We start from the raw sequence: 53,080 nt of genomic DNA on the forward strand, positions 1-53,080 counted from the left end.
GCCCAGGCGCGGCCGCCCGGGACGGTGGCCGCCGCGGCCGCGGCGAGCGCGACGGCCAGCAGGGCACGGCGTGGTGTGGGTGCGGTCATCGGCGTGTCCCCCAGGGGTCGGTGCGGCGGTCGAAGGCTCCACCCTTCCAGTTCCCGCCCGCCGGGCGGCGAAGCCACGGCACCGTGTCGGGGTGACACGGCACCGGGGCAGGCCAACGCCCTACCCTGGCCGGGTGGAGCCTCAGCAGTCACTTCAGTCACTCGCGCGTGAACTCGCCGCACTGCCCCCGTCGCTGGGCCCGGTCCGGCTGATCGCGGTCGACGGGCACGCCGGGTCCGGGAAGAGCACCTTCGCCGGGCGGCTCGCCGAGGCGCTGGGCGGGGCACCCGTGCTGCACCTGGACGACGTGGCCACCCACGAGGAGCTCTTCGAGTGGCCGGAGCGGCTGCGCGCGCAGGTGCTGGAGCCGCTCGCCGCCGGGCGGCCGGCCCACTGGGCCCCGTACGACTGGGTGGAGCGCCGGTTCGGCCCCGAGCGGGTGCTGGAGCCGGTTCCGCTTCTGCTGATCGAGGGGGTCGGGGCCGGGCGGCGGGCGCTGCGCCCGCATCTGGCGCGACTGCTGTGGATGGAGACCCCGCGCGCGCAGTCCTGGGGGCGCGGGAGAAATCGGGACGGGCGTGAACTTTCCGACTTCTGGGACGGATGGGAGCACGCGGAGCTCGCACACTTCGCGGATGATCCTTCGCGCCCCTTCGCCGACACTTTGGTACGCCAGAGCGGTACGGGATACGAGTGGACTTCCGGGGCGGATGCGACCTCCGGAAGGACCTCTTCCGTTACGGAAGGTGACGGATTCCCCCGGACCTGAGCCGCTCGGGGAATCCGCTCGAGCGGGCCTGCACCGACTCGCTTGACCTGGGCCCCGCACCGGCCTTACGTTCTGAATGCGCGGTCTTTCCAGGCTGCAACGGACGCGAAGCCCCCGATCGTTCCCCCGTGATCGGGGGCTTCGTTCTGCCCCGGGCCGGTCTTCCACCGGCTCCGCGTGAGCCAGGTCCCCCCGAAATCTTCACCCTGAGTCACCTCGCGCGCCTCTGGTGCGCCTCCGACCGGTGTCGGCCGCACCCTACGTATGGTGCTTGGCCGCAGGTACGATGCACCCCTGATTTCATCGGCGCAGTGGACAACTCGCGGGCGCGACGCGGGGGTTGCTGTGCACCACGGGGGCAGGCTTGTGGGGGATGTGATGGATTTCGGCACGCCGGGCACGCACGCCCCGGCCGAACTCGCCTGGCTGCGCGGGGTGGACGCCTGCACCATGGGCGCCTATCCGCAGGCCGAGGAGGAGTTCCGGGCGGCCGTACGACTGGATCCCTCGATGGCCGACGCATGGCTGGGCCTGCACGCGCTCCGGGTGGACACCACGAACGCCTTATTGCGCATGTACGCCCACCGCGACCGCTTCGGCGAGCAGCGGGCCCGCCACCGGCGGACCCTGAACTCCTGGTACTGGCTCGGCTGGTGGGTACAGCCGGTACTGGAGAGCCGGCGGGACCTGCTGCTGGCGCACGCCTCGCACTGGCTGGACGGCCGGCACGTCCCCGAGCTGGACCAGGCGCTGGCCGCGCTGCCGCCGGTGGACACCGATGCGCAGGTGCGGTTCCTGCACGCCTGCCGCTCCTACCTGGTCAAGGACTGGGAGCAGCTGGTGCGGCACACCGAGCCGCTGGTGGACGATCCGCTGCTGGGCATCGAGGCGGGCCTGTTCGGCGGGATGGCCCGGGTCCGCCTGGAGATGTACGGGCAGGCCGAGCCGATGCTGTCGGCGGCGCTGATGCGGTGCCGCAGCGAGCAGCCGCAGCGCAAGGAGCTGCGGTACTGGCTGGCGCGGGCGCACGAGGGGACCGGGCGCAGCGCGGCGGCCCTGCCGCTATACCGGGCGGTACACCGGGTGGACCCGGCGTTCATGGACACGGCGGCCCGGCTGACGGCGATCGAGGACAGCGACTACGTCGACGGGGCCGACGGATACACCGGATACGCCGCGTCCGGCTACGAGGGGTACGCGGGTCATGATCTCTCGCCGGTCGGCGGGGACTTCGCGGCGGTGGCCCTCGGCGGCGGCCCCGTCCAGGACATCGCGGCGGACGGGCAGGCGGAGCCGGACCCGCTGATCTCGCCGGATCCGGATCCGCGGTTCGGGGCTCCTGGCGGTCCGGGCGGGGGCCGGGTGGAGGGCGTACGCCGCAAGGTGGCGGTCCCGCCGCAGGCCGCGCCCGGAGGGCTGCCGACGGGGCCGGCCGATCCGGCGCTGCTCGCCGAGGCGCTGGCGGAGCTGGAACGGATGGTGGGGCTGGAGCCGGTGAAACGGCAGGTGAAGGCGCTCTCCGCACAGCTGCACATGGCCCGGCTGCGGGCCGGGCAGGGGCTGCCGGTGCAGCCGCCGAAGCGGCATTTCGTCTTCTCCGGGCCGTCGGGCACGGGCAAGACGACGGTGGCGCGGATCCTGGGCCGGGTCTTCTACGCGCTCGGGCTGCTGGGCGGGGACCATCTGGTGGAGGCCCAGCGGGCGGACCTGGTGGGCGAGTTCCTCGGGCAGACCGCCGTGAAGGCGAACGAGCTGATCGATTCGGCGATCGGCGGGGTGCTGTTCGTGGACGAGGCGTACAGCCTCTCCAACACCGGGTACAGCAAGGGCGACGCGTACGGGGACGAGGCGCTCCAGGTGCTGCTGAAGCGGGCGGAGGACAACCGGGACCACCTGGTGGTGATCCTGGCCGGCTATCCGGCCGGGATGGACCGGCTGTTGGCGGCCAATCCGGGGCTGTCCTCGCGGTTCACGACCCGGGTGGACTTCCCGAGCTACCGGCCGCTGGAGCTGACCGCGATCGGCGGGGTACTGGCGGACGCCAACGGCGACTGCTGGGACGAGGAGGCCCTGGACGAACTGCGCAGCATCAGCGGGCACGTGGTGGAGCAGGGCTGGATCGACGAGCTGGGCAACGGCCGCTTCCTGCGCACCCTGTACGAGAAGAGCTGCGCGTACCGGGACCTGCGGCTGGCCGGCTTCCCGGGCGAGCCCTCGCGGGACGACCTGGCGACGCTGCGGCTGCCGGACCTGATGCAGGCGTACGGGGAAGTCCTGTCGGGCCGCGGCCCCCAGGACCGGGACCGGCCGGAGCCGCCGCCGATGTAGCGCTGCCGCCCCGCAGAGGTCCTGCGGGGCGGCAGCGGTTCACGCCTCGGCCTCTCACACCCCGGCGGGGCTGTTCTGCCGGGGGCCCGGACGGCGGGCCGGTACGCGGTGCGCGGGATCGCGTACCTCGCCGACCAGCATCTCCAGGACGTCCTCCAGGGCGACCAGGCCCAGCACCCGGCCGGCCGGGTCGGCGACCTGGGCCAGATGGGTGGCGTCCCGGCGCATGACGCTGAGCGCGTCGTCCAGCGGGAGGGTGGCGGACAGTGTGGTCATCCGCCGCCAGACCCGCTGGGGCACGGCCCGCTCCCGGTCCTCCAGGTCCAGGACGTCCTTCACGTGCACGTAGCCCATGAAGGCCCCGTTCTCGGAGCGGACCGGGAAGCGAGAGTAGCCGGTGCGGACCGTCAGCTGCTCGATCTGGCGCGGGGTCGCCGAGGGGCCGACCGTGACCAGCCGGTCCCGGGCGAGCAGCACGTCGGTGACCGGGCGGCTGCCCAGCTCCAGGGCGTCCTCCAGCCGCTCCTGCTCGCCCGGTTCCAGGAGCCCGGCCTGCCGGGAGTCCTCGACGAGCCGGCCGAGCTGGGCGCTGGTGTAGACGGCCTCGACCTCGTCCTTGGGCTCCACCTTGAAGAGGCGGAGCACCAGGTGCGCGCAGGAGCCCAGCGCACTGGTGACGGGGCCGCACAGCCGGGCGAAGGCCACCAGGCCCGGGCTGAACCAGAGGGAGGTCTTCTCGGGCGCGGCCATGGCGAGGTTCTTGGGCACCATCTCGCCGATGACCAGGTGGAGGAAGACGACGGCGGCGAGCGCCACCGCGTAGCCCAGCGGGTGGATCATGCCCTGCGGGATGTGCGCCGCGTGGAACAGCGGTTCCAGCAGGCGTGCCACCGTCGGCTCGGCGACCGCGCCGAGGGTCAGGGAGCAGATGGTGATGCCGAACTGGGCCGCCGCCATCATCCGCGGCAGGTTCTCCAGCCCGTACAGCACCTGGCGGGCCCGCTTGGACTCCTTGGCGAGCGGCTCGATCTGGCTGCGCCGTACGGAGACGAGTGCGAACTCGGCGCCGACGAAGAAACCATTGGCCAGGACCAGGAGCAGGGCGAACAGCAGTTGGAGGGCGTTCATCGGCCGGCGCCTTCCAGCTGGGCCGACTGCGGCGACCGGCCGTCCGGGGAGGCCTGCCGGCCGGGTCCGGTGCGTACGGCGCCCGCGTCGATCCGGACGGTGGGGCGGGGGGCCTCGGGGGCGGTCCCGTGCGCGGCGACGGGGACGCTGCCCAGCCGGACCAGCCGGACGCGCTCGGCGCGGTTGCGGCCGACCTGGCGGACGGACAGCTTCCAGCCGGGCAGTTCGGCGCGGTCCCCGGGGGCGGGGATCCGGCCCAGCAGGTCCGCGACGAGGCCGGCGACGGTCTCGTACGGGCCTTCGGGCACCTCCAGGCCTATCCGGCGCAGGGTCTGCACCCGGCAGCTGCCGTCGGCCTCCCAGGAGGGGCGGCCGTCCTCGGCGGGTACGGCGGCCAGTTCGGGGCCCTCGTCCTCGGCGAGGTCGTGCTCGTCGCGTACCTCGCCGACGAGCTCCTCCACGATGTCCTCCAGGGTGACCACCCCGGCGGTGCCGCCGTACTCGTCGACGACGACGGCCATCGGCTGCTCGCTGCGCAGCCGCTCCAGCAGCGGCTGCACCGGCAGGGAGCCGGGCACCAGCAGCGGGGCGACGCAGATGCGGCTCACGGTGGTGCGGGCGCGCTCGGACTCGGGCACGGCGAGGGCGTCCTTGAGGTGGACGACCCCGGTGACCTCGTCGATGCGCTCCCGGTAGACCGGGAAGCGGGACAGCCCGGTGGCGCGGGTCAGGTTCAGCACGTCGGCCGCGGTGGCCGTGTGCTGGAGGGCGCTGACCTTCACCCGGGGGGTCATGACGTGCTGGGCCGTGAGCTCGCCCAGCGAGAGGGTCCGCACGAAGAGGTCGGCGGTGTCCTGTTCGAGGGCGCCGGCCTGGGCCGAATGACGGACCAGGGAGACCAGTTCGCCGGGGGTGCGGGCGGAGGCCATCTCCTCGGCCGGCTCCACGCCGAGCATCCGTACGAGACGGTTGGCGACGGCGTTGAGGCCGGCGATGACCGGCCGGAAGGCACGGGAGAAGACCTGCTGCGGGCCGGCCACGAAGCGGGCCACCTGCAGCGGCCGGGAGACCGCCCAGTTCTTCGGGACGAGCTCGCCGACGACCATCTGGACGGCGGAGGCGAGCAGCATGCCGATGAAGACGGCGACGCCGGAGACGGCTCCCGCGGGCAGGCCGGTGGCCGCGAGCGGCCCGGTCAGCAGTCCGGCGAGGGCCGGTTCGGCGAGCATGCCGACCACGAGGGAGGTGATGGTGATGCCGAGCTGGGTGCCGGAGAGCTGGAAGGACAGCTCCCGCAGGGCTTCGACCACCGTGCGGGCACGGCGGTCGCCGTCGGCTGCGGCGCGTTCGGCCTCGGGCCGTTCCACGGTGACGAGGCCGAACTCGGCCGCCACGAAGAAGCCGTTGGCGAGGATCAGGGCGAATGCCGCCACGAGCAGAAGTAGCGGGATGGTCATGCCGCCGCCTCCGTGGGGAGGGCGGCGCGGGTACTACCGGACGATCCGTCCATTGCTGGAGGGAGTCACTCCTCAAGTCGCAGGTGCCCGCGGGCCTCGGGGTCCCGGGGCCGGTGGGAGGGCGTACGGGTGCGCCCCGCCACCAGGGTAGTCACTGAGATCGCCGCCGCAATGGGACGCAGCGGTCGGCTGCGGCTCCGGTGCTTCGTCCGAGAGCCGCTCAAGGCCCGCTCAGGCCCCGTGCGAGGCCCGTTCCACGGCTGTTCACCGCTTGTTCGGGCTTCCGCTGTCCGGGGTGTGCGGGTCGGGCGTCCGCGCGGCGGGCGCTCAGTGGTGGTGCGGCCCGGTTCCCCGGGCTTCGGCGAGCGCGCGCAGCGCGCGGGCGTCGCCGATGGCCTGCTGCTTGGCCACGCCGGGCTGGATGCCGAGCGCGGGCAGGCTCGTACCGTCGCTGAGGTCCAGGAACACCCACGGGTCGCCCGGGCGGAGGTTGACGCGCAGGATCTGCGCCCACTCCAGGCGGCGGGTGTTGGTCAGGTTCACGACGGTGACGCCCGCCTCGTCCGCGACCACCTTGGGTCGGCTGAGCAGGACGAGTACGGACGACAGCAGGACGGCGGTGAAGACGAAGCTGACCCGCTCCCCCGGGCCGAGGTTCTCCAGCAGCAGGGCGATCGCCGTGATGGTGGCGAACATGGCGAGCCCGACGCCCAGCAGGACGGCCCGGGTACGGGTCGGCCGGAAGGTGACCGGCAGGGCGGGCAGTGCGGGCTGGGCGGCGGACTCGGCCATGATGCGGGAGATGCCTTCGGGAGGGGGCGTACGGGTCGGAAGGACGTACGGGTCAGAGACGGCAGGCGTGGATCGAGGTGGTGAGGATCGCGCGCGCGCCGAGCTCGTACAGGTCGTCCATGATCCGCTGCGCCTCCTTGGCGGGGACCATCGCGCGGACGGCGACCCAGCCCTCGTTGTGCAGCGGGGAGATGGTCGGCGACTCCAGGCCCGGGGTGAGGGCGACGGCCCGCTCCAGGTGCTCGGCGCGGCAGTCGTAGTCCATCATCACGTAGCTGCGGGCCACGAGGACGCCCTGGAGGCGCCGCAGGAACTGCTGGGCCTGCGGGTTCTCGGCGTCGGCGCCGTTGCGGCGGATGACCACGGCCTCGGAGGTGAGGATCGGCTCGCCGATGACCTCCAGGCCGGCGTTGCGCAGGCTGGTGCCGGTCTCGACGACGTCCGCGATGATCTGGGCGACGCCGAGCTGGATGGCGGTCTCGACCGCGCCGTCCAGGTGCACGACGGAGGCGTCGATGCCCTGCTCGGCGAGGTGCTTGGCGACGATTCCCTCGTACGAGGTCGCGATCGTCATCCCGGTGAAGTCCTCGGGGCCCTTCGCGGTGCCGGGCTTGGTGGCGTAGCGGAAGGTCGAGCGGCCGAAGTTCAGCGGGAGGATCTCCTCCGCGCTGGCGCCGGAGTCGAGCAGCAGGTCACGGCCGGTGATGCCGATGTCGAGCTTGCCCGAGGCGACGTAGATCGCGATGTCCTTCGGGCGGAGGTAGAAGAACTCCACACCGTTCTCGGGGTCGAGGACCACGAGCTCCTTGGACTCCTTGCGCTGGCGGTAGCCGGCCTCATGGAGCATCGCCGACGCCGCTCCGGAGAGTGAACCCTTGTTGGGGACGGCGATGCGCAGCATGGGGCTTCCTTCAGTGCGTGGATTGCGAAAGATGTTGGGTGGGCGGCGGGCGGGGGACCCGCGGGACGGGCTGCGGCCTAGAGGTGCGCGTAGACGTCGTCGAGGGAGATCCCGCGCGCGACCATCATCACCTGGACGTGGTACAGCAGCTGCGAGATCTCCTCGGCGGCGGCTTCCTTGCCCTCGTACTCGGCGGCCATCCAGACCTCGGCGGCCTCCTCGACGATCTTCTTGCCGATCGCATGGACGCCCTTGCCGACAAGCTCGGCGGTGCGGGAGGAGCCGGGGTCGCCGGTGGCGGCCTTGAGCTGAAGCTCGCTGAAGAGCTCTTCGAAACTCTTGGAGGGTGTGTTCGCCATGATGGTCCTCAGAATACGGGGTCCCCCGCCACCACTCAGTGCCAGGGTTCGCTGACGGACCGCAGGGTCACAGCGGTCGAGACGGCGGCGATGACCGCTTCGTGTCCCTTGTCCTCGTTCGACCCCTCGAGCCCGGCGCGATCCAGCGCCTGCTCGTCGTTGTCGCAGGTCAGTACGCCGAAGCCGACGGGGACTCCGGTGTCGATCGACACCTGCACCAGGCCTTGGGTGACGCCCTGGCAGACGTATTCGAAGTGCGGGGTGCCGCCGCGGATGACGACTCCGAGGGCGACGATGGCATCGTAGCCGCGGCCGGCCAGCACCTTCGCCGCGACCGGGAGTTCGAAGCTGCCCGGGACGCGGAGCAGGGTCGGCTCGTCGATGCCCAGTTCGTGCAGGGCGCGCAGGGCGCCGTCGACGAGCCCGTCCATGACCTTCTCGTGCCACTGGGCCGCGATGACTGCGACCCGGAGGTCTCCGCAGTTCCTGACACTCAGTTCGGGTGCGCCCTTGCCGCTCACAGCTGTGCTCCTCGGTTCTTCGTGGTTCGTGGTTCGTGGTGTGTGCTGCTGGTGGGGTGGTTCGTGCGTGCTTACTGGTTGCCGCAGGTGGTGGCGGTCACGGCCCGGTCCAGCCAGGGCAGGTCGTGGCCCATGCGGTCCCGCTTCGTGCGCAGGTACCGCAGATTGTGCTCCCCGGCCTCCGTGGGCATGGCCACCCGGTCGTTGACCGCGATGCCGTGCCGTACGAGGGCGGCGGACTTGTCGGGGTTGTTGGTCAGCAGCCGGACGCTCTGGACGCCGAGGTCGGCGAGGATCTGCGCGCCGGCGGCGTAGTCGCGTGCGTCGGCGGGCAGGCCGAGCTCCAGGTTGGCGTCCAGGGTGTCGCGGCCGCGCTCCTGGAGTTCGTACGCGCGCAGCTTGGACACCAGTCCGATGCCGCGGCCCTCGTGACCGCGCAGGTAGACGACCACGCCGCGGCCCTCTTCCTTGACGCGGGCCATGGAGGCGTGCAGCTGGGGGCCGCAGTCGCAGCGCAGGGAGTGGAAGATGTCGCCGGTCAGGCACTCGGAGTGGACCCTGACCACGACGTCCCGGCCGTCGCCGATCTCGCCGTGGACGAGGGCGACGTGCTCCACGCCGTCGACGGTGGAGCGGTAGCCGTACGCCGTGAAGTCGCCGTGGGCGGTCGGCAGCGTGACCGTGGCCTCGCGGCGCACGGTCGGCTCGGCGGAGCGGCGGTAGGCGATCAGGTCCTCGATGGAGATGATCGTCAGGCCGTGCTTGCGGGCGAAGGGGATCAGCTCGGGCAGGCGCAGCATGACGCCGTCCTCGCCGGCGATCTCCACGATCGCGCCGACGGGGCGCAGGCCCGCGAGGCGGGCGAGGTCGACGGCGGCCTCGGTGTGGCCGTTGCGGACCAGGACGCCGCCGGGCTTGGCGCGCAGCGGGAAGACGTGGCCCGGGCGGACGAAGTCCGAGGGCTCGGAGACCCCGTCGGCGAGCATTCTCAGGGTGGTGGAGCGGTCGGCGGCCGAGATGCCGGTGGTCACGCCGTGGGCGGCGCTCGCGTCGACGGAGACCGTGAAGGCGGTCTTCATCGACTCGGTGTTGTTCTGGACCATCTGGGGCAGCTCGAGCCGCTCCAGCTCCGGGCCCTCCATGGGGGCGCAGATCAGGCCGCGGCACTCGCTCATCATGAACGCGACGATCTCGGGGGTCGCCTTCTCGGCCGCGATGACGAGGTCGCCCTCGTTCTCGCGGTCCTCGTCGTCGACGACGACCACCGGCCGGCCGGCCGCGATGTCGCGGATGGCCTGCTCGACGGGGTCGAGCCGGAAGACGGCGTCGAGGACGGCGTCGATGTCGGGCACGGGCTTGAGGGAGGTCATGCCGTTGCTCCTTCCAGGGCCGGGGCGGGGGTGGTGCGCGAACGCTGGTACCAGTCGTGGGCGCCCCAGAGGACGAGCGCGAAGTAGACGACGTAGACGAGGCCGGAGAAGGCCAGTCCGTTGGTGAAGGCGAGGGGGACGCCGACCAGGTCGACGAGGAGCCAGGCGAACCAGAACTCGACGAGGCCGCGGGCCTGGGCGACCATCGCGACGATCGTGCCGACGAAGATGTAGGCGTCGGCCCACGGGCTCCAGGACAGGTTCGGGAAGAGCGTGAACAGGCCGCCGACGGCGAGGGTGCCCAGCGCCGCCCCCGCGAGGAGCAGTCCGCGCTCCGTCCAGGTGGCGGTCCGCACCGCGAGGGTGCCGTCCTGGGCCTCCTGGCGGCCGCGCTGCCAGGCGCGCCAGCCCCAGGCCGCCACGCCGATGACGAGGAGCTGCTTGCCTACGCCGCCGGCGAGGTGGGCGGAGGCGTAGGCGGCTATGAGGATCAGGCCGGACAGGAGCTGGGCGGGCCAGGTCCATATGGAGCGGCGCCAGCCCAGGGCGAGGGCGGCCAGGCCCATCAGGTTGCCGATCATGTCGGACCAGATGACCTTCTGGCCGAAGACCGTGAAGGCCTCCGCGTTGAGCCAGGTCAGGGCGGTCACTGCTGATCCTCCTTGGCGGTCAGCGGGTCCACACCGGCGGCGAGCAGCCGCTCGACGTACTTCGCGAGGACGTCGACCTCGAGGTTGACCGGGTCGCCGGGCTGCTTGAGGCCCAGGGTGGTCAGCGCGAGCGTGGTGGGGATGAGGCTGATGGTGAACCAGTCCGCAGCGGCCTCGACCACGGTGAGGCTGACGCCGTCCACCGTGATGGAGCCCTTCTCCACGACGTACCGGGACAGGTTCTCCGGGAGCGAGACCTTGACGATCTCCCAGTGCTCGGAGGGCGTCCTGGACAGGATCTCGCCGGTTCCGTCCACGTGCCCCTGGACCAGGTGTCCGCCGAGCCGTCCGCCGAGGGCCATCGGGCGCTCCAGGTTGACCCGGGAGCCCGCGTGGAGGGCGCCGAGGCTGGAGCGCTTGAGGGTCTCCTGCATGACGTCGGCGGTGAACTCGCCGTCGCCGGTCTCGACGACGGTCAGGCAGACGCCGTTGACGGCGATGGAGTCGCCGTGCTTGGCGCCGTCGGTGACGACGGGGCCGCGCAGGCGGAAGCGGGAGGCCTCCGAGAGCTGCTCGACGGCGGTGACCTCGCCCAGTTCTTCGACGATTCCGGTGAACACTCAGTGCTCCTTGGGGGCGGTGGGGGTGGGGACGGCTTCGGACACGGGTACGGCGGTGATGCGGAGATCGGCGCCGACGCGGACGGCCTCGGTGATGTCGAGGCGCACCGCGCGGGCGATGTTGGTGATACCGGCGTCGGCGAGGGCGGCGGGGCCGGAGCCGAGGAGGGCCGGGGCGAGGTAGCCGATGACGCGGTCGACGGTTCCGGCTTCGAGGAAGGCGCCCGCGAGGGTGGGGCCGCCTTCCAGGAAGACGGAGCGCACGCCGCGGTCGTACAGCTGCGCGAGGAGGTCGTGGACGGCGATGCGGCCGTCGTGCAGGGGCAGCCGGAGCAGGTCGGCGCCGCCCGGCAGGTGCCGGGTGTCGGCGTCCTCGCCGACGACGAGCAGCGTGGGCGCGGCGTCGTCGAGGATGCGGGCGGTCGCCGGCAGGCCGGCGCGGGTGTCGAGGGCGACGCGCAGGGGCTGGGTGGCCCCTTCGATCCCTCGTACGGCCAGGTGCGGGTCGTCGGCGCGCAGGGTGCCGCCGCCCACGAGGACGGCGTCGGCCTCGGCACGCAGCCGGTGGACGTCGGCGCGGGATTCCGGGCCGGTGATCCAGCGGCTGCTGCCGTCCGCGGCGGCGCTGCGGCCGTCGAGGGTGGCGGCGTACTTCCAGGTCACGTGCGGGCGGCCCAGGCGTACGGAGGTGAGCCAGGCGGCGTTGCCGGCCGCGGCCTCGGCCTCCAGGAACCCGCCCTCGGCCTTGATCCCGGCAGCACGCAGGGTGGTGGCTCCGCCGCTGGCCTGCGGGTTCGGGTCGGGGACGGCGTAGACCACGCGGGTGACGCCGGCCTCGACGAGGGCCTGGGCGCAGGGGCCCGTACGGCCGGTGTGGTTGCAGGGTTCGAGGGTGACGTACGCGGTGCCGCCGCGGGCGGCCTCGCCGGCGGCGCGCAGGGCGTGGACCTCGGCGTGCGGGCCGCCGGCCCGCTCGTGCCAGCCCTCGCCGACGACGGTGCCCGCGGCGTCGGTGATGACGCAGCCGACGACCGGGTTGGGGCTGGTGGAGCCGAGGGCGCGGGCGGCGAGCTCGATGGCGCGGCGCATGGCCTGCGCGTCGGCTGCGGCGACGGCGCCGGGGGCGGTCTCGCCCTCGTCGAAGGCGTCGTGCGGTGCGTGCGCGGCGTGGTTCGCCACCGGGTCCTCCTGCCTCTGTCGGGCACGGACTCCGGGGCCTGTCGGGATACGACAGATGAAGCGGTACAGCTCACGCGGGGACGCCGAGGCCGAAAAAACGGTCCGCCCGGACGCATCCGCAGGGGATACGCCGATGAACCGCCGACGGCGGCGTACCGGTGACTGGCCCGCCGCGCACTGCCTCCCATCCGGACTTTCACCGTCGGTCCAGGAATTTCACCTGGTCAACCGGCCGCTGGCTGCGGACGGGTCGCGGACTATACCGCCGGTTCGGAATTACACCGACCCCGGAGTGCGCTGCTTACTGGTACTGCTGCCAGTTTGCCACGGTCGATCGTCGGCCATGCGAGCGAGATGCTGTGGCCTGGGTCACAGGGAGGCGCCGGCGCGGGAATCCGTCACGTCGGACCGCCATTGGTCCAGACCTGTTGACGGGGTGGTCTAGTCCTCTTAACGTTCCCTTCATCTTCCCCGGGAGACAGCCCGTCAGATGTGCGCACGTCACGGGCCAACACGCACCACTTCTCCGCCTGTTGTGTCCTTTGTGTCTGCCATCCTCCCCTCCCCAGGAGGCACCATGCCGTCCCCCACACGTATGAGAGCGATGCTCCTGACATCCGGCGCGGCGATCGCCGGACTGCTGGTCGGCGGGCTCTCGGCGGGCGTCTCGCACGCCGCCGACAACGAGAGCTGTCGCCCCGACGGGCTGTACAAGACGGCCGGCGTCGACGTCCCCTACTGCTCGGTCTACGACTCCGAGGGCCGCGAGAAGATGGGCCCCGACCACCAGCGCCGCGTCATCGGGTATTTCACCGGCTGGCGGACGGGCAAGGACGGCACCCCCGCCTACCTGGCCAACAACGTCCCGTGGTCCAAGGTCACCCACCTGAACTACGCCTTCGCCCACGTCGGCTCCGACAACAGGATCTCGGTCGGCGGCGACAACGCGAACAACGCCGCCACCGGGATGACCTGGCCGGGCGTGGCGGGCGCCGAGATGGACCCGGCCCTGCCGTACAAGGGCCACTTCAACCTGCTGAACAAATTCAAGAAGCAGTACCCGAACGTCAAGACGCTGATCTCGGTCGGCGGCTGGGCCGAGACCGGCGGCCACTTCGGCGACGACGGCAACCGCGTCGCCTCCGGGGGCTTCTACTCGATGGCCACCAACGCCGACGGCTCGGTCAACCAGGCCGGCATCGACACCTTCGCGGACTCCTCGGTCGAGTTCATCCGCAAGTACGGTTTCAACGGCGTCGACATCGACTACGAGTACCCGACCACCATGAAGGACGCGGGCAACCCGCTGGACTGGCAGCTCTCCAACGCCCGCCGGGCCGGCCTCGTCCAGGGCTACGCCTCGCTGATGAAGTCGCTGCGCGAGAAGCTCGACCGCGCGGGCGCCGCCGACGGCAAGCACTACCTGCTCTCCGTCGCCGCCCCCTCCTCCGGCTACCTGCTGCGCGGCATGGAGACGTTCCAGATGCAGAAGTACCTGGACTACGTCAACATCATGTCCTACGACCTGCACGGCGCCTGGAACGAGTACGTCGGCCCGAACGCCTCGCTCTTCGACGACGGCAAGGACGGCGAACTGGCCGCGGCCGGCGTCTACTCCACCTCCCAGTACGGCGGCATCGGCTACCTGAACTCCGACTGGGCCTACCACTACTTCCGCGGCTCCATGCCGGCGGGCCGCATCAACATGGGCCTGCCGTACTACACCCGCGGCTTCAAGAACGTGCAGGGCGGTACGGACGGCCTGTGGGGCAAGGCCCCCGCGACCACCTGCCCGGCCGGCGCGGGGCTGACCAAGTGCGGGGACGGCGCGGTCGGCATCGACAACCTGTGGCACGACCTGGACACCAACGGGGTCGAGTCCCCGGCGGGCTCCAACCCGATGTGGCACGCCAAGAACCTGGAGAAGGGCGTCGTCGGCGACTACGTCACCAAGTACGGCTTCCCCGCGAACACCACGCTGACCGGCACCTACGTCCGCAAGTACGACTCCGCGCTGGTGGCGCCGTGGCTGTGGAACGCCCAGAAGAAGGTCTTCCTGTCGACGGAGGACGAGCAGTCCGTCGCCGCCAAGGCCGACTACGTGGTGAACAAGGGCATCGGCGGCACCATGGTCTGGGAGCTGGCGGGCGACTACGGGTACAACACCGCCAAGGGCCAGTACGAGATGGGCGACACGCTCACCTCCCTGATGTACGAGAAGTTCAAGTCGGCCGCGCCGTACGGCGCGAAGAAGGCGGGCGCGACCGCCCTGCCGACCCAGGCCGTGGACATCAGGACGGAGTTCGGCGAGTTCAAGCTGGGCGACTCCAATTACCCGATCACCCCGAAGCTCAAGATCACCAACAACACCAAGGCCACGCTGCCGGGCGGCACGGAGTTCCAATTCGACTACGGGACCTCGGCCCCGGACAACGCCTCCGACCAGTCCGGCTTCGGCACGAAGGTGGTCAGCAGCGGCCACACCGGCACCAGCGCCGGCGGGCTGAAGGGCGACTTCCAGCGGGTCTCGCTGAAGCTCCCGGCATGGCAGACGCTGGCTCCCGGCGCCTCGGTGGACCTGGCGTTCAACTACTACCTGCCGGTCTCCACGCCCTCCAACTGGACGGTGAACATCTCCGGCACCGCCTACGCTCTCGCCGGGGACCTGGCGCGCGGTACGACGCTCGTCGAGCCGGGGGCCCGACGATCCCGCCGACCACCCCGCCCACGACCCCGCCGACCACTCCCCCGACGACGCCGCCGACCACCCCGCCGACGACACCGCCGGGCGGAACCTGCACGAACCCGGCCTACGTCGCGGGCAGCGTGCACACGGGCGGACAGGTCGTCTCGCACAAGGGTCACAACTGGAAGGCCCAGTGGTGGACGCAGAACGAGGAGCCCGGCACCACCGGCGACTGGGGCGTCTGGAAGGACCAGGGCGCCTGCTGACACCGCGCACCCGCCGTAGGTGAACGGACGTGAGGACGCGGTGGCCCGGCGGCCACCGGGTCCTCGCACGTGCGGACGCGGGTGCCCCTCGTAGGCTGCGGCGGTGATCGCACAGGACCCCGCGGCGCTCGCGGACTTCGAGGAGCACCGGCCCCGGATGTTCGGGATCGCCTACCGCATGCTCGGCTCGGCCGCCGAGGCGCAGGACGCCGTCCAGGACGCCTGGCTGCGCTGGAGCTCCGCCGGGCGCGAGGGCATCGAGCACCCGGGGGCATGGCTCGCCAAGGTGGTCACGCACCTGTGCCTGAACCGGCTGACCTCGGCCCGGGCCCGGCGCGAGGAGTACGTCGGCCCCTGGCTCCCGGAGCCGGTCCTCACCGGGGGCGGGGCGCTGGGCCCGCTGGAGTCGGCCGAACAGCGGGACGGCGTCTCGATGGCGCTGCTGGTCCTGCTGGAGCGGCTGACCCCGGTGGAGCGGGCGGTGTACGTGCTGCGCGAGGCCTTCGCGTACGGCCACCGGGAGATCGCCGGGCTGCTCGACCTGACGGAGCCCAACTGCCGGCAGCTGTACCGCCGGGCGGCGGGGCGCGTGGAGGCGGGCCGGGCGGAGGCGGGGGCGGCCGCGCCGCGCCCGCGCCCGCGCTTCGAGCCGGACGCGGCGCGGTGGCAGAGCCTGGTGGAGACCTTCCTGGCGGCGGCGCGCGAGGGGGACCTGGCCCGGCTGGAGTCCATGCTGACCGCCGACGTGCGGTACGTCGCGGACGGCGGCGGGATCGTCACCGCGGCCCGGCGGCCGATCCTGGGCCGGGAGAAGGTGGCGCGGTTCCTGGCGGGTGCGCTGCGCAAGTACGGGGCCGGGCAGCCGGTCGCCCTCGCGGAGGTCAACGGCGAGATCGCCCTGCTGGTCGGCGGGGGCGCGGTCCTGCAGGTGGAGTTCGAGGACGGGCTGGTCCGCGGGGTGCGGAGCGTGGTGAATCCGGAGAAGCTGGAATTCCTTCAGCGGCAGCTGTCACATTCCCGGGGGCTGTCCGGTCCCGGCTGGTGAACGGATCCCTTCAGGGAAGGAACGGACACCATGAGCACGATTCTCGTCACCGGAGGCACCGGGAACCTCGGCAGGCGGGTCGTCACCCGGCTGCGGGCCGCGGGCCACGACGTACGGGTCCTGAGCCGCAGCGCGAAGGACCACCCGGTCGATCTGCGGAACGGCAGCGGGCTGGATGCGGCGATGGCCGGCGCGGAGGTGGTCGTGCACTGCGCGAGCACCCCGCGCGGCGGTGACGACGTGGCCGCCGGACACCTGATCGAGGCGGCCCGGCGGGCCGGAACGGTCACGAACGTCGTCTACATCTCGATCGTCGGGGTGGACGTGGTCCCGTTCGGCTACTACACGGTGAAGTACAAGGTCGAGCGGATGCTGGAGGCGTCGGGGCTGGGCGTCACGATCCTGCGCACGACGCAGTTCCACGACTTGGTGGCGACGCTGACGGACGCGCTGGCGAAGGTGCCGGTGGTGCCGGTGCCGCTGCCGAAGGGGGTCCGGGTGCAGCCGGTCGCCGTGGAGGAGGTCGCGGACCGGCTGGCGGAACTGGCCGTCCCGACACCGGCGGGCCGGGTCACGGACATGGGCGGCCCGGAGATCCACACGCTGGTGGGGCTGGGCCGCTCGTACCTGGCGGCGACGGGGCGTCCGCGCACGGTGTTCCCGCTGCCCCTGGCGGGGAAGGCGTACGCGGCCTTCCGCCGCGGCGGCAACCTGACCCCCTCGCACGCCGTCGGCAAGATCACCTTCGCCGAGTTCCTGGCGGCCCGGGCCGCCGGGGCGGCGGAGGCCGCTGGGTGAGCCACCACGCGGAGGCTCTCGTACGCTTGCGCGGACCCGGCAAGGGGCAATATGGGAGTTACCGCCATGAATGACCGCGCCAGATGACCCACAGCATGATCCACGGTGAGGGGCGATGATCGTTTCAGTGGTGTCCATGCCGGAGGGCATCGCGCGGCGTACCCCGGTGTCCGAGGCCCGTGACCTCCTCGGGCGATCCCGCTTCCTGTTCGTGGACGCGGAGCTGCCCGAGGAGGCACCGCCCGGGGAGCAGCCGATCGCCCACCTGCTCGGCCTGGAGGCCGAGGACCTGGCGTGGCTCGGCCGCGAGAGGGAATCCGCCCGCGCCGAGTTCCTCGGTGACGCCGCCGCGTTCGTCGTCCCCGCGGTCGAGGCGGGCCAGGTCGTCCACCTCCACGTCGTGGCCACCGAGCGGTACCTGGTCACGGTGCACCGGGGACCGGCCGGGCTGGTGGAGAACCTTGTCGCCCGACTCCCGCACGAACGGCCCCCCGACGCCGTGGCCACGCTGTTCCTGCTGCTGGGCGAGGCCCTGGAGACCTACCGGCGGTCCGCCGTCCAGGCCCTTCTGGAGGTGGAGGACCTGGAGGACGAGATGTTCCGGCAGCGCAAGCCCGAGCAGCTCTACAGCCTGGCGCGGCTGCGCCGGACCTCGGCGCTCCTGCACCACACGCTCCTCCCCTACCACCAGGCGGCGGAGGAGGCCATCACGCGCCGGGTGCTGAACCGCAACTTCCCGGAGGAGCGCCAGCGGCTCGCCCGGGAGTACCAGCGCGTGTCGAGGCTGGTGCTGACGGACATCGAGGCACTCCAGGAAGCCGCCCGGCGCGGCTTCGCCACCTACTCCTCGCTGGTGTCCGGCGAGCAGAACGGCGTGATCAACCGGCTCGCGATCGTCTCCACGATCTTTCTGCCGCTGACCTTCCTGACGGGGTTCTTCGGCATGAACTTCGCCTACCTGACGGACGAGCTGGAGAGCCGGAGCATCTTCTGGGCGCTCGCCGTGGGACTCCAGGTGGTCTTCCTGGCCGGTGCGCTCTACGTGCTGCACCGCACCCGCATCTGGCGCCGGCTCCACGACGAGAGCATCGACGACGAGTAGGCCGTCGGGCCGGGCCCGTGCAGCTCGGGCCGGTACGGTGCGGCTCAGGGGGCGAAGAGGTCCGCCTGGGCGGCTTCGCGGGCGGCCAGGCGCGCTCCCGTGAGGACCGCCGAGTCGCCGAGGGCCGTGGCCCGGACCTCCATCGGGACCGGGGTCAGCGTCGTCAGCCGGCGGGCCACCGCCGACGCGAGGGCGGGGCCGCCCGCGTGGCCGAGCTCCCCCGCCAGGACCAGGCACCCCGGGTCCAGGACCGCCGCGACCGCCGCCGCGCCCAGCGCCAGCCGTTCCGCCAGGGCTTCGAGGAAGGGCTCGCCCGCCGCCCCCGACACCGCCTCGTCCACCGGGCCGGTCCAGCCGTGCTCCGCCGCCAGAGCCGCCACCGCATCCCGGCCGACCAGGGCGTGGAACCCGCCCCCGCAGTCCGTGGCCGAGGGGAGCCGTCCCGTACCCGGCACGGGCAGGAAGCCGATCTCGCCCGCTCCGCCGGAGGCCCCCCGCCGGAGCCGCCCGTCCAGGACCACCGCCGCGCCGACGCCCGCGCCGAGCCACAGCAGTACGAAGGAGTCCAGGTCCCGGGCCGCGCCGACCCGCTGTTCGGCGAGGGCCGCCAGGTTGGTCTCGTTCTCCACCGCCACCGCGGCCGGCAGCCGCCGCTGCAGCGCCGCCACCAGGTCCCGGTGCCAGGCGGGCAGTCCGGCCGTGCTGCGCAGCTCCCCGGCCGGGGCCACCAGACCGGGGGCGCCGACCACCACCGTGTGCAGCCCGTCCGCGCCCGCCTCCCGCCCGAGGGCCTCCAGCGCGTCCACCGCCTCGTCCACCGCGTCCACCGGCAGCGCGGCCTGGGCCAGCGGGCGGCCGAGCAGGTCCGCGACGACCGCGGTCGCGCTGTCCGTCCGTACGTCCAGGGCCGCCAGGTAGGCGCGGCGGGCGACGATCCCGTACACCCGGGCATTGGGTCCGCGGCGCTGCTCTCCCGACTCCCCCACGACCTCGATCAGGCCGGCGCCGGTGAGCCGCTCGACGAGATCGGCGACCGAGGGGCGGGACAGACCGGTCATCGCCTTGAGCTGAGTGGCGGTCAGCGGCCCCTCCTCCTGCAGGAGTCGCAGGGCCAGGCGGTCGTTGATGGCCCGGGCCGTGCTCGGCGACGCGGGCGACGGGGCGGCGGGGATCAGGGCCTTGGCAGGAGTCACGGCGCCCATCCTAGGCAGCTCCTCGGCATTAACTATCAGGCAGGGTCCCTGATAGTTTAATTCCATGACAGGGGAAACAGACCTCAGCCCGGCGCGCCTGCGCCATGCCCGCTTCGCCATAGCCGCCGTCTTCTGCACCCACGGGGCCGTCACGGGCTCCTTCGCCACCCGCATCCCCTGGATCCAGGAGCACGCCCAGCTCAGTGCGGGCACCCTGGGCCTCGCCCTCGCCTTCCCCGCCCTGGGCGCGGCGGTCGCGATGCCGCTGGCCGGCCGGATCAACCACCGCTTCGGAGCCCGCTCCGCGCTGCGGGGGCTGCTGGTGCTGTGGACCCTGTCGCTGATCCTGCCGAGCCTCGCCCCGAACCTGGCCGCCCTGTGCTTCGCCCTGTTCGTCTACGGAGCCACGGCCGGGATGGCGGACGTGGCGATGAACGCGCTGGGCGTCGAGACCGAGAACCGGCTCGGCCGGTCGATCATGTCCTCGCTGCACGGCATGTGGAGCGTGGGCGCGCTGATCGGTTCGGCGGCCGGCACGGTCGCCGCACACGCCGGGGCCGACGCCCGGCTCCACCACCTGGTCGCCGCGCTCGCCCTGACCGCGGCCGGGCTGGTCGCCGTGCGAGGGGTGCTCGACCTGCGCAGCGCCGCGGGGGCGGAGGCGCCGCCGCACTTCGCGCCGCCCCCGAAGTCCGCGCTGCTGATCGGCGCGATCGGGTTCTGCGCGGTCTTCGCGGAGGGCGCGAGCATGGACTGGTCGGCGGTCTACCTGCGCGACGTACTGGACACGGACGCCGGCCTCGCGGCCGCCTGCACCACCGCGTTCGCGCTCACCATGTCCCTCGCCCGGCTCGTCGGGGACCGGGTGGTGGACCGGTTCGGGGCGGTACGCACGGTCCGGGCGAGCGGGTTGCTGGCCACCGCGGGCGGGGTGCTCGTGGTGACGGCCGGGAATCCGGCCGTGGCGATCGCGGGCTTCGGACTGATCGGGCTCGGCATCGCGGTGGTGGTCCCGCTGGCCTTCGCGGCCGCCGCGCGCAGCGGGCCGGCCCCGGCGCAGGCCATCGCGGGCGTCGCGACGATCACGTACACCTCGGGGCTGATCGCGCCGTCGGCGATCGGCGCGGTGGCGGACGCCACCTCGCTCGTGGTGTCCTTCGGGCTGGTCACGCTGCTCGCGTTCGCGCTGGTCGTGGGGGCCGCCGTACTGCGGCAGAAGCCGGTGGCGGCCGGGTCGGCGCCGGTGGACCGGGACGAGCCAGCGGCTATCCGCCCGTAACATTGCGCAGGCTGCTCCGCGGCCCGGATGCTTGATCGATCGGTTCGACGGAAGTGGTGGAAACATGGGCCTCGGCGTGGGCTGGACCCTGCACGGAGACGGGCGGACCCCCGCCCCCGGCGCGGTGGTACGGCCGGACGAGCGGCTGTCGTGGCCGCGGACCGCAGGGCTCGGCGCCCAGCACGTCGTGGCGATGTTCGGGGCGAGTTTCGTCGCGCCCGTCCTGATGGGCCTGGACCCGAACCTGGCCATCATGATGTCGGGTGTCGCGACGGCCGTCTTCCTGCTGGCCACGCGCGGGCGGGTGCCCTCGTACCTGGGCTGCTCCCTCTCCTTCGTGGGCGTCGCCGCGGCGATCCGGGCGAGCGGCGGGGACAGCGCGGTCGTCACGGGCGCGGTTTTCGTGGTCGGCGCGGCCCTGTTCCTGGCGGGGCTCGCCGTGCGGCGCTTCGGGGCGCGGATCATCCACGCCGCGATGCCGCCGGTGGTGACGGGCGCGGTGGTGATGCTGATCGGCTTCAACCTGGCGCCGGTGACGGCCTCGACGTACTGGCCGCAGGACCAGTGGACGGCGCTGCTGACCATGCTGTTCACGGGGGCGGCCGTGGTCTGCCTGCGCGGCTTCTGGTCGCGGATCGCGATCTTCCTGGGGCTGCTCTTCGGGTACGGGATCTCCTGGATCTTCGACCTGCTCTTCGGCAAGATCCACTCGACGGTGGGCGGGGAGGCGGCCGTCGACCACTGGCGGCTCGACCTCTCGGGTGTCGCCAAGGCGGACTGGATCGGCCTGCCGTCCTTCCACGCACCGCAGTTCGAGTGGTCGGCGATCCTGATCGCCCTGCCGGTGGTGATCGCTCTGATCGCCGAGAACGCCGGGCACATCAAGGCCGTCGGCGAGATGACCGGGGACCCGCTCGACGACGAGCTCGGCACGGCGATCGCGGCGGACGGCGCCGCGTCGATGCTGTCCACGGCGGTGGGCGGTCCGCCGAACACCACGTACTCCGAGAACATCGGCGTGATGGCGGCCACCCGCGTCTACTCGACGGCGGCCTACTGGGCGGCGGCGGGCTTCGCGCTGCTCTTCGGCCTGTGCCCCAAGTTCGGCGCGGTCGTCGCCGCGATCCCCGGCGGGGTGCTGGGCGGGATCACCGTGATCCTGTACGGGATGATCGGCCTGCTCGGCGCGCAGATCTGGATCAACGGCGGGGTGGACCTGCGCAATCCGCTGAACCTGGTGCCGGCCGCGGCGGGCATCATCATCGGCATCGGCGGGGTGAAGCTGCAGTTCACGGACAGCTTCGAGCTGGGCGGCATCGCGCTCGGCACGATCGTGGTGATCACGGGCTACCACGCGCTGCGGTACTTCGCGCCGGCGCACCTGAAGCAGCAGGAGCCGCTGCTCGACGCGGGCACGTCGGCGTACGACGCGGGTGACGGGGGCGACGCGGGTAACGGGGGCGGCGCGGGTAACGGGGGCGGCGCGGGCGACGGAGACGAGGGCGGGGCCGCCCGGGACGGCCGCCCCTGACGGAGCCGTCGAACGGGCCGGGTTCGCCCGAACCGGCGAAGCACACGGCCAAGTTCCCCGGATCCGCACCTCAGGCTGCGACGCTGCCCTCCATGGAAGCGGTACTCGCGCGGATGCGCGCCCTGGACGAGCGCCTCCCCGCACAGGACGGTGTCGCCGTCTTCAACCGGGTGTACCTGACGGTGACGGAAACGCTGCACGCGCGCATCTCCCACGGGGAGTTCCCGGCGCCGCGGCGGGCTGAGACGCTGAGCGTGCGGTTCGCGGAGCGGTACCTGACGGCGGTGGAGGCGGACCGGGCCCCGGCCTGCTGGCGCCCGCTGCTCCAGTACCGCCGCCACCCGGGCGTCCGGCCGCTCCAGCACGCCCTGGCCGGGATCAACGCGCACATCGGGCACGACCTGGCGCTGGCGGTGGTGGCCACCTGCCGGGCCCTGGACTGCGAACCGCGGGCCCTGGAGGCGGACTTCGACCGGGTCGGCGACACCCTGGTCTCCCTGGAGGAGCACATCCGGGAGGACCTGATGCCGGGCCCGGACCTCCTGGAGATCGCCGACCCGCTGACGCATCTGCTCGGCTCGTGGAGCCTGGACCGCGCCCGCGGCGCCGCCTGGTCGGCGGCCCGCCTCCTGTGGACCCTGCGCCGCTCCCCCGACCTGGCCGAGGAATTCACGGACTCCCTGGACGCCGGAGTGGGCCTGGTGGGCCGCTGCCTCCTCACCCCGACCTCCTGAGCGGGGCATGAGAACGGGCCGCCGCCGCGCTTGTGGCGCGGGGGCGGCCCGTGGTCATGGGGCGGAGGGACCGGGTGGGTCAGTCCTCCGGGAGTTCGACCGGGGCTATCTCGTCGTAGACGTCGCCCGGGCCGGGGTTCGTGGCGTCCGTGGTGCCGCCGAGATGGTGCATGACGCCCCAGACCGCGTTCAGCGCCGTCTGGACCGCGCCCTCGGCCCAGCCCGCCGTCCAGGAGATGTCGTCGCCCGCGAGGAAGATGCCGCGCTTGTCCTCGGGGAGGCGGTCCTGCATGAAGTGGGTGAACAGGCGCCGCTGGTAGCGGTAGTGGCCCGGCAGGTTGGCCTTGAACGCACCCATGAAGTAGGGCTCGTTCTCCCAGGACACGGTCACCGGGTTGCCGATGATGTGACGGCGGATGTCGACCTTCGGGTAGATCTCGCCGAGGGACTTCAGCATGACCTCCATCCGCTCGTTCGCGGACAGCGGCAGCCACTTCAGGCTGTCGTCGCACCAGGTGTACGAGAGGCAGATGACGGCCGGCGCGTCCGGGCCGTTGTCCAGGAGGTACGTGCCGCGCGTCATGCGGTCCGTCAGGGTCATCGACATGACGTCGCGGCCCGTCTCCTCGTCCTTGTCCAGCCAGAACGGCCGGTCGACGGGGATGAAGAGCTTGGACGACTCCATGTAGTGGGTGCGCTCGATCGCCGTCCAGTGGTCGATCGGGAACAGCGTGTCGTCGCAGGCGATCTTCGACAGGAGCATCCAGGACTGCGCCGTGAAGATCGCGGCACGGTACGTACGGATGTCGCCGTCGGCGTCGGTGACCGTGATGCGGTTGCCGGCCGTGCGGTGCAGGCGGGTCACCGCCGGACGCGGGGTGCCGTCGTGCAGGGAGGACAGCGAGGTGCCCTGCGCCCAGTGGACGATCTTCTCGGGCTCGCGCTCCCACAGGCGCAGCGGCAGCTGCTGCGAGCCGCCGACGATGCCGCGGTGGTGGTCGTCCGCCTCGGTGTAGACGACGCGCAGGATCTCCAGGATGGAGTTCGGGAAGTCGGTGTCCCAGCCGCCCGTGCCGAAGCCGACCTGGCCGAAGATCTCGCGCTTGCGGAAGGACTGGAAGGCCTCGGACTTGCAGAGGAAGCCGTAGAAGGTCTCGTCGTCGAGCTTCTCGACGAGCTTCGCCCAGATCTCGCGGATGCGCGGGACGTCCCGCTCGCGCATCGCCTGGTTCATGTCGGAGAAGTCGGCGCCCTCGTCGAGGCAGGCGTTCCACGCGGCCGACACGTCGCGGTAGACCTGCGGGAGGTCGGCGATGGTCTCGGCGTAGTGGGTCTCGCCCTTGAGGTCCACGACCGTCGAGGGGGTGGCCTCGGCGAGCGGGTTCGGGAAGGGCTCGGTGACCAGGCCCACGAGGTCGATGTAGTGCTGGAGCGCGGTGGAGGACGGCGGGAAGCGCATGGCGCCCATCTCCGCGGTCAGGCCCTCGGTGCCGGCGCCCTCGAAGCCGACGGTGCGCAGCCGGCCGCCGATCTGGTCCGCCTCGTAGACGACGGGCTTGAGGCCCATCTTCATCAGCTCGTAGGCGGAGATGATGCCGGAGAGCCCGCCGCCGATGACGGCGACCTCGGTCCCGAGCTCGGTCGCCGGGATCTGGCCCAGGCCGGCGGGGTGGGCGAGGAAGTCGTCGTACGCGTACGGGAAGTCCGGGCCGAACATGGTGATCGGCGGCTGTCCGTCGCTGTGCGGGACGGCGGTGGTGGGCACCGTGGACGTCATGGGGTACGGCTCCTTGCGGGGGTGGGGCAGGGGGGAGGGCGCTGGCGGGGCTCAGACGAGGGAGTCGTAGAGCCCGGGGCGGCGGTCGCGCAGGTACGGGTTGGTCTCGCGCGACGCGCGCAGCAGCTCGGGATCGGCCTCGCCGACCACCAGCTCCTCGCCGCGCCCGGCCCGGGTGCGGGTCACCCCGTCGGGGCTCGCCAGGCAGCTGAGTCCGACGAACTCGAACTCGCCTTCCGGACCGGTGCGGTTGACGTACGCGATGTACATCTGGTTCTCGAAGGCCCTTACGGGGACGAGCTGTTCGGCGACGAACTGGAACGGGTGCATCTGCGCGGTCGGCACCAGGAGGAGGTCGGTGCCGGCCAGGGCGTGGGCGCGGACGTTCTCGGGGAACTCCACGTCGTAGCAGATCATGATGCCGATGCGGAGGCCGTTCAGGTCCGCCTGGACGACGGGGGTGTCGCCGGGGGTGAAGGCGTCCTGCTCGAAGCAGCCGAAGAGGTGGGTCTTGCGGTAGTTCGCGAGCCGGACCCCGTCGGGGCCGATGAGCTGGGCCGCGTTGTACACGGTGTCCCCGTCGCGCTCCGGGTAGCCGTACAGGACGGCGAGGCCGTGGCGGCGGGCGATCTCGCCGATGGCGCGGGCCGACATGCCGTCGGCGGCCTCGGCGAGGTCGGCGACTTCCCGGACCTCCAGCGCGTAGCCGGTCAGGAACATCTCCGAGGTCACGAGGAGCCCGGCACCCGCCTGTGCGGCGCGCTGCGCGGCCTCGTCGAGCGCCTTCAGGTTCTCGGCGGTGTCGCCGAGCCGTCCGGAACTCTGGAGGAGGGCGGTGCGCAGCGGGGGCATGGGCGTACCTCTGTGGCAGGAGGGGAGTGGGTCCTATTGAAGGTACGTTCACCCGTTCGACGTCGACAAGCCATGACTGTTGCGCTCCGCGCATCGATTCGTTGCGCTTTTTGGGGCGCGGACGGCGATTCGTTGCGCGGGCCCGTGGACTCCCCTCCCGCCGGGGGCTACGTGTCGGCGCGGAAGGCCGGGTGGGCGCGCAGTCGCCACAGGTCGTCGAGGATATCGTCCGTGTCGTTGCCGATGACGCGGCCGCTCCAGGTGTCGCACAGGGCGGGGACGGCCAGCGCGCCGTCGTAGTGGTGCCCGACGGCCTCGTAGGCCCGGCGCAGTGCGGCGTACGAGGCGGACGTGCCGAGCAGGGTGGTGGCGACGGAGTCCTCCAGGCCGAGCCGGGTGAGGGCGGCAGCGACGCGCAGGCAGTTCGGACAGTCGGCGCAGAGGTAGAGGCGGTAGCGGTGCGGCACGGGCGAGAAGCCGGCGCCGATGCGGCCGCGCAGGGCGAGGGCCGGACCGGTTCGGGGCAGGACCATGGGCAGCATGACTCTCCTGGGGACGGCGCGGGGGCGTTGCGGACCTCCCGGCGGCGCGGCGCGCGCCGGGTTCACGGAGTCGGTGCGGGGATGCGTACGCGGCGCGGGAACCCGTGGAACGTACGGTCGCCCTGCGGGTCGGACGGGACCGTCGGGGAGGCCTCGCGCGGCGTACGAGGAGGCTCAGGCGGTCGCGCGGAAGGCGCTGCGCACGCGCAGCAGGTCGATGTGCAGGCGCCGGGTCAGCCACCAGCGACGGAGGATCCGCGCCCGTGCACGAGCCGTCCTGGCCATGTCCACCGACTCCGTCCCGCCCTTGGGGCATAAACGCGCCCGCGACGGACGCTGACTCTCGTGACCGTCGTCACCAGCAGTCTCGTGGCGGTGCGCGGGGCCGTCAAGAAGGTGGTGGACGGTCCTGCGGCCGTTCCCGAGGGAAGGAGTTCCCGACCCCATGGCGCCCGACACCGATACGGCCACGCCCGTGCACGTCCTCGACAACCCGGTCTGGGCCGCGCTGACCGGCCCGAGCAGCGCCTTCGCCGAGGCCGGGCCCGCGGGGCTCGCGGCCCGGTACGTCGCCGACACCTCGCCGTTCGTCGCGCTCGCGGACCCGGAGGACCCGGCGGCCTGGGCGGATCTGGCCGCGCTGGCCGGCCCGGGTACGACGGTCTGGATCACCGGCCTGCCGACCCCGCCCGCGGGGTGGACGACGGAGGACTCGATACCGGGCGTCCAGCTGGACGGCGGGGCGGTACGGGCCGGGGCCGCGCCCGAGGCGGTCCGGCTGGGGCCGGCCGACGTGCCGGAGATGCTGGAGCTGGTCGGCCTCACGAAGCCGGGGCCGTTCGCCCGGCGCACCGTCGAGCTGGGCACGTACCTCGGGATCCGGCACGAGGGCCGGCTCGTCGCGATGGCGGGGGAACGGATGCGCCCGCCCGGCTGGTCGGAGATCAGCGCGGTGTGCACGCACCCCGACCACCGGGGCAAGGGGCTCGCGGGCCGGCTGATCAGGGCGGTGGCCGCCGACGTCCGCGAGCGCGGCGACCGCCCGTTCCTGCACGCGGCGGCCGGCAACACGGGGGCCATCGCCCTCTACGAGTCGATGGGCTTCACGCTGCGCCGCCGCCCGCTCTTCATGGGCGTCCGCACCCCGGACGGGGCTGCCTGACGCGCGACTTCGCGGAGCGGGGCACGGGGGCGGGAGAGCGGGGCACGGGGGCGCGAGAGCGGGGCACGGGGGCGGGCACGGGGCCGGAGGCAGGGCTGGCAGGTTTCGCGGGGCGCGCAGCGGTCACACGCGGGGAATCCCATGGAAGCGAAAGGAACCGAGAGGACCTGCGATGAACGACGTCTCACGCCTGCCCGGCACCGCACACCATCACTGGCAGTGGCAGCTGCGGGCCGCCTGCCGGAATCTGGGGCCGGGCCGTTTCTACCATCCGGCCGGTGAGCGGGGCGAGGAGCGCGAGGACCGCGACGAGGCCGCGAAGCGGGTCTGTGCGGTGTGCCCGGTGCGCGAGGCGTGCCTGGAGCACGCGCTGCGGACCCGGGAGCCCTTCGGGGTCTGGGGCGGGCTGACGGAGGAGGAGCGCCGGGCCCTGCCGGAGCAGACCGGCCGCCGTACCGTTGCGGCCCGCGCGAGGGCGGGGCACCGCTGAACGCCGCCCGCAGGACCCCGGACGCGGCTGCGCCCCGGCATTCGCGATGCCGGGGCGCAGCGGTGTTCGAGGGGGGCGGCGGTCAGGCCGGCGCGCCCGAGGTGAAGCGGCGCAGCAGCGGGGAGAGGACCAGGACGGACTTGGTGCGCTCCACGAACGGCTCGCCCGCGATGCGCTCCAGCACCCGCTCGAAGTGCCGCATGTCGGAGGCGAAGACCTGCACGAGGGCGTCCGCGTCGCCGGTGACGGTCGACGCGGACACCACCTCCGGGTACCGCTCCAGCCCCCGCCGGATGTCGTCCGGCGAGGTGTTGTGGCGGCAGTAGATCTCTATGAAGCCCTCGGTCTCCCAGCCCATGGCGGCGGGGTCGACGCGGACGGTGAAGCCGGTGATGGCCCCCTCGGCCCGCAGCCGGTCCACGCGACGCTTCACGGCCGGGGCCGAGAGGCCGACCTCGGAGCCGATGTCGGCGTAGGAGCGGCGGGCGTCCTCGGCGAGGGCGTGCACGATGCGTTCGTCGAGATCGTTCAGTCGCACTGCGGGTCGATCACTTTTCTGCTGTGGCCACTTCTGCCGTGGCCAGTCGGGAGCGGCGAATGCCGTACAGGAAGTAGACCACGAGGCCGATGGCCATCCAGACACCGAAAGCGATCCACGTCGCCGCCGGCAGGCTGTACATCATGTAGCCGCAGGCGAGGAAGCCGAGGATCGGCGTGACCGGGAAGAGCGCCACCTTGAAGGTGCGCGGCATGTCGGGCTTGGTGCGGCGCAGGATCACCACGGCGACGTTGACGAGGGCGAAGGCGAAGAGGGTGCCGATGCTCGTCGCGTTGGCCAGCTCACCCAGGGGGATGAACGCCGCGAGCGCGCCGCAGAACAGGGAGACGATCACCACGTTGGCGCGGGGGGCGCCGGTCTTCTCGTCGACCTTGGCGAAGACCTTGGGGACGAGGCCGTCGCGGGACATCGCGAAGAGGATGCGGGTCTGGCCGTAGAGGACGGCGAAGACGACGGAGGCGATGGCGACGACGGCGCCGGCGGCGAGGACGACGCCCCAGAAGCTGTCACCGGTGACGTTGGTCATGATCTGGGCCAGCGCGGCCTCGGTGCCCTCGAAGTCCTTCCAGGGCAGTGCGCCGACGGCGACGAAGGCGACGAGGCAGTACAGGACGGTGACGATGCCCAGCGAGAGCATGATCGCGCGGGGCAGGTCCTTCTTCGGGTTCTTGGCTTCCTCACCGGCGGTGGAGGCGGCGTCGAAGCCGATGTACGAGAAGAAGAGTGTGGAGGCGGCGGCGCTGATGCCGGTGATGCCGAGCGGGGCCAGCGGGGTGTAGTTGCCGGACTTGATGCCCATGACGCCGATGCCGATGAAGAGCACCAGGGTGACGATCTTCACCGCGACCATGATCGTGTTGATCCGGGCGCTCTCCTTGGCGCCGCGCATCAGGAAGACCATGGCGAGCAGGACGACGACCAGCGACGGCAGGTTGATGAAGCCGCCCTCGCCCAGCGGCGCGGACACGGCGTCGGGGATCGTGACGCCTATGGTCCCGTCGAGCAGCTCGTTGAGGTACTGGCCCCAGCCGACGGCGACCGCCGCGACGGACACGGCGTACTCCAGGACCAGGCACCAGCCGCAGACCCAGGCGATGAACTCGCCCATGGTGGCGTACGAGTACGAGTAGGAGGAGCCGGAGACCGGCACCGATCCGGCCAGCTCCGCGTAGGAGAGCGCCGAGAAGAGGGCGGTCAGGCCCGCGATGATGAAGGAGATCGTGACGGCAGGGCCGGCCTTGGGGGCCGCCTCGCCGAGGACCACGAAGATGCCGGTGCCCAGGGTGGCGCCGATGCTGATCATGGTCAGCTGCCACATGGTGAGCGAGCGGCGCAGACTGCCGCCCTCACCCTGGCCGCCCTCGGCGACCATCTGCTCGACCGGCTTGCGGCGCAGCAGAGGGTTCACAGGCTTGCGGGGCTCGGAGGCGAGCGGTGGCGCCTGGCCGGTTTCGAGCACGAGGGACTCCTTTGACACTGCGGATGGGGACTGTGGCATCGACCGCAGCGGTCCGGGGCAGGACACAGACAAAGGAGCCTGGGCATGGGGGACCGCCGAGCAGGCGGTCCGCGCCACTCCACGTACAGCGAGTGAGCCTACGAGCTGAGTGATACCGCCCGTAATGCACCATCCTTGCACATTGCCGCACGATCGTTGCGCGGATCTGTCCTGGATGGTCCTTTGTTGCGCACGGATGATCGATCAGTGCGTACGCCCCCTTTGTCTCCTTCGTTGACTCCTCATCAGAACTCCCGCAGCATGCCCGCCGGGACCGACGACCGGAGGCGCCCCGTGAACGCCGAGAACGCCGAGAACACGAAGAGCACCGAGAGCACCGTCACGCACTGGCTGGACCCGGGGCCCTTCCTGCGCGGGGTCGCCTGGCTGGACAAGGGGCGCCCGGTCCGGGCCGACCCGCAGGACGCCATGCGGCTGCCGTGGGACACCGGGGAGCGGGCCACCCTGCCGATAGGGGTGCGTCTGGAGTTCACGGCGCACGCGGCGCACGCCGTGGAGATCCGCTACCGGGCGACCGTGCCCGGCCCCACCGACGCGCTGCGCGACCTCGCACACGCCTTCGCGCTGTGGGACCGGCACGGGGTGGTCCGCGAGGTCTGGACCGAGCCGGCCGCGGAGGCCGTCGTACGGATCGAACTGCCCGGCGGGAGCGGCCCGTTCACCCTGCACCCGCCGGAGGGGCAGTCCCCGCTGATCCTCGGCCTGCGCGGGATCGGCGGCGCCGTCGCCCCGGCTCCGGCCGGCCCGCGCTGGGTGGTGCACGGCGATTCGATCACCGAGGGCTGGTGGGCGACCCGGCCCGCCCACGGCTGGCCCGCGGTCGCCGGGCGAGCGCTGGGCTGGGACACGGTCAACCTCGGGTACGCGGGCGCCGCCCGCGGGGAACTCGCCACCGCCGAGCAGATCGCCGGGCTGCCCGCCGATGTCCTCACCCTCGCGTTCGGCACCAACTGCTGGTCCCGTGTGCCCTTTTCGGCGCCGCTGCTGTACGAGACCACCCGCGCCTTCCTCGAACTGGTCCGTCAGGGGCATCCGCGGACCCCGCTGCTGCTGGTCTCCCCCGTACTGCGGCCCGACGCCGAGCGCACCCCGAACCGGCTCGGCGCCACCCTGGGCGCCCTGCGCGACGCGATGGAGCGGGCCGCCAGCGAGCGGATCACCGCCGGGGACGACCGCCTCGCCCTGCTTCCGGGGCGTGACCTGCTGGGTCCCGAGCACCTGGCGGACGGGCTGCACCCCAACGACTCCGGACACCAGGTCCTCGGCCTCGCTGTGGTCACGGCTCTGCGGCGCTCCGGGTTCGGTCCGGGGTGAGTGAAACAGCCCACAGGAATCCGCTTGAACAGATCGACCCCGACAGGGCGTGTCCTGAGCACAGTTGCCGACGCACCGGAGACGGGCGGCGGACACGGAGACACCACACGTGGGAGAGATCAAGATGGGCATCAAGCGCGGAACCACCCTGGCCGCCGTCGCAGTCGTCGTCGCCCTGACGGCCACCGCCTGCGGCGGGGACGACACGGCGGGCAACGCCAAGCCGGCCGGGGCCGCGTCCCAGGCTCCCGCTGCCGCTGCCGCTTCCGGCGCCGGCTCCGGCGCCTACGGATCCGACTACGGTTCCGACTCCGGCGCGGGAGCCGCCGCCGGCGCGGACGCCAAGGGTGCCGGACAGCTGGCCGTCGCCCAGAACGAGCAGATCGGCGCCCTCCTCACCGACAGCGCGGGCTTCACCCTCTACCGCTTCGACAAGGACACCGCCAAGCCGCCGAAGTCCAACTGCGACGGGGACTGCGCGAAGGCCTGGCCCGCCGTGGCGGCCGGCGACGCCACCGCCGCCGCGGGCATGGACGCGGCCCTGCTGGGCGAGGTCGTGCGCACCGACGGCAGCAAGCAGCTGACGGTCGCCGGCTGGCCGGTGTACCGGTACAGCAAGGACACCAAGGCGGGCGAGACCAACGGGCAGGGCGTCGGCGGCACCTGGTTCGCCTTGGCCGCCGACGGCAAGAAGGCCGCGAAGGCGGCCGCCGCCGCTCCGGCCGGAGCTCCGGCCGGAGCGGGCGAGGCCGCGGGCGCGCTGACCGTGGCCAAGGACCCCAAGCTCGGCGAGCACATCGTCGACGGCAACGGGATGACGGTCTACCGCTTCAAGAAGGACACCGCCTGGCCGATGGCCTCCAACTGCACCGGCGACTGCGTGGCCAAGTGGCCCGTGGTGCCCCCGGTCGACAAGGCCAACGCCAAGGGCATCGTGGAGAAGGGCTACTCCGTCCTGGACCGCCCCGACGGCAAGAAGCAGCAGGCCATCGACTGCTGGCCCGTCTACACCTTCACGGGTGACAAGAAGGCCGGCGACATCAACGGCCAGGGCGTCGGCGGCACGTGGTACGCGGTGTCCCCCGACGGCAAGCTGATCACCACCTCCTGATCACCGGCTCTTGACCGCCGACTCCTGACCGCTCCCCCGCTCCCTCCCCCACATCTGGAACCGCGCGGCCCCCTGCCCACTCCCCCCGGCAGGCGGGCCGCGCACCCGTTCCGCCGCGCACCCGTTCCGCCTTGGCGTTCTCCTCCATACACTCCACCGCATGCTGCGCGTACTGGCCGTCGACGACGAGAAGCCGCTCCTCGAGGAGCTCCTCTACCTGCTGGACTCCGACCCGCGGGTGCTCAGCGCCGAGGGCGCCTCGGACGCCACGCAGGCCCTGCGGCGGATCACCAGGGCCCTGGAGACCGGCCCCGAGGGGCCCGACGGCATCGACGTCGTCTTCCTCGACATCCACATGGCGGGACTGACCGGCCTGGACATCGCCCGGCTGCTGGCCGGGTTCGCGCGGCCGCCGCTGATCGTGTTCGTCACCGCCCACGAGGGGTTCGCCGTCCAGGCCTTCGACCTCAAGGCCGTGGACTACGTACTCAAGCCCGTCCGCCCGGAGCGGCTGGCCGAGGCCGTCCGCCGGGCCTGCGCCCAGCTGGGCCGGACCGCCGCCGCGCAGCCGCCCGGGCCCGCGGGACCCCCGGCCGCTCCCGTCACCCCGGCCGGTGCGAGCGTCCCGCCGCAGCGCCGCCCCGCCCCCGAGGTCACCATCGCCGACCGCACCGCGGACCAGATCGCCGTCGAGCTGGGCGGCGTCACCCGGTTCGTGGCGATCGCCGACATCGCGTACGTCGAGGCCCAGGGCGACTACGCCCGCCTTCACACCGGCGAGGGCAGCCACCTGGTCCGCATCCCGCTCTCCACGCTGGAGGAGCGTTGGGCGGCCCGCGGGTTCGTCCGCATCCACCGCCGCCACCTGGTGGCCCTCGGCCGGATCGACGAGCTCCGGCTGGACGCGGGCACCACCAGCGTCCGCGTCGGATCCGCCGAGCTCCAGGTCAGCCGCCGCCACTCCCGCCAGCTGCGGGACCTGCTGATGCGCCAGGCGACCGGCTAGGGAGTGTCGTCAAAGCGACGTCGGCCGCCCGGAAGGGCGGGGCCGGCGGGACTTCGACGACACGACCTGGGGGTGTCTTGCCGATCAGGCCGGGCTCGCGGGGGCTGGTCGGCAGGACACCCCCTGGCGGACCACCGACCGTCCGGCGTGCGCGGGCGCCGTTCGTCGCACCGAACGGGACGTACGGCGCCCCACCGCTGCCGTCGGTCGCACCGCGGCCCCCACCGCCCGCGGCCGACCGGCCCCGGACCTATGGTGGAGCCCGCCGGGAACGAGCTGGGGGGTGCGCATGGCCGAGATCCAGGCGCTGCTCGACGCGCTGGCCGTACTGCCCCGGACCCCGCCCGCCGGCCCCGCCGAGGCCGAACTGCTGCTCGCCCGCCTGCGCAGCGCCGCCGCCCGCTGGGCCGACGTCCTGTACGAGGCCAACGAGGGCGTCCGCCGACAGCTCCCGCCCCGCGCCGAGGCCGCCCTGACCCTGGCCTTCCGCCGCGCCGAAGACTCGTACGTGGAACTGGAGATCGCCCTGCGCGACTGCGCCGAGCATCGCGATCCCGCGCTCTGACACCCCTTTTCGGCCGGTGGGAGGGGTGGGGATCGGCCCGGTTCGCGTCTGTTGCGGGCTCCGCGGGCCTGCGTAGACTCCGGTACCCCCTCCCCCGGGCGATGAGGACCGAGCCTTGAACCAGACGTACGCGCTGACCGCGGTCACCGTCGTCGTCCTGGTCACGGTGCTGGTCGGCGCGCTGGGGCTGCGGATATCGCGGACCACCTCCGACTTCTACGTCGCCTCGCGGACGGTGGGGCCCCGGCTCAACGCGGCGGCGATCAGCGGGGAGTACCTCTCCGCGGCCTCCTTCCTCGGGGTGGCCGGGCTGGTGCTTCTGCAGGGGCCCGAGATGCTCTGGTACCCGGTCGGGTACACCGCCGGATACCTGGTGCTGCTGGCACTGGTGGCGGCCCCGCTGCGCCGCTCGGGGGCGTACACGCTGCCCGACTTCGCCGAGGCCCGGCTGGAGTCGCAGGCGGTGCGCCGGGTCGCGGTGCTGTTCGTGGTCGGGGTGGGCTGGCTCTACCTGCTGCCGCAGCTCCAGGGCGCCGGGCTGACCCTGGAGATCCTGACCGGGGCCCCGCACTGGGTGGGCGGGGTGGTCGTCGCGTTCGTGGTGACCGCGGCCGTCGCGGCCGGCGGGATGCGGAGCATCACCTTCGTGCAGGCCTTCCAGTACTGGCTCAAGCTCACCGCGCTGCTGGTGCCCGCCTTCTTCCTGCTCGCCGCCTGGGCCGGGGACGGGGCGCCGCGCGCCTCCTTCGACGCGCCGGCGGTCTTCCGCGAGCACACCGCCGTCACGCTGGCCGAGGACGTACGGCTGTCCCTGGACGCGCCGCTCGCGCTGAAGGTCACGGGGCAGGTGGACGGGCACGGCCACACGGCCGCCCCGCTGACGCTGGCGCCCGGGCAGCACTCCGTACGGGCCGGGGCGCGGCTGGAGTTCGCCCCGGACACCCGGGTTCCGCAGACCCGTGCGACGTCCGGGCGCAAGACTCCCCGCTGGTCCCGGCCGATGGACGGGGGCCGGCCCGCGCTCGGCCTGTACGCGACGTACGGGCTGGTGCTGGCCACCTTCCTCGGCACGATGGGCCTGCCCCATGTGGCGGTGCGCTTCTACACGAGCCCGAACGGCCGCGACGCGCGCCGCACCACGCTGGTGGTGCTCGGGCTGCTCGGCTTCTTCTACCTGCTGCCGCCGGTGTACGGGGTGCTCGGGCGGACCTACGCCCCGGAACTCGCCCTGACCGGGGACGCGGACGCGGCGGTACTGGTGCTGCCGGAGCGGATGGTGGGCGGCGTGCTCGGCGATCTGCTGGGGGCGCTGGTGGCCGGGGGCGCGTTCGCGGCGTTCCTGTCGACGGCTTCGGGGCTGACGATGGCGGTGGCCGGGGTGCTGCACCAGGACGTCCTGGCGACGCGCGGGGTGCGGACGTTCCGGATCGCGGTGCTGGTGGCGATGCTGGTGCCGCTGGGCGGGAGCGTGCTGCTGACGGACGTGCCGGTGGCGGACGCGGTGGGGCTGGCCTTCGCGGTGTCGGCCTCGTCCTTCTGCCCGCTGCTGGTGCTGGGCATCTGGTGGCGCGGGCTGACCCCGCCGGGTGCGGTGGCGGGCCTGGTCACCGGGGGCGGGGCGGCGCTGGGCGCGGTGCTGGCGACCCGGGCGGGGCTGCCCCCGGCGGGATGGGTGCACACGCTGATGGCGTGGCCGGCGGCGTGGTCGGTACCGCTGGGGTTCCTGACGATGGTGCTCGTATCGTTGGCAACCCGGTCGCGTATCCCGGCGGGGACGGCGGCGACGCTGGCCCGGCTGCACCTGCCGGAGAGCGTGACGGGGGCGGGGACGGATCCCGGGGCGGGCGCCGCGTCCGCGACCGGCCCCGGTCCCGGCGCCCGCGCGGGCGGTGCTCCGTGACCGGAGCGGTGCTCGCGGCCCTGGCCGTGGCCGGTGCGGCGCTGCTGCTGGGCCTGGGCTGGGCCGGCGGCCGCCGGCACGCCCGGCGCGGCAACCGGGCCACCGGCCCGGACCTCGGCACCCCGGTGGAGCGGGCCACCTTCCACACCCTGCACACCGCCTCGCTGGCCGCTCCCCCGCTGCGCGCCGGGCTCACCGAGGACGCCGCCCGCAAGGCCGCGAAGCGGCTGCGCTCGCTGCTGGGCACGGAGGCCCTGTGCCTCACCGACCGGCAGTCCGTGCTGGCCTGGGACGGGCCGGGCGCCGACCACCACGAGCGGCGGGCCATGGAACGGGTCGCCGTCATGCTGGACTCCGGCCGCAGCATGAGCGTGCGGACCGAGTGCACCCGCCCCGACTGCCCGCTGAAATGGGCGGTGTTCGCCCCGCTCACCGGCGAGGACGGGGTGCTCGGCGCGCTCGTGGCCTACGGTTCGCGGGAGTCGGCGGTGCTCGTGCGGGCCGCGACGGAGGTGGCCCGCTGGGTCTCCGTCCAGCTGGAGCTCTCCGAGCTGGACCGCTCCCGCACCCGCCTGATGGAGGCGGAGATCAAGGCGCTGCGCGCGCAGATCTCCCCGCACTTCATCTTCAACTCCCTCGCCGCGATCGCCTCGTTCGTCCGCACCGACCCCGAGCGGGCCCGGGACCTGCTGCTGGAGTTCGCCGACTTCACGCGCTACTCCTTCCGCCGGCACGGCGAGTTCACCACGCTCGCCGAGGAGCTGCGCTCCATCGAGCAGTACCTGGCCCTGGCCGGGGCCAGGTTCGGGGACCGGCTGAAGGTGACCCTCCAGGTGGCGCCCGAGGTGCTGCCGGTGGCACTGCCGTTCCTGTGCCTGCAGCCGCTGGTGGAGAACGCCGTCAAGCACGGGCTGGAGGACTCCACCGAGGAGTGCCTGATCACCATCGCCGCCCGGGACGCGGGCGCGGAGGCCCTCATCACCATCGAGGACAACGGGGTCGGCATGGACCCGGCCGTGCTGCGGCGGATCCTGGCCGGGGAGCGCGGCGGCTCCTCGTCGGGCATCGGGCTGACGAACGTGGACGAGCGGATCCGGCAGGTGTACGGGGACGCGTACGGCCCGGTGATCGAGACGGGGGTCGGCGCGGGCATGAAGATCTCCCTGCGCATACCCAAATACCGTGCGGGTGTGCACAGTTCGGGGCCTGGGCCGCAGCCGCCCCGGTACTGACCGGCCCCGTGGCATGCCATCCTGGCAGCGGCGCGGACCGACTGCCGGGGCTCCCCCGGCGGCAGCCGGGGAACAGTCTGGGAGGTTCGCCGACGTGCGGGTCGGGCGGGAGCAGCGGCGCGAGGAGTTGCGGGACTGGGTGCGCGGGGGTGCCCGGGGCCGCGGCGGCCGCCTGATCGTGGAGGGCGAGCCCGGCGCGGGCCGGACGGCGTACGTGCGCGAGGCGCTGGCCGAGGCGGCCGCGCTGGGCTGCCGGGTGCGCTACGGGGCCGCCGACCCGTTCACGGCCGAGCTGCCGCTGCGGGCCGCGCTGGACTGCCTGCACCCCGGGGGCGCCGGCCGGGCGGCCGTGATCGCCCTGCTCCGCGAGGCCCGGCGGGCCGAGCAGGGCGGCGGGGCGGGGCTCGCGGCCATGGACCTGCTGGTGTCCGGGGTCGAGGAGTGGTGCGCGCGGGGCCCGCTGCTGCTGGTCCTGGACGACCTCCACCGGGCGGACCCGGCCAGCCTGCTGCTGTGGCGGCGCCTGGGCCGGTCGGCGGACCGGCTGCCCCTGCTCCTCGCGGCGACCCGGAGGCCGCTGCCCCGGCGCCCCGAGGTGGAGCAGCTGTGCGCCGACCTGGGCACGGGCCCGGGCGGGCACACCGTACGGCTGGAGCCGCTGACCGGGCCGGAGTCGGCCGGGGCGCTGCGCCGGATGCTGGGCGCGGAGCCGGGACCGCGGCTGTGGGAGGCCGCCCGGCAGGCCGGCGGCAATCCCCGGCTGCTGCGGGAGCTGACCGCACAGTGGGCCGGGTTCATCGAGATCACCCGCGACGGCCGGGAACCCCGCCGGGGCGAGGATGCGAAAGACACCCGCGGGGACGGCTGCGGAGACCGGCCGGCCGACGGCCCGGGAGGCCGGCCGGGGCGGCCCGTACCGCCGGGCGACGACCGGGAGTGCGGCGGAGTCGCCGAACTCACCCTCCCCGAGGAGGAGTTGCCCGATCCCCCCGAATCCCTGCCCCGGGGCCTCGGCTACCTCTCCCGCCCCGCCTACACCACCCTGCGGCACGCCGCGCTGCTCGGGCCGGCCTTCACGCCGCGCGAGCTGGCCCTCGTACAGGCCAGGCCCGCCCGCGAGGTACTGGCCGACCTGGAGGAGCCGCTGCTCGCCGGGCTGTTGGAGGACACCGGCGAGCAGCTGCGCTTCCGGCAGCCCGCGCTGCGCCGGGCCCTGTACGCCGAGCTGCCCCGGCCCGCCCGCACCGCCCTGCACCAGGAGGCGGCCGTCGCCCTCGCCGGGGCCGGACGGGATCCGGCCCGGACCGCCGAACAGCCGCTCGCCGGCGGGGCGTTGGACCGCTGGGCGGTGCGCTGGCTGGCGGATGCGGCGCAGTCCCTGATCGCGGCGGCGCCCGCGGCGGCCGTCGAACTGCTGGAGCGGGCAGCCGGCCAGGCCGACCGCGCGGACCGGGAGGCCCTGGAGGGGAGCCTCGCGGACGCCGCGCTGATGCTGCGCCGGCCCGAGTCGGCGCAGTTGCTGGCCGCCCTGCACGGGCGGGCCGCGGATCCCGGGGCCCGGGCGGCGCTGGCCTTCAAGCTGGTGTCGGCGCTGATGATCGAGGGGGACATGGCCCGGGCGCTGGCCGTCACCGAGGACGCGCTGGCGGAGCGGGTCCCCTCCCCCGCGCTCCGGCTGCGGCTGGAGGCCTGCCGGGTCCTGGCCCTGGCCGAACGGGGCTGCCCGGCGCAGGCCCACGTCCTGGCCGTCCCGGTGGTGGCGGAGGCGGCCCGGCTGGGCGATCCGCTGTGCGGGGCCGAGGCCCATCACGCGATGGCCTTCGTCCTGTTCCACCTGGGCCGCGGCCGGGAGTCGCTGCGCCATGTCGCCGAGGGGATCGCCTGGGCCCGGCGCGGCCCCGAGGCCAACGACATGCGGCTGCTGCTCCTCGCCAACCAGGCGGAGGGCCATGAGCGGTTCGACGAGCCGGAGCCCGTGGCGGCGGCGCTGCGCGAGGCGCGGGAGCTGGCGCTCGCCACCCGCTCGACGGGGCGGCTGGTGGTGACCGAGGCCCTGCAGGCCGAGTTCCACTACCGGCTCGGCGACTGGGACGCGGCGCTCGCCGGGGTGGCCCGGGCGGACGGGCTGCCGGTCTCGGACGGCTGGCTTCCGGTGGTGGTGCACGGACTGCGGGCTCTCGTACGGGGCCACCGCGACGAGCGCGAGGCGGCGCGGGCCGAGCTGGCGCTGCTCCCGCCGGACGCTTTCGCGGCCCCGGCGGCACGCCGCTACGGCGGGCACGTCCTACTGGCCCGGGCCCTGCTGGCGGAGCGGGCGGGCCGTCCGGCCGAGGCGGTGCGCGAGCTGCTGCCGGCGCTGGCGGACGGCCCGGACGAGGCGAGGGCGTACGAGCGCCCCTGGATGCTGTCGGAGATCGTCCGGCTGGCCCTGGAGTGCGGGGACACGGCGACGGCCCGGGCGGCCGTGGCGGCCTGCGGGCGGACGGCGGCGGCGCTGGCCGAGTACCCGGGCCCGGCGCTGGCGCTACTGCGCTGCGAGGGCCTGTTCGCCCAGGATCCGCGGCTGCTGGCGCAGGCGCTGGAGCGGGCGGAGCGCGGCGGGCGCCCGCTGGTGCTGGGCCACGCGTGGGAGGACCTGGCGGTGGCCCGGGCCTGGCACGGAGAGCTGGCGGCGGCGCGGTCGGCGCTGGCGCACGCGGTGGCCGCGTACGAGGTGCCGGGCGCACGGTGGGACATCGCGCGGGCGGACGCCCGGCTGCGGACTCTGGGCGTGCGGCGCGGCAGCCGCGCGGCGCGGCGGCGGGCGGCCAGCGGGTGGGAGGCGCTGACCCCGGCGGAGCTGAAGGTGGCCCTGCTCGTCGCGCAGGGCCGCTCGAACCCGGAGATCGCGAGCGCCCTGTTCCTGTCCGCGCGGACGGTCCAGACGCACGTCTCGCACATCCTGGCGAAGCTCCAGGTCCGCTCGCGGGCGGCGGTGGCGGCTCAGGCGGCGGCGCGGCGGCCGGGGCCGCAGGCGCCGCCGGGCCCGGCGGCGGGGCCCGGGCCGTAGCCGGGCAGGGCCTCGCGGAGGGCCCGCAGGGCGTAGTACGTACGGGACTTGACGGTCCCGGCGGGGACTCCGAGCGCCTGGGCGGCCTCGCAGACCGACGCCCCGCGGAAGTGGATCTGCACGAGCACCGCCCGGTGCTCGGGGCTGAGTGATCTCAGCGCGTCGCGGACGTCGAGGGCGGTGACGGCCTGCTCGGTGCCGTCGTCGGCGACCGGCGCGTGGGTGTCGAGGGCGTCGGGGCCGACCTCGGCGGGGCGGACCAGGCGGGCCCGCCGGGCGTCGATGGCGAGACGCCGGCCGACGGTGTAGAGCCAGGGGCGCATGGAGGCATGGCCGCTCTCCAGTACCTCGGGGTGTTTCCAGGCGCGGAAGAACGTCTCCTGGAGGAGGTCCTCGGCTCGGTGCCGGTCGCCGAAGGTGAGACCGAGGAGGAAGCCGTAGAGGGAGGTGCCGTGTTCGCGGTGCAGTCGCGCGAGGGCGAGGGCGTGGGCGTCGGTGCGGCGGCAGAGGGTCGCGGTCACGGGGTGCCCCTTCCGGGTCGTTCCGGATCGTTCCGGGTCGGATGACCCGAGCGTGACGGACCCGGCGCCCGGAGTTATCCGCCGCATGGCGTATCCGCCCGCCACCTGCGCCGACCGGTCGAACGGTTCGCCGAACGGTCTCCCGGACACGCCGGTGGCCCCGGGCCACGTCCGCGGAGGACGGGCCCGGGGCCACCGGGAAAGCGGGAACTGGGGAGTGCCGTCGAAGTGGCGTCGGCCGCCCGGAAGGGCGGCCCCGCCGACCAGACGGGACTTCGACGAAACGACCTAGCTCCAGCTGGCGTGGAGGGGCTTGCCCTCGGCGTAGCCGGCTGCCGACTGGACGCCGACCACGGCGTTCTCCTCGAACTCCGCGAGGGAGCCCGCGCCCGCGTAGGTGCAGGAGGAGCGGACGCCCGCGATGATCGAGTCGATCAGGTCCTCGACGCCCGGACGGGCCGGGTCCAGGAACATCCGCGAGGTGGAGATGCCCTCCTCGAACAGGCCCTTGCGGGCCCGGTCGTACGCGGACTCCTCGGAGGTGCGGTTCTGCACGGCGCGCGCCGACGCCATGCCGAACGACTCCTTGTAGAAGCGCCCGTCGGCGGACTGCTGCAGGTCGCCCGGGGACTCGTACGTCCCCGCGAACCAGGAGCCGATCATCACGTTCGACGCGCCGGCGGCCAGCGCCATCGCCACGTCGCGCGGGTGGCGGACGCCGCCGTCGGCCCACACGTGCTTGCCGTACTTCTTCGCCTCCGCCGCGCACTCCAGCACCGCGGAGAACTGCGGGCGGCCCACACCGGTCATCATGCGGGTGGTGCACATGGCGCCGGGGCCCACACCGACCTTGATGATGTCCGCGCCGGCCTCGATGAGGTCCTTGACGCCCTCGGCGGCCACGATGTTGCCCGCCACGATCGGGACCTGCGGGTCCAGCGCGCGCACGGCCCTGATCGCGTTGATCATCGACTCCTGGTGGCCGTGGGCCGTGTCGATGACGAGCGTGTCCACGCCCGCGTCGAGCAGCTGCTTGGCCTTCTGCACGAAGTCGCCGTTGATGCCGACGGCCGCGGCGATGCGCAGCTTGCCCTCGGCGTCGGTCGCCGGGGTGTAGAGGGTCGCGCGCAGCGCGCCCTTGCGGGTGAGGAGGCCGACGAGCCTGCCGTCCTTGTCGACGGCGGGGGCCAGCTTGCGGTGGCCGGCGTCGAGCTTGTTGAAGGCCTCGCGGGGGTCGATGTCGGCGTCGATGAGCAGGAGCTCCTTCGACATGACCTCGGAGAGCTGGGTGAAGCGGTCCACGCCGGTCAGGTCGTGGTCGGTGACGACACCGACCGGGCGGCCGTCGGCGTCGACGACCACACCGGCGCCGTGGGCCCGCTTGGGCAGCAGGGACAGCGCGTCGGCGACGGTCTGGGTGGGCGCCAGCGTGATCGGGGTGTCGAGCACGTGGTGGCGGGTCTTCACCCAGGAGATGACGTCGGTGACGACCTCGATCGGGATGTCCTGCGGGATGACCACGATGCCGCCGCGGCGGGCGACCGTCTCGGCCATGCGGCGGCCCGCGATGGCGGTCATGTTCGCCACGACGAGCGGAATGGTGGTGCCGGTGCCGTCGGGCGAGGAGAGGTCCACGGCCTGGCGGGAACCGACCGCGGAGCGGCTCGGCACCATGAACACATCGTCGTACGTCAGGTCGTACGGCGGCTTCTGGTCATTGAGGAAACGCACGTGCTGAACATCCCAGTCGATCGAAGGATCCGGCTGCGGCCCCGGCGGGCGGCCGAGGAAACGCACGTACTTCATTCTCCCACGGCCCGGCATCAATGCCGCCCGGGCTGATCGTCCAGGACACACCGGGCCCTGTGGTCTGTTCCTACGGGACGGTCGGCCGTTGTCAGGGGACCTTGGTCCTCTCACGATGCACCGGACCGGGCCGGTGCGCCAGGGGCAGGACCGATCCTCCGTACCGGGCCGCGGTGAACTCGGCCGCGATCGACAGGGCCGTCTCCTCGGGCGTGGCACCGCCGAGATCCAGTCCTATGGGCGAGCGCAACCGGGCGAGCGCGGCCGGTGGCACCCCCTCGTCGCGCAGCCGCCGCTCGCGCTCGGCGTGCGTGCGCCGCGATCCCATGGCCCCGACGTAGCCGAGGGGCATCCGCAGGGCGAGGGCCAGCAGCGGTACGTCGAACTTGGCGTCGTGGGTCAGGACGCAGACCGCCGTACGGGAGTCCACCCGGCCCGCCTCCCATTCCGCGGCCAGGTGCCGGTGCGGCCAGTCCACGACCACCTCGTCGGCGTCGGGGAAGCGGGCGGGCGTCGCGAAGACGGGCCGGGCGTCGCAGACGGTGACCCGGTGCCCCAGGAAGGCCCCGATCCGGGCGAGGGCGGCGGCGAAGTCGATGGCCCCGTAGACGATCAGCCGGGGCGGTTCGGCGGCGGATTCGACCAGCAGCGTCAGCGGCTGCCCGCACAGCCCGCCCGCGGTGCCGAGTTCGGCGGTACCGGTCCGCCCGGCCAGCAGCAGGTCCCGTACGTGCACGGCGGCGGCCCGGTCCAGGGCCGCGCCCCCGCCCAGGCAGCCCTCGTAGGATCCGTCCGGGTGGACGGCGAGGGCCCGGCCGAGCTGCGGCGGCGGGCCGGAGACCACCCGGGCCAGCGCGGCCCGGGCCCCGCCGGCGGCGGCCTCCAGGACGGCGCCGAGGACGGGCCGGACCGGGTCGTGCCCGCGCACCGGGGTGACGAGCACGTCCAGCACTCCCCCGCAGGTCAGGCCGACGGCGAAGGCGTCGTCGTCGCTGTATCCGAAGCGGTGCACCCCGCCTTCGCCGGAGGTGATGGCGTCGAGGCAGAGCTCGTGCACGGCGGATTCCACGCAGCCGCCGGACAGGGAGCCCAGGGCGGTGCCGCCCGCGTCGACGGCGAGGGAGGCGCCCGGTCCGCGCGGCGCGCTCCCGGTGACGGCGACCACGGTGGCCAGGGCGAATTCCCTGTGCGCGGCACACCACGCGCGTAGTTCCTCGGCGATGTCGAGCATCAGCGGATGTACTCGCGTCTCGCGCTCTGGCCGGGGATCAGCGGCCGCGGCGGCAGCACGGGCGGCCCGGTCCGCGGGACGGGACCGGGCGCCGCGGTGCGCGGGCGGGGAGCCGGAGCCCCGCCGATCGCGGGCCGGGCGGGGCCGGGGAATCCGTCGGGGACCCGGCCGCGGGCGCTGAGCAGCTTCGACGCGTGGGCGACGCTCGCGAGCGTGGCGTGGTGGTGCCAGCCACGGAAGGAGCGGCCCTCGAAATCACGGATGCCTACGGGTTCGCAGGTCTCGGTGAAATCGAGGGATACCCGGTCGGTGAGTTTGGCGAGCAGGAAGAGCTGGGCCAGCGGCCGGTCCCCGATGTTGGTGATCCAGAACTCGGAGGGCAGCAGGGCCGCCTCGGTCCAGGCGCCGACGAGCAGCAGCGGGGTGGGCGGCATCGGTACGGGGCGGTCCTCGCCGGGGGTCGCAAGGATGGCGGCCGAGGTCAGCAGGGTCACTGCCCCTTCGGCCCGGCCGTGCCGGGTCCATTCGACGACGCGCCGCTGGGAGCGCAGGGAGTCGATGAGTTCGCGGGCGGGGGCGGTATGCGGTCCGGGCTTGTGCCGGCCGGCCCCGCCGAAGGAGACGGGCAGCGAGCCGTCGACCTTGAAGACGAAGGGGATGTCCTGCAGGGCGAAGGACTCGATGCTCTGCGGGATGTCGGTGTTGGCGACCTCCATCACCACGGGCCGGCGCTGGAGTTGCCAGGTGGCGGCCATCCGCTGGACGGCGTGTACGGCGTCCAGGGCGGGGGTGAGGGAGCGGGCGGTGTCGGGGATGCCGGCCCGCCGGCGGCGCATCAGCTCGTTCGTCCAGGGCCCCGGGAGGGTGAGGGTCCATTCGACGGGGAAGCCGGCTTCGCTGGAGGCCAGCCAGATGCCGCTGGCCTGCTGGCAGTTGGCGGTGCGACCCAGCTGGGGGACGAACTGGCGGCCGACCCCGACGGAGCGGTCGCCGGCCTTCTCGATGACCATGGGCTGGACCACCCAGGCCAGCGGGCGCTGGGCGGTGCGCTCGAGGTACTGGGCGAGGGAGCGGCGCACCGGGGTCCAGTCCCAGGGGGACTTGCTGATGAACTGCTGGAGGCTCTGCTCGACGGAACTGGCGCCTGTTCCGGCGATGTTACGGATCGTTTTCTTCCCACTGGTCCGCACCAGGCCGTTGAGATAAACGCGGGCCCAGTTTCGCTGGTCCCGCCGGGGTAAGGATTCGAAGAAAAGAGAGATCAGGACGTCGATCAATTCGGAGATTTCCTTCGTGGAATCCTCCGGCGTGACTACGCGAGCCATCTGGGCCTCCCCCGCGACCACTAGATCCAATACCCTACTTGACCGTACAGAACGGCCGTAGGCCCCGGCGGCTACTTCCTGAGGTCGCTCACAGATTCGAGCCGCTCTTCTTCTACCACGAGGGGGATGGGGATCTGGTTCGCCGCATAGTAGAGAGCGATCAGGAAGTGTGCGGCGAGAGTGAGGGGAGCGGAGAAGAAGGACAGGAGAACGGTCAAGGGGTAGGCCACGGCGCCGAGACCGAAGCGCACGCGGGTGGCCCGGGCGCCGTCCTTGTCCACCCGCTCGTGGAACAGGTGGCCGACCCGTGTGACGTACCACCAGAAGGCCAGGAACGCCAGCGCGTAGGCGACGGTGACCGAACTGTAGAGGACCGCGGCGGCGTTGGCGGAGCCGCCCTCTTCGACGAGGTGCTCGGCCAGCACGGTGGTGGTGTAGGGAATCACCGACACCACCATCAGCACCAGGAGATTCAGGAACAACAGCGGCCGGTCGACCCGCTTCAGGTGACTGAAGATGGTGTGGTGATTCACCCACATCACACCGATGATGAGGAAACTCACCACGTATGCGGCATAGTGCGGCCACTGCTCCGCCACCCCGTGCCAGAAGTCAGATCCTTTTTCCTCCGGAACCTTGAGTTCCAGAACAAGAATCGTGATGACGATGGCGAATACACCGTCACTGAATGCCTCGACACGCCCGGTTTCGCGTTCCATGACCTCCCCTTTGCCATTTCACAACCCAAGCCTTCCGACCGGCGCCGTCCCTGTCGCCGGAGGGGCTTGTACGTACGGGGAGGGCGCTGCCTTCGCCCTCCCCGCACACGCTACCCAGATATCGCCGGTCAGCCGCCGAAACCGGCGGTCTGGCGCCAGATCCGGCCATCGCGGACCACGAGTGTCCCGAACGCGTGCTCCGGCTCGCCGTTCAGGTTCATGATCGCGCGGTAGAAGATCGTGTCCTCGGTCTCGATGTACTCCTGGAGCTCCACCAGGGTCGGCTTCACGGTCAGGTAGCCCGTGAACGTCTCGCGCACGGCTTCGATGCCGACGGAGACCCCCTCGAAGCGCAACAGCACCGCGTCGTCGGTGTAGTTCTTCATGACCGCCTCGATGTCCAGGGCGGCCAGCGCCTCCATCTGGCGGACGAACACCGGGTGGAGCTTGGAGAGGTCGTACGTGGCCATGTCGACTCCGTTTCAGTGGGTGGAGGTGGGTTCATCAGGTGTTTCGGCGCAGGCGGCGGCCGCGGTGAGCGGCAGCCGGACGACCATCCGGGTCTCGCCGGGACGCGAGCGCGCGGTGATGGATCCGTGGTGGCGCTGGGTCACGATGCGGTAGCTGAGGTGCAGTCCGAGGCCCGTGCCCTTCCCCACGTCCTTGGTCGTGTAGAAGGGCTCGAAGATCCGCGGCAGGGAGTCCTCGGGGATGCCCCGCCCGGTGTCGGTGATCTCCACGACCAGGCACACGCCTTCGGCGCGCACCCGCAGGGTGAGGGTGCCGGCGCCCTCCATGGCCTCGGCCGCGTTGTCGACCAGGTTGGTCCACACCTGGTTCAACTCGCTCGGATAGCCCGTCAGTTCGGGCAGGTCCGGTTCGTACGCACGCACGATGGTGATCCCGGCGAGCTTCGCACGCAGGACGACCAGCGTGTTCTCGATCCCGTCGGCCACCGCGAAGCGCTGTTCGGGTGCCCGGTCGAGATTGGCGTAATCCCGGGTGGCGGCGACGAGTTGGGAGATCCTGGGGCCGGCGGCGCGCAGTTCCGCGGCGAGCGAGCGGATCTCCAGCAGGGCCCCCAGATGGTCCAGGGCGGCGGGCAGGGCCGGCTCGCCGACCCCTTCCAGCCGCTCCAGCAGCCAGCCCAGTTCCAGCCCGAGGTCCGAGATCCCCGAGCCGAGCAGCCCGGGCCGCTCGGTGCCCGCCTCCTCGGCCCAGTCGGCGATCTCCTCCTCGGCGTCGGCCTGGGCGAACGGGTCGGTGGTGACCGGCGGCGGCAGCTTGTCGAGCTCCTCGGCCAGCCGGTCGAACACGGCGCGCTCCGCGCCCGTGGCCGCGGCGCCCCAGGCCTGTGCGGTCCTCGTGAGGCCCTCCAGGGCCGGCGCCAGCTCCTGCGCGGCCCGGGCCACGGCGGCCGCCGGGTTGTTCAGCTCGTGCGCGAGGCCGGCGGCCAGGGTGCCGAGCGCCTCGACGGTGGCCCGCTTGCGGGCCTGCACCTCCGAGGACTTGATCCGCCAGGCCAGCACCGGGATCAGGACGGCCGCCACCCCGTGGCAGCGGGTCAGCATCTCGAAGAAGACCGGCTTCGGGTACGCGACGACGGTGGTCGCCGGCCCGCTCGCCGCGGCGGTGGCCACGTACGCCCCGTCCGTCAGCAGCGGCAGCTCGCCGGTGAAGCGGTGCGCGGCGGACGGCTTCCCGTCGTGCTCCTCGGCGGCGACGCTCTCCTCCTCGGTGGAGTGCCGCGTCAGCACCTCCTCCCTGCCGTCGACGACCTTGGTGACGACCAGCCCGCCCGCGAGCAGGACGTGGAAGCCGGAGGCCTCCTCGCCGTCCCGGAACAGGACCTCCCCGTCGCCGAGGACCCGGGGCTCGGAAACGGAGACCAGCCAGTCTAGCTGGTCCTCGGTGAGCCCGGCGAAGATCTCCAGCCCGAGCAGGGCCGACCGCAGCTCGGCGGCGTCCATGTCGGCAGCCTTCATGTCGTGCTCCCTTCGGCCCGGGTGCGGGCGGCCAGCCGCAGCGTGACGAACAGGGCCAGCGCGCACACCCCGGCGACGGCGGCCATGAAGCCGACCGAGGTGCGGTGCAGACCGTGGATGTTGGTGAGCATTCCGGCGAGCACCGCCGGCACGCTCATCGCGAGGTACGCGAAGACGTAGACGGCGGCGGTCAGTTCGCCCCGGTGCGCCGGTTCGGCGAGCGAGCTCAGCGCCCGGAAGGAGCCGAGGAACGCCGCCCCCCAGCCGCCGCCCAGGACTGCGGTCCCCACGAGGAACACGGGGGCCGAGCGCAGGCCCAGCGCGAGCAGGACCAGGCCCAGCCCGGTCAGCAGCCCGCACAGGCCGAGGACCGCGGTGCGCAGGGCCTCGACGCGGCCCAGCAGCAGCTGGGCCGCGGTGGCGGCGCCCGCGAGCAGGGCCACGGTGGCCCCGCCGACCAGGTAGTTGGAGCTGCCGAGCAGCGAGAGGGCCAGATGCGGCCCGAGCGAGAGGTAGAAGCCGCCGACCGACCAGACGGCGACGATGGTCAGGACGAGGACCGCGAACCGGCCCCGTACGGCGGGCGGGACGTGGATCCGGCGTGCGCTGATGCGCATCCGGCCGCCGGCGCGGGCCTCGGGAGCGCTCTCACGCATCCTGAACACCCCCACCAGCGTCACCGCGAAGGCGGCGATCAGCAGCAGGTAGCTGAGCACGGTCGGGGCGGGCGCGTACTGGACGAGCAGCCCGGCCCCGATCCCGCCGAGCCCGATGCCCACCGTCGGCCCCGCGCTGTTGACCTGGGCGCCGAGCGCCGGCCGTGAGCGCGGGGCGAGTTCGAGCAGGGCGGCGCCCATGGCCCCGGTGGCCAGGCCCACCGCGAGCCCCTGTACGGCGCGGGCGGCGAGCAGCAGCCCGAGCCCCTGGGCCCCGGCGAACAATCCCATGGAGACGATCGCCAGGACCAGGCCGACGCCCAGCACGGGGCGCCGGCCCAGGGTGTCCGAGAGGGACCCGAACAGCAGGAGCCCGATCAGCACGGTGACCGCGTACAGGGCGAAGACCACCGTGATCATGCCGGAGGACAGGCCCCACCTCTGCTGGTAGAGCACGTAGAGGGCGGAGGGTACGGACGAGGAGAGCATCAGCAGGACGAGCACCGCCCCGACCACCCAGAAGCCGGAGCCTCTGGGGGCCGCGGCCGCCTGGGCGGCCGGCCCGGCCGGAACCCCCGTGGTCGTCCTGGACAATTCGGCCACTGCGTCAACTCCCCGTGGTGGGCGGTCAGGCGAGGGCCTGGTCTGCCCTCTGCAGCGCGCGGGCGGCGAGCACCCCCGCGAGGTGGCCGAGGTACTCGGCCGAGGTGCCGCGCCCGGGGACGAACAGCTCCCTGGGCTCGGCGCGGAAGGCCGCGAGCACGGCCTCGGTCGTGTACGGGCCCCCGCGCAGCCGCTCTTCGACCCCGCGCAGCCGCAGCGGATGGGCGGTGGCCCCGGTGACCGCGATGCGCGGCCCGCCGGGGGTGATCCGTACGGCGGTGGCGCACACCGGGTAGCGGGTGGCGCGGTCGGCGGTCTTCTCGAAGGCGGCGGCCCGCCCGGCGGCGGGCATCAGCAGTGCGGTGACCACGGCCGCGGCCGGCGCCCCGCTGACCGCGAACTCCTCGGCGGGCACGGTCCACCGCCCGCCGGGTCCGGCCAGTTCGACCTCGGCGTCCGCGGCGATGGCCGCGACCGGCAGGTCGGTGGCGCGCCCTTGGGCGGCGAGGTTCCCGCCGGCCGTGCCGAGGTTGCGGACCTGGGGGTCCCCGTTGGCCCGGGCGGCGGCCGCCACCTCCGGCGCCTCGGCGAGGACCACCGCGTGGGTGGCCAGCTCGGCGAGCGTGGTCAGCGCGCCGATCCGGATCCCGTCGGCCGTCCGCTCGATGCCGCGGAGCTCTTCGAGGTGGCGTACGTCGACGAGCAGCCGGGCGGTGTCCTGCCCGGTGCGCAGCCCTGGCAGCAGGCTCTGGCCGCCGGCCAGCACCCGGGAGCCCCGGGTGCCGGAGAGCAGGGTCAGGGCCTCTTCGAGGCCGACGGGCCGGACGTAGTCGAACTCGGCGAGGATCACTGGGCTTCCCCTCTCAGGCGGCGCCAGACCTTCTCGGGGGTGAGCGGCATGTCGATGTGCCGTACGCCCAGGTCGGACAGGGCGTCGACGACCGCGTTGACGACGGCGGCGGCGGGCGGGACGGTGGCGATCTCGCCGGCGCCCTTGGCGCCCAGCGGGTTGTGCGGGGTGGGCGTGGTCGTCTTGCCGAGCGTGAAGAACGGCACGTCCGCGGCGCGCGGCAGGGCGTACTTCGTCAGGTCGGAGCTGAGCAGCTGCCCCTGTTCGTCGTATACGGCGGCCTCCATCAGCGCCTGGCCCAGGCCGTGCGTGATGCTGCCCTCGATCTGTCCGAGGACGATCTTCGGGTTGCCGATGTGGCCGGCGTCGTCGACGGCTGTGTACGCCACCACGGCGGTCTCGCCGGTGAGTTCGTCGACCTCGACGACCGCGACGTGCGTGCCGAAGGGGTAGTTGAAGTCCGGCGGGTCGAAGTGGGTGGTCTCGTCGATGGCGGGTTCGATCTCGTGGGGCAGCCCCCAGCCGTACCACATGGCCATCGCCATCTCGGAGAAGGTCTTGGCGTTCTCCTCGTTGCCCTCCTCGTAGACCTTCCCGCCCGCGTAGACGACCTTCTCCTCGGGGACTCCGAGGAACACGGCCCCGGCCTTGACCAGCTTGGCCTTGACCTTCCGGGCCGTGAGGGCGACGGCGGGCGCGGCCATGCTGTAGGAGCGCGATCCGTACGTGCCCTGCCCGTACGGGGCCTTGAGCGTGTCGCCCTCGTACACCTGGACCAGGGCCGGGTCGATCTCGAGCTCGTCGGCGGCGACCTGCGCGAAGACCGTGTGGTGGCTCTGGCCGGTGGAGGCGGAGCCGACGGTGACGGTGACCTCGCCGGTCGGGTGGACGCGGATGTTCGCGCTCTCCCAGGTGCCTCCGAGCATGCCCTCCTTCGACATCCGGGTGGAGGGGCCGACCCCGCAGATCGCGACGTAGGTGGCGATGCCCACGCCGAGCCGCTTGCCGCGGGTGCGGGCTTCGGCCTTGCGGGCGGGCATGTCGGCGTAGCCGGACAGCTCCATCGCCTTGTCGAAGTTCAGCCGGTAGTCCCCGGAGTCGTACGTCCAGCCGAGGCCGTTGTCGTACGGGAACTTCTCGTTCGGCACCAGGTTCTTGCGCCGGACGGAGGCCGGGTCCATGCCGATCTCGGAGGCGAACCGGTCGACGAGCCGCTCCATCAGGAAGGCCGCCTCGGCACGCCCGCTGCCGCGCTGGGCGCCGAGCGAGACGGTGTTGGTGAAGGCGGCGTACACCTCGCAGAAGGCCGCCGGGATGTCGTACATGCCGCTGATGGAGCGTCCCATCAGGGCGGTCGCGACACCGGGGCCGATGGTGGAGGGGTACGCGCCGAGGTTGGCGTAGCTGGTGGCCCACAGCCCGGTCATCCGGCCGTCGCGGGTGCCGGCGAGCACCACGTGCTGGCGGTGGTCGCGGCCCTGGACGGTGGAGTTCATCAGGCCGGTGCGGGTGTCCACCCACTTCACGGGCCGGCCGAGCGCCTTGGAGAGCAGCAGGACCAGCGCCATGTCGGGGTACAGGTACCCCTTGGTGCCGAAGCTGCCGCCGACGGTCGGGGCGATCACCCGGAGTTTGTTGAACGGGATGCCGAGGACCAGTGCGGCGAGCAGGAACCGGTGGTTGTGCGGGCCCTGGGTGGAGGCGTAGAGCGTGTACTCGTCGGTGGCGGCGTTGTAGTCGCCGACGGCCCCGCGCGGCTCGATGGGGCTGTTGATCGTGCGCTGGTTGACCAGGTCCAGCTCCACCTTGACCTCGGCCTCGGCGAGGGCCGCTTCCGTGCGGTCCTTGTCGCCGCAGGTCCAGTACGCGTTCAGGTTGCCCGGTACGGCCTCGTGCAGCTGGGGTGCGCCTTCGGCGAGTGCCGCGTCGGCCCGGGTGACCACGGGCAGCGGTTCGTACTCGACGGCGATGGCGGCCAGCGCGGCGGCGGCCTGGCGCGGGGTCTCGGCGACGACCACGGCGATCGGGTCGCCGACGTGCCGGACGGCGTCGCCGGTCAGGACCGGGCGGGCGCCGGGAAGTCCGTACGGGTGGGGCGGGAAGTGGCTCTCGACCCCGCCGGGGATCCAGATGCAGGGCAGCGGCATCACGTCGGCGAAGTCGGCCGCCGTGGCCACCTTCAGCACGCCGGGCATCTGCTCCGCGGCCTTGGTCTCGATGGAGAGGATCTTCGCGTGGGCCACCGGGCTGCCGAGGATCGCCATGTGGGCGGTGCCCGGCAGGTCGATGTCGGCCACGTACGTGGCCTCGCCGCGCAGCAGCTGCGGATCCTCGCGGGCGTCCAGCGGCTGCCCGAGCAGGCCCGATCCCTGGAGGGGTGCCTCCCCCGTCACTGCGGTCATCTCCCTCACCCCTCCTGGCCGGACGCGGAGGCGGACACGGACGCCGGCTCGGACACGGGCCCGGGTCCGGCGGACGCGGAGACGGCGTCGCTCCCGCTGATCTCCTCGGGTATCTCGGTCCGGGCGGCGGAGCAGGCGCGCTGCACGCCCCGTACGACGCTGTGGTAGCCGGTGCAGCGGCACAGGTTGCCGGTGAGCCACTCGCGGATCTCGGGCTCGGTGGGTGCCTCGCGGTCCGCGGTGTTCTCGACGAGTTCGCCGAGGGCCATCACCATGCCGGGGGTGCAGAACCCGCACTGGGTCCCGTGTTCCTGGCGCAGGGCCTCCTGGAGGCCGCTGAGTTCGCCGCCGCGCGTGGTGACCCCCTCGATGGTGGTCACCCGGGAGCCGGCGGCCGACGCGGTGAGGATCAGGCAGCTCTTGACGGAGCGTCCGTCGAGCTGGACGACGCAGGTGCCGCACTGGCCGGTGTCGCAGCCGACCTTGGTGCCGGTCAGCCCGAGGCCGTCGCGGAGCCGTTCCACCAGCAGTTCGTTCGGCTCGGCCGAGAACTGCTCGGGTCTTCCGTTCACGTTCAGTGAGAGATCCATGCCAGCGCCTGCGCTTCCGTGAGCGGCCGGTTGAAAAGGGGCCCGCCGGGCTGCTGGAGAATTCCCCCGGAGTGCAGCGAGCCGGTGTCGACGGGCGCGAATCCCAAATCCGCGATGATTCCCGCGACGATTTCCTTCGCCTTCTCGTCGTCGCCCGCCGTGAAATGGGCCAGGCGTTCGCCCTCGAACCTGCCAGCGACGGCGAGTGTCTCGAAATGCATGGTGTTCAGGGATTTCACGACCCGGGCGCCGGGATACCACTCGGCGACCGGTTCGCTGGAGGCGCGGCCTCCCAGGTCCAGGGGCTTGCCGCCGCCGCTGAACGCGTTCGTGGCGTCCACCAGCACCTTGTCCTGTACGGCCGTGGACGGCAGGAGCCCCTGGATGCTCGCGTACGGCACCATCAGCACCAGCAGTTCGGCCTGGGCGGCGGGCCCCGGGGGGTGGGCCGCCGGCGGCCCCCCGCCCCCTTAGGCCCGGTAGGGGGCCAACGGACCGGGGGCCCCGGCGGTGGGC

45 protein-coding genes, 1 pseudogene and 1 riboswitch are annotated in these 53,080 nt (G+C 73.0%); of the genes and pseudogenes, 18 read left to right on the forward strand and 28 right to left on the reverse strand.

Annotated features, from left to right (window positions below):
* Nucleotides 1-223 precede the first annotated feature (223 nt).
* Nucleotides 224-859 carry a uridine kinase gene (locus ACFXGI_RS30005; protein WP_384713263.1) on the forward strand — a complete coding sequence of 212 codons (636 nt, stop codon included), beginning with the start codon at nt 224-226 and terminating at the stop codon, nt 857-859.
* Nucleotides 860-1,237: 378 nt separating this feature from the next.
* Nucleotides 1,238-3,187 (forward strand): AAA family ATPase, encoded by a 1,950-nt coding sequence (locus ACFXGI_RS30010; protein WP_384713266.1) that lies wholly within the window; start codon nt 1,238-1,240, stop codon nt 3,185-3,187.
* Between the two features lie 54 nt (nt 3,188-3,241).
* Here the strand turns inward: ACFXGI_RS30010 and ACFXGI_RS30015 are convergent, their stop codons facing one another.
* From ACFXGI_RS30015 to ribD, 10 genes are all read right to left on the reverse strand, one after another.
* Complete coding sequence (locus tag ACFXGI_RS30015; RefSeq protein WP_384713269.1) at nt 3,242-4,315, reverse strand: hemolysin family protein; 1,074 nt, start codon at nt 4,313-4,315, stop codon at nt 3,242-3,244.
* The gene (locus ACFXGI_RS30020) at nt 4,312-5,772 is read right to left on the reverse strand and encodes a hemolysin family protein (RefSeq protein WP_384713272.1); all 1,461 of its coding nucleotides are present in this window, start codon (nt 5,770-5,772) and stop codon (nt 4,312-4,314) included. The genes ACFXGI_RS30015 and ACFXGI_RS30020 overlap by 4 nt, the downstream gene beginning before the upstream one ends.
* A 327-nt stretch (nt 5,773-6,099) precedes the next feature.
* Nucleotides 6,100-6,564: a PH domain-containing protein gene (locus ACFXGI_RS30025; protein ID WP_384713275.1), complete on the reverse strand. Its 465-nt coding sequence runs from the start codon at nt 6,562-6,564 to the stop codon at nt 6,100-6,102.
* A 52-nt stretch (nt 6,565-6,616) separates the two neighbouring features.
* Nucleotides 6,617-7,465, reverse strand: coding sequence for an ATP phosphoribosyltransferase (gene hisG / locus ACFXGI_RS30030; RefSeq protein ID WP_030157592.1), 849 nt, complete (start codon nt 7,463-7,465; stop codon nt 6,617-6,619).
* A 77-nt stretch (nt 7,466-7,542) separates the two neighbouring features.
* Nucleotides 7,543-7,824 carry a phosphoribosyl-ATP diphosphatase gene (locus ACFXGI_RS30035; protein ID WP_030871828.1) on the reverse strand — a complete coding sequence of 94 codons (282 nt, stop codon included), beginning with the start codon at nt 7,822-7,824 and terminating at the stop codon, nt 7,543-7,545.
* A gap of 35 nt (nt 7,825-7,859) precedes the next feature.
* On the reverse strand, nt 7,860-8,345 hold the full coding sequence (gene ribH, locus ACFXGI_RS30040; RefSeq protein WP_384713280.1) for a 6,7-dimethyl-8-ribityllumazine synthase: 486 nt from the start codon (nt 8,343-8,345) through the stop codon (nt 7,860-7,862).
* 71 nt (nt 8,346-8,416) lie between these two features.
* Nucleotides 8,417-9,715: a bifunctional 3,4-dihydroxy-2-butanone-4-phosphate synthase/GTP cyclohydrolase II gene (locus ACFXGI_RS30045; RefSeq protein ID WP_384713283.1), complete on the reverse strand. Its 1,299-nt coding sequence runs from the start codon at nt 9,713-9,715 to the stop codon at nt 8,417-8,419.
* Entirely contained in the window at nt 9,712-10,365 is a 654-nt protein-coding gene (locus ACFXGI_RS30050; protein ID WP_351777463.1) for a nicotinamide mononucleotide transporter family protein, read from the reverse strand. Before ACFXGI_RS30050 ends, ACFXGI_RS30045 begins: the two co-directional genes overlap by 4 nt.
* Nucleotides 10,362-10,985 carry a riboflavin synthase gene (locus ACFXGI_RS30055; RefSeq protein WP_030871812.1) on the reverse strand — a complete coding sequence of 208 codons (624 nt, stop codon included), beginning with the start codon at nt 10,983-10,985 and terminating at the stop codon, nt 10,362-10,364. Before ACFXGI_RS30055 ends, ACFXGI_RS30050 begins: the two co-directional genes overlap by 4 nt.
* Entirely contained in the window at nt 10,986-12,074 is a 1,089-nt protein-coding gene (gene ribD / locus ACFXGI_RS30060; RefSeq protein WP_384713433.1) for a bifunctional diaminohydroxyphosphoribosylaminopyrimidine deaminase/5-amino-6-(5-phosphoribosylamino)uracil reductase RibD, read from the reverse strand.
* Between the two features lie 260 nt (nt 12,075-12,334).
* Nucleotides 12,335-12,464: riboswitch (FMN riboswitch) on the reverse strand.
* A 277-nt stretch (nt 12,465-12,741) separates the two neighbouring features.
* Between ribD and ACFXGI_RS30065 the strand changes: the two are divergent.
* From ACFXGI_RS30065 to ACFXGI_RS30080, 4 genes and pseudogenes are all read left to right on the forward strand, one after another.
* Nucleotides 12,742-15,116, forward strand: a pseudogene (locus ACFXGI_RS30065) (chitinase C-terminal domain-containing protein).
* A gap of 103 nt (nt 15,117-15,219) precedes the next feature.
* The gene (sigJ, locus tag ACFXGI_RS30070) at nt 15,220-16,161 is read left to right on the forward strand and encodes an RNA polymerase sigma factor SigJ (protein WP_384713288.1); all 942 of its coding nucleotides are present in this window, start codon (nt 15,220-15,222) and stop codon (nt 16,159-16,161) included.
* 30 nt (nt 16,162-16,191) lie between these two features.
* On the forward strand, nt 16,192-16,959 hold the full coding sequence (locus ACFXGI_RS30075) for an SDR family oxidoreductase (RefSeq protein WP_384713291.1): 768 nt from the start codon (nt 16,192-16,194) through the stop codon (nt 16,957-16,959).
* Nucleotides 16,960-17,074: 115 nt separating this feature from the next.
* Nucleotides 17,075-18,061, forward strand: coding sequence for a CorA family divalent cation transporter (locus tag ACFXGI_RS30080; RefSeq protein WP_384713294.1), 987 nt, complete (start codon nt 17,075-17,077; stop codon nt 18,059-18,061).
* A gap of 44 nt (nt 18,062-18,105) precedes the next feature.
* Here the strand turns inward: ACFXGI_RS30080 and ACFXGI_RS30085 are convergent, their stop codons facing one another.
* Complete coding sequence (locus tag ACFXGI_RS30085; protein WP_384713297.1) at nt 18,106-19,263, reverse strand: ROK family transcriptional regulator; 1,158 nt, start codon at nt 19,261-19,263, stop codon at nt 18,106-18,108.
* Between the two features lie 55 nt (nt 19,264-19,318).
* Between ACFXGI_RS30085 and ACFXGI_RS30090 the strand changes: the two genes are divergently transcribed.
* The 3 genes from ACFXGI_RS30090 to ACFXGI_RS30100 all read left to right on the forward strand — a co-directional run bounded on the left by ACFXGI_RS30090 (nt 19,319) and on the right by ACFXGI_RS30100 (nt 22,798).
* On the forward strand, nt 19,319-20,533 hold the full coding sequence (locus tag ACFXGI_RS30090; protein WP_384713300.1) for an MFS transporter: 1,215 nt from the start codon (nt 19,319-19,321) through the stop codon (nt 20,531-20,533).
* A gap of 64 nt (nt 20,534-20,597) precedes the next feature.
* On the forward strand, nt 20,598-22,064 hold the full coding sequence (locus ACFXGI_RS30095; protein ID WP_384713303.1) for a uracil-xanthine permease family protein: 1,467 nt from the start codon (nt 20,598-20,600) through the stop codon (nt 22,062-22,064).
* Between the two features lie 92 nt (nt 22,065-22,156).
* Nucleotides 22,157-22,798: a DUF5995 family protein gene (locus ACFXGI_RS30100; protein WP_030871793.1), complete on the forward strand. Its 642-nt coding sequence runs from the start codon at nt 22,157-22,159 to the stop codon at nt 22,796-22,798.
* A 79-nt stretch (nt 22,799-22,877) separates the two neighbouring features.
* Here the strand turns inward: ACFXGI_RS30100 and ACFXGI_RS30105 are convergent, their stop codons facing one another.
* From ACFXGI_RS30105 to ACFXGI_RS30115, 3 genes are all read right to left on the reverse strand, one after another.
* Entirely contained in the window at nt 22,878-24,575 is a 1,698-nt protein-coding gene (locus tag ACFXGI_RS30105) for a flavin monoamine oxidase family protein (RefSeq protein ID WP_384713306.1), read from the reverse strand.
* A 51-nt stretch (nt 24,576-24,626) separates the two neighbouring features.
* Entirely contained in the window at nt 24,627-25,427 is an 801-nt protein-coding gene (locus ACFXGI_RS30110; protein ID WP_384713309.1) for a carbon-nitrogen hydrolase family protein, read from the reverse strand.
* A 167-nt stretch (nt 25,428-25,594) separates the two neighbouring features.
* The gene (locus tag ACFXGI_RS30115; protein WP_384713312.1) at nt 25,595-25,969 is read right to left on the reverse strand and encodes a hypothetical protein; all 375 of its coding nucleotides are present in this window, start codon (nt 25,967-25,969) and stop codon (nt 25,595-25,597) included.
* 445 nt (nt 25,970-26,414) lie between these two features.
* Between ACFXGI_RS30115 and ACFXGI_RS30120 the strand changes: the two genes are divergently transcribed.
* Together ACFXGI_RS30120 and ACFXGI_RS30125 are read left to right on the forward strand one after the other, a co-directional pair.
* Complete coding sequence (locus tag ACFXGI_RS30120) at nt 26,415-27,131, forward strand: GNAT family N-acetyltransferase (RefSeq protein WP_384713315.1); 717 nt, start codon at nt 26,415-26,417, stop codon at nt 27,129-27,131.
* Between the two features lie 172 nt (nt 27,132-27,303).
* Nucleotides 27,304-27,621 carry a WhiB family transcriptional regulator gene (locus tag ACFXGI_RS30125; RefSeq protein WP_384713318.1) on the forward strand — a complete coding sequence of 106 codons (318 nt, stop codon included), beginning with the start codon at nt 27,304-27,306 and terminating at the stop codon, nt 27,619-27,621.
* An 82-nt stretch (nt 27,622-27,703) separates the two neighbouring features.
* Here the strand turns inward: ACFXGI_RS30125 and ACFXGI_RS30130 are convergent, their stop codons facing one another.
* Nucleotides 27,704-28,159 (reverse strand): Lrp/AsnC family transcriptional regulator, encoded by a 456-nt coding sequence (locus tag ACFXGI_RS30130; RefSeq protein ID WP_007262967.1) that lies wholly within the window; start codon nt 28,157-28,159, stop codon nt 27,704-27,706.
* A 10-nt stretch (nt 28,160-28,169) separates the two neighbouring features.
* On the reverse strand, nt 28,170-29,639 hold the full coding sequence (locus ACFXGI_RS30135) for an amino acid transporter (RefSeq protein ID WP_384713321.1): 1,470 nt from the start codon (nt 29,637-29,639) through the stop codon (nt 28,170-28,172).
* Between the two features lie 333 nt (nt 29,640-29,972).
* Between ACFXGI_RS30135 and ACFXGI_RS30140 the strand changes: the two genes are divergently transcribed.
* The 7 genes from ACFXGI_RS30140 (at nt 29,973) to ACFXGI_RS30170 (ending at nt 39,876) form a co-directional block, all read left to right on the forward strand.
* On the forward strand, nt 29,973-31,013 hold the full coding sequence (locus ACFXGI_RS30140; protein ID WP_384713324.1) for a GDSL-type esterase/lipase family protein: 1,041 nt from the start codon (nt 29,973-29,975) through the stop codon (nt 31,011-31,013).
* A 124-nt stretch (nt 31,014-31,137) separates the two neighbouring features.
* On the forward strand, nt 31,138-32,124 hold the full coding sequence (locus ACFXGI_RS30145) for an SCO0930 family lipoprotein (protein ID WP_384713436.1): 987 nt from the start codon (nt 31,138-31,140) through the stop codon (nt 32,122-32,124).
* 160 nt (nt 32,125-32,284) lie between these two features.
* On the forward strand, nt 32,285-33,130 hold the full coding sequence (locus ACFXGI_RS30150) for a LytR/AlgR family response regulator transcription factor (RefSeq protein WP_384713327.1): 846 nt from the start codon (nt 32,285-32,287) through the stop codon (nt 33,128-33,130).
* 289 nt (nt 33,131-33,419) lie between these two features.
* Nucleotides 33,420-33,695, forward strand: a complete 276-nt coding sequence (locus tag ACFXGI_RS30155; RefSeq protein ID WP_030871760.1) for a hypothetical protein — start codon at nt 33,420-33,422, stop codon at nt 33,693-33,695.
* A 115-nt stretch (nt 33,696-33,810) separates the two neighbouring features.
* A complete protein-coding gene (locus ACFXGI_RS30160) occupies nt 33,811-35,595 on the forward strand; it encodes a cation acetate symporter (RefSeq protein WP_384713330.1) in 1,785 nt (594 codons plus the stop codon).
* Entirely contained in the window at nt 35,592-36,827 is a 1,236-nt protein-coding gene (locus tag ACFXGI_RS30165) for a histidine kinase (RefSeq protein WP_384713333.1), read from the forward strand. Before ACFXGI_RS30160 ends, ACFXGI_RS30165 begins: the two co-directional genes overlap by 4 nt.
* A 94-nt stretch (nt 36,828-36,921) precedes the next feature.
* Nucleotides 36,922-39,876 carry a LuxR C-terminal-related transcriptional regulator gene (locus ACFXGI_RS30170; protein WP_384713336.1) on the forward strand — a complete coding sequence of 985 codons (2,955 nt, stop codon included), beginning with the start codon at nt 36,922-36,924 and terminating at the stop codon, nt 39,874-39,876.
* On the opposite strand, the gene ACFXGI_RS30175 is transcribed toward ACFXGI_RS30170, so the two are convergent.
* The 12 genes from ACFXGI_RS30175 to ACFXGI_RS30230 form a co-directional block, all read right to left on the reverse strand.
* Nucleotides 39,810-40,397 carry a sigma-70 family RNA polymerase sigma factor gene (locus tag ACFXGI_RS30175; RefSeq protein ID WP_384713338.1) on the reverse strand — a complete coding sequence of 196 codons (588 nt, stop codon included), beginning with the start codon at nt 40,395-40,397 and terminating at the stop codon, nt 39,810-39,812. The genes ACFXGI_RS30170 and ACFXGI_RS30175 overlap by 67 nt on opposite strands.
* A 288-nt stretch (nt 40,398-40,685) precedes the next feature.
* Nucleotides 40,686-42,149 carry a GuaB1 family IMP dehydrogenase-related protein gene (locus tag ACFXGI_RS30180; RefSeq protein WP_384713439.1) on the reverse strand — a complete coding sequence of 488 codons (1,464 nt, stop codon included), beginning with the start codon at nt 42,147-42,149 and terminating at the stop codon, nt 40,686-40,688.
* A 145-nt stretch (nt 42,150-42,294) separates the two neighbouring features.
* Nucleotides 42,295-43,434 carry an XdhC family protein gene (locus ACFXGI_RS30185; protein ID WP_384713341.1) on the reverse strand — a complete coding sequence of 380 codons (1,140 nt, stop codon included), beginning with the start codon at nt 43,432-43,434 and terminating at the stop codon, nt 42,295-42,297.
* Nucleotides 43,434-44,759 (reverse strand): IS701 family transposase, encoded by a 1,326-nt coding sequence (locus tag ACFXGI_RS30190; RefSeq protein WP_384713344.1) that lies wholly within the window; start codon nt 44,757-44,759, stop codon nt 43,434-43,436. Before ACFXGI_RS30190 ends, ACFXGI_RS30185 begins: the two co-directional genes overlap by 1 nt.
* A gap of 71 nt (nt 44,760-44,830) precedes the next feature.
* The gene (locus ACFXGI_RS30195) at nt 44,831-45,478 is read right to left on the reverse strand and encodes a TMEM175 family protein (RefSeq protein WP_030871732.1); all 648 of its coding nucleotides are present in this window, start codon (nt 45,476-45,478) and stop codon (nt 44,831-44,833) included.
* A gap of 128 nt (nt 45,479-45,606) precedes the next feature.
* A complete protein-coding gene (locus ACFXGI_RS30200) occupies nt 45,607-45,948 on the reverse strand; it encodes a nuclear transport factor 2 family protein (RefSeq protein ID WP_384713347.1) in 342 nt (113 codons plus the stop codon).
* A gap of 12 nt (nt 45,949-45,960) precedes the next feature.
* Nucleotides 45,961-47,463 (reverse strand): ATP-binding protein, encoded by a 1,503-nt coding sequence (locus tag ACFXGI_RS30205; RefSeq protein ID WP_384713350.1) that lies wholly within the window; start codon nt 47,461-47,463, stop codon nt 45,961-45,963.
* Nucleotides 47,460-48,722, reverse strand: coding sequence for an MFS transporter (locus tag ACFXGI_RS30210; RefSeq protein ID WP_384713353.1), 1,263 nt, complete (start codon nt 48,720-48,722; stop codon nt 47,460-47,462). Before ACFXGI_RS30210 ends, ACFXGI_RS30205 begins: the two co-directional genes overlap by 4 nt.
* A gap of 25 nt (nt 48,723-48,747) precedes the next feature.
* Nucleotides 48,748-49,572: an FAD binding domain-containing protein gene (locus ACFXGI_RS30215; protein WP_384713356.1), complete on the reverse strand. Its 825-nt coding sequence runs from the start codon at nt 49,570-49,572 to the stop codon at nt 48,748-48,750.
* Nucleotides 49,569-51,974, reverse strand: a complete 2,406-nt coding sequence (locus ACFXGI_RS30220) for a xanthine dehydrogenase family protein molybdopterin-binding subunit (protein WP_384713359.1) — start codon at nt 51,972-51,974, stop codon at nt 49,569-49,571. Before ACFXGI_RS30220 ends, ACFXGI_RS30215 begins: the two co-directional genes overlap by 4 nt.
* A 5-nt stretch (nt 51,975-51,979) precedes the next feature.
* Complete coding sequence (locus ACFXGI_RS30225) at nt 51,980-52,564, reverse strand: (2Fe-2S)-binding protein (RefSeq protein ID WP_384713362.1); 585 nt, start codon at nt 52,562-52,564, stop codon at nt 51,980-51,982.
* Nucleotides 52,549-52,974 (reverse strand): NADPH-dependent F420 reductase, encoded by a 426-nt coding sequence (locus ACFXGI_RS30230; protein WP_384713365.1) that lies wholly within the window; start codon nt 52,972-52,974, stop codon nt 52,549-52,551. The genes ACFXGI_RS30225 and ACFXGI_RS30230 overlap by 16 nt, the downstream gene beginning before the upstream one ends.
* Between the last annotated feature and the right edge of the window lie 106 nt (nt 52,975-53,080).

Origin of the sequence: Streptomyces sp. NPDC059355 (assembly GCF_042752335.1) — a bacterium.
Classification (GTDB): Bacteria; Actinomycetota; Actinomycetes; order Streptomycetales; family Streptomycetaceae; genus Streptomyces.

Coding starts and splice junctions, on each gene's coding strand:
- ACFXGI_RS30010 (WP_384713266.1), top strand. CDS start 1,238: ATGGATTTCGGCACGCCGGGCACGCACGCCCCGGCCGAACTCGCCTGG.
- ACFXGI_RS30015 (WP_384713269.1), bottom strand. CDS start 4,315: ATGAACGCCCTCCAACTGCTGTTCGCCCTGCTCCTGGTCCTGGCCAAT.
- ACFXGI_RS30020 (WP_384713272.1), bottom strand. CDS start 5,772: ATGACCATCCCGCTACTTCTGCTCGTGGCGGCATTCGCCCTGATCCTC.
- ACFXGI_RS30025 (WP_384713275.1), bottom strand. CDS start 6,564: ATGGCCGAGTCCGCCGCCCAGCCCGCACTGCCCGCCCTGCCGGTCACC.
- hisG (WP_030157592.1), bottom strand. CDS start 7,465: ATGCTGCGCATCGCCGTCCCCAACAAGGGTTCACTCTCCGGAGCGGCG.
- ACFXGI_RS30035 (WP_030871828.1), bottom strand. CDS start 7,824: ATGGCGAACACACCCTCCAAGAGTTTCGAAGAGCTCTTCAGCGAGCTT.
- ACFXGI_RS30045 (WP_384713283.1), bottom strand. CDS start 9,715: ATGACCTCCCTCAAGCCCGTGCCCGACATCGACGCCGTCCTCGACGCC.
- ribD (WP_384713433.1), bottom strand. CDS start 12,074: ATGCGCCGCGCCATCGAGCTCGCCGCCCGCGCCCTCGGCTCCACCAGC.
- ACFXGI_RS30075 (WP_384713291.1), top strand. CDS start 16,192: ATGAGCACGATTCTCGTCACCGGAGGCACCGGGAACCTCGGCAGGCGG.
- ACFXGI_RS30080 (WP_384713294.1), top strand. CDS start 17,075: ATGATCGTTTCAGTGGTGTCCATGCCGGAGGGCATCGCGCGGCGTACC.
- ACFXGI_RS30085 (WP_384713297.1), bottom strand. CDS start 19,263: ATGGGCGCCGTGACTCCTGCCAAGGCCCTGATCCCCGCCGCCCCGTCG.
- ACFXGI_RS30090 (WP_384713300.1), top strand. CDS start 19,319: ATGACAGGGGAAACAGACCTCAGCCCGGCGCGCCTGCGCCATGCCCGC.
- ACFXGI_RS30095 (WP_384713303.1), top strand. CDS start 20,598: ATGGGCCTCGGCGTGGGCTGGACCCTGCACGGAGACGGGCGGACCCCC.
- ACFXGI_RS30100 (WP_030871793.1), top strand. CDS start 22,157: ATGGAAGCGGTACTCGCGCGGATGCGCGCCCTGGACGAGCGCCTCCCC.
- ACFXGI_RS30105 (WP_384713306.1), bottom strand. CDS start 24,575: ATGACGTCCACGGTGCCCACCACCGCCGTCCCGCACAGCGACGGACAG.
- ACFXGI_RS30110 (WP_384713309.1), bottom strand. CDS start 25,427: ATGCCCCCGCTGCGCACCGCCCTCCTCCAGAGTTCCGGACGGCTCGGC.
- ACFXGI_RS30115 (WP_384713312.1), bottom strand. CDS start 25,969: ATGCTGCCCATGGTCCTGCCCCGAACCGGTCCGGCCCTCGCCCTGCGC.
- ACFXGI_RS30120 (WP_384713315.1), top strand. CDS start 26,415: ATGGCGCCCGACACCGATACGGCCACGCCCGTGCACGTCCTCGACAAC.
- ACFXGI_RS30125 (WP_384713318.1), top strand. CDS start 27,304: ATGAACGACGTCTCACGCCTGCCCGGCACCGCACACCATCACTGGCAG.
- ACFXGI_RS30145 (WP_384713436.1), top strand. CDS start 31,138: ATGGGCATCAAGCGCGGAACCACCCTGGCCGCCGTCGCAGTCGTCGTC.
- ACFXGI_RS30150 (WP_384713327.1), top strand. CDS start 32,285: ATGCTGCGCGTACTGGCCGTCGACGACGAGAAGCCGCTCCTCGAGGAG.
- ACFXGI_RS30155 (WP_030871760.1), top strand. CDS start 33,420: ATGGCCGAGATCCAGGCGCTGCTCGACGCGCTGGCCGTACTGCCCCGG.
- ACFXGI_RS30185 (WP_384713341.1), bottom strand. CDS start 43,434: ATGCTCGACATCGCCGAGGAACTACGCGCGTGGTGTGCCGCGCACAGG.
- ACFXGI_RS30190 (WP_384713344.1), bottom strand. CDS start 44,759: ATGGCTCGCGTAGTCACGCCGGAGGATTCCACGAAGGAAATCTCCGAA.
- ACFXGI_RS30195 (WP_030871732.1), bottom strand. CDS start 45,478: ATGGAACGCGAAACCGGGCGTGTCGAGGCATTCAGTGACGGTGTATTC.
- ACFXGI_RS30200 (WP_384713347.1), bottom strand. CDS start 45,948: ATGGCCACGTACGACCTCTCCAAGCTCCACCCGGTGTTCGTCCGCCAG.
- ACFXGI_RS30205 (WP_384713350.1), bottom strand. CDS start 47,463: ATGAAGGCTGCCGACATGGACGCCGCCGAGCTGCGGTCGGCCCTGCTC.
- ACFXGI_RS30220 (WP_384713359.1), bottom strand. CDS start 51,974: ATGACCGCAGTGACGGGGGAGGCACCCCTCCAGGGATCGGGCCTGCTC.
- ACFXGI_RS30225 (WP_384713362.1), bottom strand. CDS start 52,564: ATGGATCTCTCACTGAACGTGAACGGAAGACCCGAGCAGTTCTCGGCC.